General features: G+C 38.8%; 51 protein-coding genes and 1 tRNA gene (2 of these 52 running past the window's edge). 28 read left to right on the top strand and 24 right to left on the bottom strand.

Annotated elements, in window-relative coordinates; genetic code table 11:
* From ABDW32_RS00760 to ABDW32_RS00750, 3 genes are all read right to left on the bottom strand, one after another.
* Nucleotides 1-284, bottom strand: partial view of a FecR family protein gene (locus ABDW32_RS00760; protein WP_343558626.1) — the start only. The gene continues 859 nt to the left of window position 1, outside the view; only the first 284 of its 1,143 coding nucleotides appear in the window; its start codon is at nucleotides 282-284; its stop codon lies off the left edge, out of view.
* 99 nt (nucleotides 285-383) lie between these two features.
* Complete coding sequence (locus ABDW32_RS00755) at nucleotides 384-977, bottom strand: sigma-70 family RNA polymerase sigma factor (protein WP_343558625.1); 594 nt, start codon at nucleotides 975-977, stop codon at nucleotides 384-386.
* A gap of 104 nt (nucleotides 978-1,081) precedes the next feature.
* Nucleotides 1,082-1,423 carry a helix-turn-helix domain-containing protein gene (locus ABDW32_RS00750; RefSeq protein ID WP_343558624.1) on the bottom strand — a complete coding sequence of 114 codons (342 nt, stop codon included), beginning with the start codon at nucleotides 1,421-1,423 and terminating at the stop codon, nucleotides 1,082-1,084.
* 111 nt (nucleotides 1,424-1,534) lie between these two features.
* On the opposite strand from ABDW32_RS00750, the gene ABDW32_RS00745 reads away from it, so the two are divergent.
* The 12 genes from ABDW32_RS00745 (at nucleotide 1,535) to ABDW32_RS00690 (ending at nucleotide 15,797) form a co-directional block, all read left to right on the top strand.
* Nucleotides 1,535-2,599: an NADH:flavin oxidoreductase gene (locus ABDW32_RS00745; RefSeq protein ID WP_343558623.1), complete on the top strand. Its 1,065-nt coding sequence runs from the start codon at nucleotides 1,535-1,537 to the stop codon at nucleotides 2,597-2,599.
* 251 nt (nucleotides 2,600-2,850) lie between these two features.
* Nucleotides 2,851-3,492: an alpha/beta hydrolase gene (locus ABDW32_RS00740; RefSeq protein WP_343558622.1), complete on the top strand. Its 642-nt coding sequence runs from the start codon at nucleotides 2,851-2,853 to the stop codon at nucleotides 3,490-3,492.
* 111 nt (nucleotides 3,493-3,603) lie between these two features.
* Entirely contained in the window at nucleotides 3,604-4,191 is a 588-nt protein-coding gene (locus ABDW32_RS00735) for a sigma-70 family RNA polymerase sigma factor (protein ID WP_343558621.1), read from the top strand.
* Nucleotides 4,192-4,289: 98 nt separating this feature from the next.
* Complete coding sequence (locus ABDW32_RS00730; protein WP_343558620.1) at nucleotides 4,290-5,432, top strand: FecR family protein; 1,143 nt, start codon at nucleotides 4,290-4,292, stop codon at nucleotides 5,430-5,432.
* A 144-nt stretch (nucleotides 5,433-5,576) separates the two neighbouring features.
* Complete coding sequence (locus tag ABDW32_RS00725) at nucleotides 5,577-9,206, top strand: SusC/RagA family TonB-linked outer membrane protein (RefSeq protein WP_343558619.1); 3,630 nt, start codon at nucleotides 5,577-5,579, stop codon at nucleotides 9,204-9,206.
* A gap of 17 nt (nucleotides 9,207-9,223) precedes the next feature.
* Nucleotides 9,224-10,774, top strand: coding sequence for a RagB/SusD family nutrient uptake outer membrane protein (locus ABDW32_RS00720; protein WP_343558618.1), 1,551 nt, complete (start codon nucleotides 9,224-9,226; stop codon nucleotides 10,772-10,774).
* 48 nt (nucleotides 10,775-10,822) lie between these two features.
* A complete protein-coding gene (locus tag ABDW32_RS00715; RefSeq protein ID WP_343558617.1) occupies nucleotides 10,823-11,968 on the top strand; it encodes a TlpA disulfide reductase family protein in 1,146 nt (381 codons plus the stop codon).
* 338 nt (nucleotides 11,969-12,306) lie between these two features.
* On the top strand, nucleotides 12,307-13,416 hold the full coding sequence (locus ABDW32_RS00710; RefSeq protein ID WP_343558616.1) for an L-dopachrome tautomerase-related protein: 1,110 nt from the start codon (nucleotides 12,307-12,309) through the stop codon (nucleotides 13,414-13,416).
* 26 nt (nucleotides 13,417-13,442) lie between these two features.
* Nucleotides 13,443-14,450, top strand: coding sequence for an alpha/beta hydrolase (locus ABDW32_RS00705; protein ID WP_343558615.1), 1,008 nt, complete (start codon nucleotides 13,443-13,445; stop codon nucleotides 14,448-14,450).
* A 339-nt stretch (nucleotides 14,451-14,789) separates the two neighbouring features.
* Complete coding sequence (locus ABDW32_RS00700; RefSeq protein WP_343558614.1) at nucleotides 14,790-15,104, top strand: hypothetical protein; 315 nt, start codon at nucleotides 14,790-14,792, stop codon at nucleotides 15,102-15,104.
* Between the two features lie 28 nt (nucleotides 15,105-15,132).
* Nucleotides 15,133-15,453 carry a hypothetical protein gene (locus ABDW32_RS00695; RefSeq protein ID WP_343558613.1) on the top strand — a complete coding sequence of 107 codons (321 nt, stop codon included), beginning with the start codon at nucleotides 15,133-15,135 and terminating at the stop codon, nucleotides 15,451-15,453.
* Nucleotides 15,454-15,464: 11 nt separating this feature from the next.
* Nucleotides 15,465-15,797, top strand: coding sequence for a hypothetical protein (locus ABDW32_RS00690; RefSeq protein WP_343558612.1), 333 nt, complete (start codon nucleotides 15,465-15,467; stop codon nucleotides 15,795-15,797).
* 12 nt (nucleotides 15,798-15,809) lie between these two features.
* Here the strand turns inward: ABDW32_RS00690 and ABDW32_RS00685 are convergent, their stop codons facing one another.
* Nucleotides 15,810-16,562, bottom strand: coding sequence for a DUF72 domain-containing protein (locus ABDW32_RS00685; protein WP_343558611.1), 753 nt, complete (start codon nucleotides 16,560-16,562; stop codon nucleotides 15,810-15,812).
* Between the two features lie 206 nt (nucleotides 16,563-16,768).
* Here ABDW32_RS00685 and ABDW32_RS00680 point away from each other — a divergent pair, with 206 nt between their 5' ends.
* Nucleotides 16,769-17,869 carry a glutaminyl-peptide cyclotransferase gene (locus tag ABDW32_RS00680; RefSeq protein ID WP_343558610.1) on the top strand — a complete coding sequence of 367 codons (1,101 nt, stop codon included), beginning with the start codon at nucleotides 16,769-16,771 and terminating at the stop codon, nucleotides 17,867-17,869.
* A gap of 106 nt (nucleotides 17,870-17,975) precedes the next feature.
* Here ABDW32_RS00680 and ABDW32_RS00675 read toward each other — a convergent pair whose 3' ends face one another.
* The 3 genes from ABDW32_RS00675 to ABDW32_RS00665 form a co-directional block, all read right to left on the bottom strand.
* Nucleotides 17,976-18,728, bottom strand: a complete 753-nt coding sequence (locus tag ABDW32_RS00675) for a WG repeat-containing protein (protein ID WP_343558609.1) — start codon at nucleotides 18,726-18,728, stop codon at nucleotides 17,976-17,978.
* Between the two features lie 105 nt (nucleotides 18,729-18,833).
* Nucleotides 18,834-19,712, bottom strand: coding sequence for a hypothetical protein (locus tag ABDW32_RS00670; RefSeq protein WP_343558608.1), 879 nt, complete (start codon nucleotides 19,710-19,712; stop codon nucleotides 18,834-18,836).
* Between the two features lie 19 nt (nucleotides 19,713-19,731).
* Nucleotides 19,732-20,235, bottom strand: coding sequence for a hypothetical protein (locus ABDW32_RS00665; protein WP_343558607.1), 504 nt, complete (start codon nucleotides 20,233-20,235; stop codon nucleotides 19,732-19,734).
* A 284-nt stretch (nucleotides 20,236-20,519) separates the two neighbouring features.
* On the opposite strand from ABDW32_RS00665, the gene ABDW32_RS00660 reads away from it, so the two are divergent.
* The 3 genes from ABDW32_RS00660 (at nucleotide 20,520) to ABDW32_RS00650 (ending at nucleotide 21,932) form a co-directional block, all read left to right on the top strand.
* Nucleotides 20,520-20,759 (top strand): hypothetical protein, encoded by a 240-nt coding sequence (locus ABDW32_RS00660; protein WP_343558606.1) that lies wholly within the window; start codon nucleotides 20,520-20,522, stop codon nucleotides 20,757-20,759.
* 85 nt (nucleotides 20,760-20,844) lie between these two features.
* Complete coding sequence (locus ABDW32_RS00655; protein WP_343558605.1) at nucleotides 20,845-21,348, top strand: YfbM family protein; 504 nt, start codon at nucleotides 20,845-20,847, stop codon at nucleotides 21,346-21,348.
* Nucleotides 21,349-21,389: 41 nt separating this feature from the next.
* Complete coding sequence (locus tag ABDW32_RS00650) at nucleotides 21,390-21,932, top strand: GNAT family N-acetyltransferase (protein ID WP_343558604.1); 543 nt, start codon at nucleotides 21,390-21,392, stop codon at nucleotides 21,930-21,932.
* 79 nt (nucleotides 21,933-22,011) lie between these two features.
* On the opposite strand, the gene ABDW32_RS00645 is transcribed toward ABDW32_RS00650, so the two are convergent.
* From ABDW32_RS00645 to ABDW32_RS00635, 3 genes are all read right to left on the bottom strand, one after another.
* Nucleotides 22,012-24,255: a GH92 family glycosyl hydrolase gene (locus ABDW32_RS00645; protein ID WP_343558603.1), complete on the bottom strand. Its 2,244-nt coding sequence runs from the start codon at nucleotides 24,253-24,255 to the stop codon at nucleotides 22,012-22,014.
* A gap of 31 nt (nucleotides 24,256-24,286) precedes the next feature.
* Nucleotides 24,287-26,536, bottom strand: a complete 2,250-nt coding sequence (locus ABDW32_RS00640) for a GH92 family glycosyl hydrolase (RefSeq protein ID WP_343558602.1) — start codon at nucleotides 26,534-26,536, stop codon at nucleotides 24,287-24,289.
* Nucleotides 26,537-27,012: 476 nt separating this feature from the next.
* Nucleotides 27,013-30,150 carry a GH92 family glycosyl hydrolase gene (locus ABDW32_RS00635; RefSeq protein WP_343558601.1) on the bottom strand — a complete coding sequence of 1,046 codons (3,138 nt, stop codon included), beginning with the start codon at nucleotides 30,148-30,150 and terminating at the stop codon, nucleotides 27,013-27,015.
* A 763-nt stretch (nucleotides 30,151-30,913) separates the two neighbouring features.
* Between ABDW32_RS00635 and ABDW32_RS00630 the strand changes: the two genes are divergently transcribed.
* Nucleotides 30,914-31,675, top strand: a complete 762-nt coding sequence (locus ABDW32_RS00630) for a helix-turn-helix transcriptional regulator (RefSeq protein WP_343558600.1) — start codon at nucleotides 30,914-30,916, stop codon at nucleotides 31,673-31,675.
* Between the two features lie 15 nt (nucleotides 31,676-31,690).
* Here ABDW32_RS00630 and ABDW32_RS00625 read toward each other — a convergent pair whose 3' ends face one another.
* Together ABDW32_RS00625 and ABDW32_RS00620 are read right to left on the bottom strand one after the other, a co-directional pair.
* Nucleotides 31,691-32,380 carry a hypothetical protein gene (locus tag ABDW32_RS00625; RefSeq protein WP_343558599.1) on the bottom strand — a complete coding sequence of 230 codons (690 nt, stop codon included), beginning with the start codon at nucleotides 32,378-32,380 and terminating at the stop codon, nucleotides 31,691-31,693.
* 113 nt (nucleotides 32,381-32,493) lie between these two features.
* Entirely contained in the window at nucleotides 32,494-33,240 is a 747-nt protein-coding gene (locus ABDW32_RS00620; RefSeq protein WP_343558598.1) for a ThiF family adenylyltransferase, read from the bottom strand.
* A 210-nt stretch (nucleotides 33,241-33,450) separates the two neighbouring features.
* Between ABDW32_RS00620 and ABDW32_RS00615 the strand changes: the two genes are divergently transcribed.
* Genes ABDW32_RS00615 through ABDW32_RS00605 form a run of 3 tightly spaced genes read left to right on the top strand, consistent with a single transcriptional unit; the run spans nucleotide 33,451 to nucleotide 34,428 of the window.
* Complete coding sequence (locus ABDW32_RS00615; protein WP_343558597.1) at nucleotides 33,451-33,756, top strand: hypothetical protein; 306 nt, start codon at nucleotides 33,451-33,453, stop codon at nucleotides 33,754-33,756.
* Nucleotides 33,737-34,042, top strand: coding sequence for a hypothetical protein (locus ABDW32_RS00610; RefSeq protein WP_343558596.1), 306 nt, complete (start codon nucleotides 33,737-33,739; stop codon nucleotides 34,040-34,042). The genes ABDW32_RS00615 and ABDW32_RS00610 overlap by 20 nt, the downstream gene beginning before the upstream one ends.
* A gap of 35 nt (nucleotides 34,043-34,077) precedes the next feature.
* Complete coding sequence (locus ABDW32_RS00605) at nucleotides 34,078-34,428, top strand: DUF2200 domain-containing protein (protein WP_343558595.1); 351 nt, start codon at nucleotides 34,078-34,080, stop codon at nucleotides 34,426-34,428.
* A 210-nt stretch (nucleotides 34,429-34,638) separates the two neighbouring features.
* Here the strand turns inward: ABDW32_RS00605 and ABDW32_RS00600 are convergent, their stop codons facing one another.
* Entirely contained in the window at nucleotides 34,639-35,847 is a 1,209-nt protein-coding gene (locus ABDW32_RS00600) for a DUF1343 domain-containing protein (RefSeq protein ID WP_343558594.1), read from the bottom strand.
* A 425-nt stretch (nucleotides 35,848-36,272) separates the two neighbouring features.
* On the opposite strand from ABDW32_RS00600, the gene ABDW32_RS00595 reads away from it, so the two are divergent.
* Both ABDW32_RS00595 and ABDW32_RS00590 read left to right on the top strand, forming a co-directional pair.
* Nucleotides 36,273-37,139, top strand: coding sequence for a helix-turn-helix domain-containing protein (locus tag ABDW32_RS00595; RefSeq protein ID WP_343558593.1), 867 nt, complete (start codon nucleotides 36,273-36,275; stop codon nucleotides 37,137-37,139).
* A gap of 180 nt (nucleotides 37,140-37,319) precedes the next feature.
* On the top strand, nucleotides 37,320-38,843 hold the full coding sequence (locus ABDW32_RS00590) for an acyl-CoA dehydrogenase family protein (protein ID WP_343558592.1): 1,524 nt from the start codon (nucleotides 37,320-37,322) through the stop codon (nucleotides 38,841-38,843).
* A gap of 48 nt (nucleotides 38,844-38,891) precedes the next feature.
* Here the strand turns inward: ABDW32_RS00590 and ABDW32_RS00585 are convergent, their stop codons facing one another.
* Nucleotides 38,892-40,805 carry an AAA domain-containing protein gene (locus ABDW32_RS00585; protein WP_343558591.1) on the bottom strand — a complete coding sequence of 638 codons (1,914 nt, stop codon included), beginning with the start codon at nucleotides 40,803-40,805 and terminating at the stop codon, nucleotides 38,892-38,894.
* A 225-nt stretch (nucleotides 40,806-41,030) separates the two neighbouring features.
* Here ABDW32_RS00585 and ABDW32_RS00580 point away from each other — a divergent pair, with 225 nt between their 5' ends.
* From ABDW32_RS00580 to ABDW32_RS00570, 3 genes are all read left to right on the top strand, one after another.
* A complete protein-coding gene (locus ABDW32_RS00580) occupies nucleotides 41,031-41,369 on the top strand; it encodes a cupin domain-containing protein (protein ID WP_343558590.1) in 339 nt (112 codons plus the stop codon).
* A 62-nt stretch (nucleotides 41,370-41,431) separates the two neighbouring features.
* On the top strand, nucleotides 41,432-42,181 hold the full coding sequence (bla, locus tag ABDW32_RS00575; protein ID WP_343558589.1) for a BlaB/IND/MUS family subclass B1 metallo-beta-lactamase: 750 nt from the start codon (nucleotides 41,432-41,434) through the stop codon (nucleotides 42,179-42,181).
* Nucleotides 42,182-42,258: 77 nt separating this feature from the next.
* Nucleotides 42,259-42,332 (top strand) — tRNA-Ala (locus ABDW32_RS00570).
* A 93-nt stretch (nucleotides 42,333-42,425) separates the two neighbouring features.
* Here the strand turns inward: ABDW32_RS00570 and ABDW32_RS00565 are convergent.
* Complete coding sequence (locus ABDW32_RS00565) at nucleotides 42,426-42,854, bottom strand: nuclear transport factor 2 family protein (protein ID WP_343558588.1); 429 nt, start codon at nucleotides 42,852-42,854, stop codon at nucleotides 42,426-42,428.
* Between the two features lie 290 nt (nucleotides 42,855-43,144).
* On the opposite strand from ABDW32_RS00565, the gene ABDW32_RS00560 reads away from it, so the two are divergent.
* On the top strand, nucleotides 43,145-44,401 hold the full coding sequence (locus ABDW32_RS00560) for a hypothetical protein (protein WP_343558587.1): 1,257 nt from the start codon (nucleotides 43,145-43,147) through the stop codon (nucleotides 44,399-44,401).
* Nucleotides 44,402-44,404: 3 nt separating this feature from the next.
* Here the strand turns inward: ABDW32_RS00560 and ABDW32_RS00555 are convergent, their stop codons facing one another.
* The gene (locus ABDW32_RS00555; RefSeq protein WP_343558586.1) at nucleotides 44,405-45,529 is read right to left on the bottom strand and encodes a peptidoglycan bridge formation glycyltransferase FemA/FemB family protein; all 1,125 of its coding nucleotides are present in this window, start codon (nucleotides 45,527-45,529) and stop codon (nucleotides 44,405-44,407) included.
* A gap of 259 nt (nucleotides 45,530-45,788) precedes the next feature.
* Here ABDW32_RS00555 and ABDW32_RS00550 point away from each other — a divergent pair, with 259 nt between their 5' ends.
* On the top strand, nucleotides 45,789-47,450 hold the full coding sequence (locus ABDW32_RS00550; RefSeq protein ID WP_343558585.1) for a helix-hairpin-helix domain-containing protein: 1,662 nt from the start codon (nucleotides 45,789-45,791) through the stop codon (nucleotides 47,448-47,450).
* Between the two features lie 8 nt (nucleotides 47,451-47,458).
* Nucleotides 47,459-47,935, top strand: coding sequence for a Cys-tRNA(Pro) deacylase (ybaK, locus tag ABDW32_RS00545; protein WP_343558584.1), 477 nt, complete (start codon nucleotides 47,459-47,461; stop codon nucleotides 47,933-47,935).
* A 19-nt stretch (nucleotides 47,936-47,954) separates the two neighbouring features.
* Here ybaK and ABDW32_RS00540 read toward each other — a convergent pair whose 3' ends face one another.
* From ABDW32_RS00540 to ABDW32_RS00505, 8 genes are all read right to left on the bottom strand, one after another.
* Entirely contained in the window at nucleotides 47,955-48,722 is a 768-nt protein-coding gene (locus tag ABDW32_RS00540; RefSeq protein ID WP_343558583.1) for a methyltransferase domain-containing protein, read from the bottom strand.
* Nucleotides 48,723-48,761: 39 nt separating this feature from the next.
* Nucleotides 48,762-49,745, bottom strand: coding sequence for a lipoate--protein ligase (locus tag ABDW32_RS00535; RefSeq protein ID WP_343558582.1), 984 nt, complete (start codon nucleotides 49,743-49,745; stop codon nucleotides 48,762-48,764).
* Nucleotides 49,746-49,984: 239 nt separating this feature from the next.
* A complete protein-coding gene (locus tag ABDW32_RS00530) occupies nucleotides 49,985-50,986 on the bottom strand; it encodes a glutathione synthase (protein WP_343558581.1) in 1,002 nt (333 codons plus the stop codon).
* A 14-nt stretch (nucleotides 50,987-51,000) separates the two neighbouring features.
* Nucleotides 51,001-52,833 (bottom strand): tyrosine/phenylalanine carboxypeptidase domain-containing protein, encoded by a 1,833-nt coding sequence (locus ABDW32_RS00525; protein WP_343558580.1) that lies wholly within the window; start codon nucleotides 52,831-52,833, stop codon nucleotides 51,001-51,003.
* Nucleotides 52,823-53,602: an N-formylglutamate amidohydrolase gene (locus ABDW32_RS00520; protein ID WP_343558579.1), complete on the bottom strand. Its 780-nt coding sequence runs from the start codon at nucleotides 53,600-53,602 to the stop codon at nucleotides 52,823-52,825. Before ABDW32_RS00520 ends, ABDW32_RS00525 begins: the two co-directional genes overlap by 11 nt.
* A 775-nt stretch (nucleotides 53,603-54,377) precedes the next feature.
* Nucleotides 54,378-55,646: a Glu/Leu/Phe/Val dehydrogenase dimerization domain-containing protein gene (locus ABDW32_RS00515; RefSeq protein WP_343558578.1), complete on the bottom strand. Its 1,269-nt coding sequence runs from the start codon at nucleotides 55,644-55,646 to the stop codon at nucleotides 54,378-54,380.
* Complete coding sequence (gene hppD, locus ABDW32_RS00510) at nucleotides 55,618-56,745, bottom strand: 4-hydroxyphenylpyruvate dioxygenase (RefSeq protein WP_343558577.1); 1,128 nt, start codon at nucleotides 56,743-56,745, stop codon at nucleotides 55,618-55,620. Before hppD ends, ABDW32_RS00515 begins: the two co-directional genes overlap by 29 nt.
* A gap of 29 nt (nucleotides 56,746-56,774) precedes the next feature.
* Nucleotides 56,775-57,671, bottom strand: partial view of a homogentisate 1,2-dioxygenase gene (locus tag ABDW32_RS00505; protein WP_343558576.1) — the 3' portion only. 261 nt of this gene lie beyond the right edge of the window; only the last 897 of its 1,158 coding nucleotides appear in the window; the start codon falls outside the window, past its right edge; it ends in the stop codon at nucleotides 56,775-56,777.

The following is a 57,671-nucleotide window of genomic DNA, read 5'->3' as shown; positions in this document are numbered from 1 at the left end:
ATAGCAGCGATTCCATACAACCAAATCCTCCGGAAAGGTGAAATAGTTTTTGGAGTACCTAGATGCTCCTGTTCGAAAGTCTCAAAGGATGCTTCCCAATCATAGGCAGACAAGCCCTTCAAATCTTTAACCAACAACTCCTTGTTGTCCAACATATCATATACATCCTGGTTCGAAGCCGCATTGAGGCGCCAAGAATCTAACTGTAATTGCTCGTCGTCACTTAATACCTCAAGTTTTGACTTACTCAATAAATAGATAATATGTTCAGTTGTATGCTCCATATTGTTTTATATACTTAAAACAATATTTCGATTTCGTTTCTCTAAAGAGATGGAGAATATCCTTGTATCCAATTAAAAATCAAATCTATAATTTACAACTTAATAATAAAGAAGAAGTAACAGTAGACAAAAAAACTGATCAGGCCTAAGCCTTTGTCTTAGAAGTTCAATTCCTCTTTTCTTTTGATTGTATACGGTACTTGTGGTAATACCTAAGGAAACCGCAACTTCTTGAGGACTTAAATCTTCAACGACCAGCTTGTATATTACATTTCGACACTGTTCTGGCAAGGTCTCTATTGCCCCGTGAACCTCACGTAGCGTTTCCAGATAGATCATTTGATGGCTGATTGGCAAGTCTATCAAATCGATCTGTGTGCTGTAATTATCAGCAAGCTCTTGTGATCTCTTATGTTGTTGAATCCGATTAAGTGCGGCATTTCTACAACTGGTATATAAAAAACTCCGGATCGACTCAAAATGATTAAAATCGTCCCGTCTTTCCCATAACTTTAAAAAAACATCTTGGACAATTTCCTCGATAATAACTTTATCCAAGCTCATTTTTTCGAGAAAATAACACATTGGACCATAAAAGGTTTTGTACAAGAACTTTAAACCTTCCCTTTCACCTTCACGAAAAGATTCGATGAAATCCTGTTTATTGCGTCCTTGATTTACCTTGTTTTTCACATTTCAATATTACTTAAATTTTAAATAAATATGAACCTTATGAGTTTAAAAATTCATTTTCTGTTAGTTATATATCCAAAAGGCTGTATATTACCTAATATTTCTTATAATTCTAAGGGTGCGGGTTCCTCATAATATTCCTCATTCCATTTCGCCAACTGACACATAATCGGAATAAGTGCCTTTCCTTTTTCAGTCAGAGCATATTCTACCCGAGGAGGTAATTCTTTAAATTCTTCTCTCAAAATAATACCATCTTCCTCCAATTCTTTTAATGAGGAAGTCAGTACCTTTCTTGAAATATTTTCGATCAATGCATCGAGTTGTCCAAATCGGGCTTTCCGATCTCTTAGTGTATATATAATAATGGGCTTCCATCTTGTTCCCAAAATTCCCATAGAGCGTTGCATCGCGCATGAACAATTCTTAAAATCAGTTCTTTTCATTGCCAAAACATTTGATAGTTACGCAAAGGTAACTACTTTATACTATCAATAGTTACAAAAATACACTATTTAAAATATCTTTGTGATGAAATTCGCAAATGATATAAAAAAATGAGCATACAAACACTATTCAGTCCATTTCAATACAAAAATCTTGTATTAAAAAACCGTTTCGTCATGGCTCCTATGACACGAGCATTTTCTGTTGATGGAATCCCTGGAGATGCCGTTACAGGTTATTATGAACGGCGGGCAGCCGGAGATGTTGGTTTGATTCTAACCGAAGGAACCGTAATCGATAGGCCAGCGTCAAAAAACTTAAAAGACATTCCAAACTTCTACGGCGACCAGGCACTAAACGGTTGGAAAAATATCCTTGACGCTGTCCACGCAAGAGGAGGTAAAATAGCACCTCAACTATGGCATGTAGGGTATACGCCAATGCAATGGACTCCGCCCGCAGCTTTTGAAAGTCCCGACACAATGACTTTTACCGATATAGAAAATACGATTCAAGCGTATGCTGATGCAGCAAAATCGGCAAAAGAGCTAGGTTTCGATGCCTTTGAAATACATGCTGCTCACGGTTACTTGATTGATCAATTCTTTTGGGAGGAGATGAACCACAGATCAGATGAATTCGGTGGTAAAACAATAAAAGAGCGTTCCAGATTTGCTGTCGAAGTAGTGAAAGCAATGCGAAAAGCCGTTGGACCCGATTTTGTAATTATCATCAGACTATCACAATGGAAACAGCAAGATTACACTGCGAGATTAGCCCCTAGCCCAAAGCTGATGGAAGATTGGATCTTACCGTTAGTCGAGGCGGGCGTGGATATTTTTCATGGTAGTCAGCGACGTTATTGGGAGCCAGAATTTGAGGGTAGTGATTTAAATTTCGCCGGATGGCTGAAAAAAGTCTCCGGTCAACCTACAATAACGGTGGGTTCAGTGGGACTTGATAAAGATTTTGGTGAAGTATTTACAAATTCAGAATTTAAGTCATCTCCAGCTTCACTAGACGAATTGGTACGTCGATATGAAAGAGGAGACTTTGATTTGGTCGCAGTAGGCCGGGCGATCTTACAAGATCCAAATTGGGTAAAGAAAGTTCAAGCAGAACAATTTCAAGACTTATCTGTCTTTGATGCCAAAAGCTTAGCAACGTTGTCTTAGCTAGGTCAATGATCTAAGTACGCTAATGATTCATACTAACAGTTATATGATAAAAATGCGTACAAGAAGAGCATTCACTTTTATGGAAAAAACAAGGTATCCATTCCTATTTGGGTATCTTGTTTTTTAAAAAGCCATATGAATTTCTATAGCCTAATACTTTTTTGCCTTTGGATATAGACACATTATTAATAACTTGCAATTAAAATGTATTTAAGCCTATCATCATGTCCGATGCACATGTTTATATAATGAGTGGATTAGGTGTCGACCGAAGAGTATTCAATAAAATAAATTTTAAGGGCCTAAAAGTTACCTACTTGGAATGGATCGCTCCGATATCAAGCGAATCGATTTCATGCTATGCGCGACGATTATCGACTAAAATTACGACAGAAAGCCCAGTTCTTATTGGATTATCTTTCGGGGGGATGGTTGCCATGGAAATAGCTAAAATTATCGCTGTAAAACGGGTTATTTTACTCGCTTCTGCAAAAGATGATAACGAACTTCCTAAACTTTATAAACTTATCGGAACGCTTAGACTCCATAGATTTATCCCTACTTCAATTCTAAAATCACATCATATTTTATCAAATTATTTCTTTGGTGTTAGCTCAAAAGAAGATAAAAAGTTACTGAAACAAATACTTCGAGATACGGATACTAAATTTCTGTCCTGGGCGATTAATCAAATCGTAAATTGGAAAAACAAGACCTTCCCCAACAACTTGACCCATATTCATGGCAGCAAAGACCGCATTATCCCCATTAGAAATGTAATCCCCACTTTCGTTATTCAAGGAGCTGGTCATTTTATGACTATCACGCATGCAAAAGAAATCGAAACGCTCTTACAGAAGATATTACTAAAAGATCTAAAGCATGAATAGCTATATCTAATTAGTAACGATCTAGCTGCTGATATATCCCTTCTATCTTCCAAAATCTTTTCTTATCCTTTCATTTATGTCTAAAATTCATTTAATTTGTTTTACCAGCACATGGAAGACACATTAGACGAATCCAAATTATTCTCAGCTTTTCTAAGAAAAGATGAAAAAGCTTTTGAATTCCTATTTCATAGGTTTTATTCGCCCTTATGCCTGTATGCGATCAAGTTCGATATAGAAAAAGAAAGCGCAGAGGAGCTTGTCCAAGATGTTCTTTTAAAAATTTGGTCAACACACTTTCATTTTGATTCTTACGACAAACTAAAGTCATTTCTTTATCTGAGCACAAAAAATGCGGCTATCAATTACCTGGACAAGCGAAAAAGACGCTTGACTAATTATGATAATTATGCCAATCAAATAAGCAGCATCGTTGAAGACGATAGCAGGTGGATTATTTATGCAGAAACACTACAGCTTATCAAAAATGCATTGGAAAAACTGCCTACTCAATGTGCTACCATTATGAAATTGAATATTTTGGATGGGCTTGACACTAAAGAAATTGCGCAAAAATTAAATATAACAAGTAGCACTGTATACACGCAGAGAACAAAAGGTTTGTCTTTGCTAAAACAATTATTGGACAATGGCGATTATCTTTTGGTATTATTATTAATCGACACACTAAAAAAATAAATACACTAACAATCAATCAATTATAAATAAAACAAAAAAAGAAATAGCAATTCTTGCTTCGAATTCTGTTATAATCATAAGTACTAACCAAAGAATTTATGGAGCTGAGCCCTTTCGAAGTAAGTGAATTAATATCTGCAAAAAAGCTTGGAATCTTATCTGATGAAGGTGAGACAAAACTGGATCATTGGCGGTCCTCCTCAGCACATCATGAAGAATTATTTCAAAGCTTGGTATCAAATAATACCTACGAAAAAGATGTCGATTGGGCTTTTTCTTTACCGGTTCATGAGGTTATTGAAAAAGCAAAAGGTAAGATCACATTTGAAAGACCTAATCTTTTTCATTTCATTATTAAAAAATACGGGATCGCAATTGCCGCCTGTGCAATTGCCACGCTCTTTATCTTCCTTTGGTATCTTAAATTCAATCATACCTCGCAGCATATTGCTCCAGGCAGTTTTCGCGCTTCCATTAAACTTGAAGATGGTAAATCAATACCACTACCCGGCGAAAAAAAATATTTCAATATTTCCGAAGACTTAAAAAAAATCAGGTCAAATCATCCTTTAAAACAGGGAAAAACATTGATTATAAGTACGCCAAAAGGAGGTCAATATCATATATTGCTTCCTGATGGCAGTGCAGTTAGGTTAAACGCAGCTTCCACGTTGATATTTCCGGAGGAATTTGATCCTAAACAAAGAACGGTAAAACTTATTGGTGAGGCTTTTTTTGAAATCAGCAAAATTAAAAATAGAAATGGTACCGCTGTTCCATTTTTCGTACAATGTAATGCACAGGAAATCCAGGTGCTGGGCACAAAATTTAATGTAAGCAGCTATAGTGAAGACAAATCTACAATCACAACGTTAATGGAGGGATCTGTAAAAATCAATTATAATAGTACGGTCAAAAATGAAGCTATCATTTTAAAACCTAATGAACAGGCCATATCGACACTCGGTCAAAATCCTTATAAACGCGAAGTAGATAATCAATCCGATATTGCCTGGACCAAAGATCAATTTGAGTTTGTCGCGGAGCCCTTGGAAAGCGTCATGGTTAAACTTGCAAGGTGGTATGATTTCGATTTTGAATTTATAGATCAAAAACTAAAGAAAGTAAAAATTGAAGGAATTATTCCACGTTATGCCAGTGCTGAAGATTTATTTAAGTTATTATCGAAAGCCAGTAACGCCAATTTTATTGTAGAAAAATCAAAAGTTAAAATAAACTAACACTATTAATCTAACATTACTAAAAGAAAGGAGAACACACCCGTAAATTTATGTCAAATCGATTAAGGAGACGCGCCAACGTCCCCTTAATTAAAGTTAAAGGACCGTAAACTACCATTATTTAAAATCAATTAACCGTAACAAATGTATCATTTTTTTACCAAAAAAGATGTTGGAGACTTCTTTTGTGTAGTCCCAGCAGATGAACAAAGTACAGGTGAAAAATCTGTATCGCGTATATTTACCAATGCGCTTATGAAAATCTCTTTATCATCACTATTACTTTTAGGGATGATGGGGGTCCAGGCCAATACCATGGCACAGCGAGTCAACATCAATAAAAAAAATGTTAGTCTGCGAAAAATACTGCAAGAAATTAACATTCAGACGGGTTACCATTATTTATGGGCAGCACCAAATATTGATCCATTGACCTGTACCTCTGTCTCATTTAATAATCTCCCTTTACAAGAGGCCCTAAAAACCCTTGAAAAGAATACGCCCATCTTTTTTGAACTGGAAAAAGATATGATCATGGTGAAACCCCGTCAGCCGGAAGTTGGCAGTATTCAATTAAAAGAAACAATTCTGCTACTTAATCTTAAAAACCAGTCCAAAATACGGGGAAAAGTTGTTGACGAAGATGGCAATGTACTTGTTGGTGCCAATGTAATGGTGCAAGGAAGAAAAAAAGGCACCACCACCAACGCGAATGGAGAATTCACTTTAGATAATTCTTCCATAGGAACAAATATCATCATATCCTATATGGGATATGAAAGCATTACCATCCCAGTCACAAATAATCTCGGAGTTATTACATTGGCATTAAAAACAGGGACCTTAAATGAGGCGACAGTAGAAGTCAATACGGGATATCAAAAACTCCCAAAAGATCGCGTCACTGGATCATTCAGTTATGTTAGTGGTGAAAAATTGGAAAGAAAACTCGCTACGGATCTTAAAAGTGCTCTTGAAGGACAGACAACAGGATTAACTATTGATAAGGCCGGCAAAATAGAAATTAGAGGCGTCTCGACCTTCAATGCACAAAAAACACCTTTGATTGTCATTGACGGTTATCCCGTCGAAACAACAATAGATGATATCAATCCAATGAATATAGCCAGCATAACCGTATTAAAAGATGGTGTGGCCGCATCGATCTATGGCTCTAGAGCTGCCAATGGGGTCATTGTTGTTACTACAAAGTCTGGACAAAACAGTGAACCTAAAATAAGCTATTCGGGCTTTGTAAATATTATTCAGAAACCACAGTTAAAGTATCTGAATAAAGCGACAACATCAGACTATATTGATGCAGAGATAGACCTTTTCAACCTTAATCCAAATGGTCCCTCAACGATGGATCCATATAATATGAGCCGGGTGACTTATCTGTTGATGCAAGAGCGTGAAGGAAAGATTAGCCACCAAGATGCAATGGCTGAGATCGATGGACTTCGCAATATCAATGCTTTAAATCAAATTCAGGATCTGTTTTTCAGAAATAAAGTAACCCATCAGCATAATATCAATATCGCCGGCGGATCGCCTAAAAGCAGTTATAATTTTTCTGTCAACTATCAACAGACCAAGGATAATCTCATTAACAATGATTCAAAACGATTAATTACCGATTTTAAAAACGAATGGCAGCTTTTCCCGTTCTTAACTGCTGGAGCAGCCGCCAATTTCACGTATAATAAAGGCAATAGTACTTCATTCACATATGCTACCATTTACGGTCCAGAACTGGTAGGAGACAATTATCAGTCTTTAGCTGGTTTTTCAGGGGGATCAATGATTATGCCGTACACCAAACTATTGGACGACAATGGCAATCCGGCAGCAGTATGGGGTATAAGTCAGTATAAGGTAAATACCTACAAAAACACCCCCGGCATGAAGTCCTGGGATTATGTCCCATTAGAAGACATGGGCAAAATGCCCAGTTACAACAATAGCTATAATTTTAGGATGAGCGGATTTCTAAGAGCCAATATCATAGAAGGACTCACAGCAGAAGTCGGAGGCAACTGGGTCAAAGGAACAGCAAATGTTAAAAATATCCAACGGGCAGACTCCTATAATGCTCGTATTGCCTATAACGACGCTACCTCAAAATCAAATCCCGCTAATCACTATATTCCCGACGGAAGCATCTTGGACGAATTCAAAAATATCAATGAAACCTGGACGCTTCGAACACAGCTCAATTATAGCAAAAACTTCTCCGATAACAAACATCTATTGCACGCCTTGGTCGGAAACGAAATCAGAAAAATCACCTCTGACAACAATAGATTGGCTACCCGTGCTGGCTATAATGAAAATGCCGGTTCATTTATCCCCGTCAACATCAAAGATTTTAATGCTGGAATTTACAACGCAGATATGCTCTTCCCAAATGGAAGCGTATCGCTGACAGATGGTTTACTAACTTATGGAGATAATCGCTTTGTATCCTGGTACGCAAATGGATCATATGAATATGACAATAGGTTTATCCTAAGCGGGAGTGTACGGCTGGATCTCACCAATTTCTTTGGTACAGATAAAAAGTACCGCTACAAACCGATGTGGTCGCTTGGAGGAACTTATAAATTAAGTAATGAAAAATGGTGGGATAAAGCTGTTTTCAGTAAACTTAATATCAGAAGTTCCTATGGTATCAATGGTAATATTTCCTTGAGAAATGGTCCGTTTTTGATTTTGAGCGTGGGCAACTACAGTCCTACAACGGGTGGAGTTTCCTATGGAATCTCCTCGCCCCCCAATAAGCAATTGCGTTGGGAAAAAACCAAGATTGCCAATGTGGGAATAGACTTCGGTTTATTCAACAATGCGATAGAAGGTAGCGTTGATTATTACAACAAGAACAGTTCTGATCTCTTAGCTGCAGACGCCGCGGATCCGACACTAGGTTTTAGTTCTCTAACAAAAAATGTAGGGAAAATGACCAATCACGGATTTGAGCTTGGGCTCAATGTTCACGCCATCAAAAACAGCAAATTTAGTTGGGATATTTTGCCTAATATATCCTTTAACGCAAACAAAGTAAAACACTACAATGTAAACCGTCCGTACACAGGTAGTTACACTACTCCCGGAGGAATCATGGTTGCGGGCTATCCTTCAGACGGTTTGTGGGGTTATCGTTTTGCTGGCCTTAATGAACTCGGTCAAACACAAGTTTATACCAAAGACAATCAGGTTGTATTGGCAAGCAATGCTGAAGTTGCCGACTTGGTCTACCAGGGAACTTTTAGGCCAAAATGGGATCTTGCTTTAACAAATCGCTTCAGCTATCAAAATTGGGATCTATCTTTTATGTTTATAGCAAAGCTAGGACATAAATATAGGAAGGATACGTTTAGTGGATCCAATTATCAAAATAGACATGTAGCCGAAAGATGGCGGAAACCTGGAGACGAAAAGAATACTATATATCCCGTTCTGGAAGAATGGAATATGGATATGTTCTCTTTCCCTTTTGCGGATGTGAATGTGGGGAATGCCAGTTATGCCAAATTAAGGGACATCACACTTTCCTATAATCTCGAGAAACTGAGCAAAAGAATTGGTCTTACGAACGCAAGAATATTTGTACAGGGCAGAAACCTATTTCGTATTACCACTAAAGGTGTGGACATAGATCCCGAAACTACAGAATTCAATGTAAGTGGTGGTACGGGGGCAGGAACAGACCAAGGATTTACTTCACTGCCTCTACCACGCGAGATATTTATTGGTTTACGATTCGGACTCTAACCTAACAATTAATTGAGATGAAAAAAATAATATACCTAGCACTAGGCCTGGTCTCCATAACGACCTTCTCCTGCAACAAATACCTGGATGTAAAACCCATCGGACAGTTGATCCCTTCAAAAGTCGAAGATTTGGAGAATTTATTGAATAATACAAATACCATTAGCTCATTTTATGCTGACAATAATAGAGGTTGCTTCTATGCTTTTATGGGTGACAATTTAACAATCAGTGAAAATCAAGCTATATATCTATACAAAAGTACGCACCCAAATGTAGATCGTTGGGCTGCATTTAAATTTTATTACCCCTATACGAACCCGATAGATCCCCAATACACCTGGGAGTGGGCCATCTATCGTGCTGCGGCCATATTCAATATCGCCATTGATGAAGTTTCAAATCTTAAGGGCGAAAATTCAGATCTGGGTAAAATAATTGTTGCCCAGGCAAAAGCTGGAAGAGCTTGGTCCTATCTAGTCGGAGGACTGGGGTATGGCCCAATGTACGATCCTGAAGGTAAAAATAATCAAAAGATACTTCCCTACCGGACAACAGGTTCACCGAACACGCCCAATCCGGATCTCTCCAGCACAAAGGAAATTATGGATCTTGCAGAAAAAGATCTGCTCGATGCACTGACCGGCGCTCCAAGCACCGTTGGAAATCCAACACGTGCAAGCAAACCAGCAGTTAATGCCTTGTTAGCACAGCTATACATGTTCAAAAGAGATTGGACCAAAATGTCCAAATATGCAAATGATGCATGGGCGCAAGCCATTGCAGCCAAAGGTAACACTGATAATCTTATCTATAATCTAAATAAATTCAGTTATAGACAAGATCCAAATGCATCTCCACCAGCTGGTACCGATGCCGAAGTTGGTCTTGAGTTGCTGGGCGAAGATAATTTATTGAAACAGACTTACAACAGGGAACAACTATTTTATCGCCCTACCCCCTACAGCTATTCTCCTTATCCTTCGGAAGAATTTATCAATTTATTTGATAAAAACGCAGATCGAAGATACAAACTATTTATGCTCAAAACGCTGGGGTATTCGGTGGTTGAAGGCGGTGTAAAACATGATGATGGTGTACGTCTCAAATATTATCGAGACAATAAAATGATCGCTTCACAAGGAATGACTTATCCCGAGCTGCTATTGATAAAAGCAGAAGCAAATGCAAGGTTGAACCAACTGGGACAAGCATTAAGTGACCTCAATATGCTGCGCAAATACCGCTATTCAGGCGCAAATACAGATCTTCAAAATGGCGGGGCTTTCAGTCAAGATCAACTGCTAGAGGAAATTCTGAAAGAACGTAGACGGGAAATGCAGCTTGGAACCTATCAACGGACATTCGACATCAAGCGACTGGCGCTAGATAAAGGAAAACCTTGGTCGAAAACACAGGTTATCCATACCATAGGTAACAAATCCTACAAAGCGGATGTCATCAGTAAATTTTTCACATTACAGATTAATAATCCGACCATACTTGCCAATCCAAGCTGGAATTTACAGCCTAATAACGATCCGTACCTCCCTGCTGGATTAAATTAATAGAGCTATCAAACGTGCATTAAAATTTAAACTTTATTGAAATTTATCATGAAATCTAAAAATATTATATTAACAGTGCTTGTGGCATTATCTTTCTTCTCATTTAATCCCCTGTTTGCCCAGATCAATCTAAAAATAAAAGGTAAAGTGGCTGGCGACACAAAAGGATTTGATAAGATATACATTTTCAAAGGTCAGTTTCAAGATTCCACAGCAATCAGTCCAAATGGTGAATATCAGATAAACGTTACATCCGAAGCTCCGGATGTAATGTATTTCTATCTTCAATATGAGAGTAAGGTTAAAGGCTATGTCTCTCCATTCTCGTTATTTATTGAAAAATCAGGAATGTTACAACTTGATTTTGATATCGAGAAAGGTATCTCCTCAGGCCAAATAAATGGTCCCACCCGTTCAGTTGCATATTTCGATTATTCCAGAGCCAAAAAGTCCATTCATGAAAGAATCAATAAGGAAATCACAAATAAATTCGGTGCAGAAGCACTGAAGGAAGGGACAGCTAATTTTGATAAAGCAACGGATTATTTCGAGAAGCGTGAGACACAATTAAATGATTCGCTATTTGCAAAATATTTTAATCCCGATGGAGCGGATGCACCCTTTATGTTATTAGGAAGGGTCAGCAGTCTATCTCTCGCTCAATTAGAGCATAACTATTCGAAACTATCCGCCCCACTCAAAGAAACTAAAGCAGCGAAGCAGTTGTATGAAAAAATAACCAGCAAAAAAAGATCCAGTATAGGAGCTACCGTAGCTAACTTCGTTCTTCCCGATACCTCCGGAAATGATTTTTCGTTCAATAAGCTCAAAGGGAAATATGTATTAATTGATTTTTGGGCATCTTGGTGCGGTCCATGTCGCATCTCTTTTCCTAGGCTCAGATCGGTTTACCAACAGCTAAAGGAGCAGAACTTCGAAATTATCAATATCTCCATTGACGCAAAGCTCGACGACTGGAAGAAGGCGGTCAAAGAAGAAAATAACCCCTGGCCGCAACTACACGACAAAACAAATTTATCAAAATCTGCATTTTTTGTCAGCGGAATTCCTACTGCATATCTAATTGATCCAGATGGAAAAATTGTGTTTAGTAGTGTAGGATCTGACGAAAATGGCGGCGGACCAATGGAGGAAAAACTTGAATCTATATTTGGCATCAAATTAACCAAATAATGGGAAAAATGGCATGCCCCGTTTTCGAAAATAGCGGGCATGCCATTTTCACCAAAAGCTGTCCCCGCATAGCAGTTACGACTTTCCTTATCCCTCGCACCGAACCGATACGCTTCTTTTTCCAATTCCCAAAAGCTAACTCCTGAGCAGGATGAAAATCCGGTTTACGATCTCACAGTCCTTGCATCGCGAATCCATTCTATCTGAACTAACAGGGCAATCCTCCCCCATTATATAATCATCCTATAAAACAATAACAGTAAAAAAGAAGTTATAAAATAAAATATTGGTTTTTACAATTCATAATACGGTCACCAGATCTCAAATAAATATTAAGTATGTCCAAAAGACTTTTATTTTATTTCCTGTTCGCTCATCTATTATGCTCTACAATGCAGGCACAAGACAAACTCACGCTAGATCCGAAACTGGAAGTCGCGGCGTCTTTTGGATCGTACCGTCCCATAGGCGTTAGCGCGACTTCGACAAATAGATTATTCGTATCATTTCCGAAACAAAACAAAGATTATCGATACGCCCTTACTGAAATCATTGATGGTAAAAGCATCCCCTATCCTAATGAAGCATGGAATAGCCCAGGGGACGAAAGCTCACATTTTGTAAACGTTCAAGACATCTTTGTGGATGCACAGGACAACTTATGGGTATTAGACTCTAAACCATCAACCTCTGGGTCTATTTTCGGCCCAAATGGTGCTGCTTCCACCGGACAATTCAAACTCCTTAAAATCAACACAAAAAACAATCAAATAACACGTATCTACACATTTGATGATCTTGACAAAGCGAAGTCAGGTTTGAACGATGTACGCATTGACCTCAAAAGGAATCTAGCCTATCTTTCCGATCCTGGTCAGGCCGCAATAATTGTTCTTGACCTTCAATCAGGAAATAGTAGAAAAGTACTGGAAAAAAGCTTCTTCACATTAGCTGATCCGAATATTGTTATCTCCTATTCCGGCATAGACATGCGCGATAAGGACGGTAAACCTTTTCTTTCTCACGTTAACGGCATAGCGCTAAGTCATGACTTCAATTACTTTTATTTTAAGCCAATTAATAAAATGCACTTATACCGCATTGCTACAAACTATCTTGCGGATGATACACTATCTCAATCAGCCCTGCAAGACAAAGTAGAAGACATGGGAAATGTAGGTGTTACACATGGTTTGCTTGCCGATCAGAACGGTAACATTTATCTGACGACCTCAATGGATTACAGTATCAAATATCTCAGTCCTGATGGGCAAATTCATCTCTTGACACAGGATCCCAGATTGCTATGGCCGGATTCTTTGGGTATAGATGGTAACGGTTATCTTTACTTTTCATGCGCACAACTATCCAGAGATCCGCAATGGAATAACGGCATAGACCGGGTCGAATTACCTTATCGGGTTTATAAAATAAAGTTGCCAAAATGATGATGTTTATTAAAAAAAACGCATACATGAAGTCATTGATCAAACATTTCGCACTAATACTGCTCAGCCTCGTCTGTTCGTTATCAAACGCACAGACAGATCGTCCTGTACTGGATATTATGCTCAATAATTATCAATATCCATATGAAGTACATTACTTGAATTTAAACAGTCAAGGTGAAAAAATAAAAATGGCCTATATGGATGTCAGTTCGCGGCAACCCAATGGTCACATCGTGTTACTACTCCATGGCAAAAATTTCAATGGTGCATACTGGAAGACAACCGTTCAGGCGCTAAACTCAGCTGGGTATCGTGTTATTATTCCTGACCAAATTGGATTTGGCAAATCTTCGAAACCCACAGCTTATCAATTTACTTTTCAGCAGCTAGCCCAAAATACAAAATTGCTTTTAGACAGGTCGGGACTTAATAGGGTCGCATTACTTGGTCACTCTATGGGTGGGATGCTGGCAACGAGGTTTACATTAATGTATCCCGAAACTGTAGAAAAACTTGTATTAGAAAATCCCATTGGGCTGGAAGACTGGAAACTTGTCGCTCCTTATACTTCCATCGATCAAAATTTTCAAACGGAATTAAAAGCTGGATATGAATCTGCAAAAAGGTACCAAAGTAGTTTCTATTACGACAACAAATGGAAGCCAGAATATGACGAATGGGTATACCTGCTTACCGGGTGGACAAAAGCTAAGGATTATTCCATTGTTGCCATGGTAAATGCCAAGACATCAGACATGATCTTTACCCAACCTGTTGTTTATGAATTTCAACATATAAAAACACCCACCCTTCTCATCATTGGCACGCGAGATAGAACTGCTATCGGTAAAGCTAATGTAAAAGATCCCAAAGTAGCCGAAAAAATGGGTCTGTATCAGTATTTGGGAAAGGAAACTCAGCAAAAAATTAAAGGATCAAAACTCGTTGAACTTGATAACGTCGGGCACCTACCCCATATCGAAGCGTTCGACCGATTTATCCATCCTCTTATTTCTTTTCTGAAAAACTGATACTATCATTTCCTCCGTCTAAGGGCTCTTATATTGTTGTTGACTAATAACAATTATTCTTGCCTAACATTTTACCTCACCTTGCTTTCATCCACTTATGCCATGGTATGTCTACGTTCCTCGAAAATAAGCAGTTGTATGACTGCATTTAGCTCCAAAAAAAGAAATCAGCATCAAACCGCTAAGCCAAATCTCTTTTATCGTTCATTTTTCACCAATACAAGAGAAGCTAAAGCGCCATTATTTCTACTATCAACATATTTAGCAAAAAAAATAAATAAAATTTTATAAAACTAATATTTTTAGTATATTTGAGTATCAATTTTACACGAAGTCTTTATGGAACAAGCAAAAGGATATGACAATAAGGAATTACATGTTGGCGATATTGTTCGTTTTCATACGCCCTATCCGGATGAAGATCCACATACAATCTTTATTGTACTTTGGTCGTATTACGATCCCGAAGGTAGGTCATCCAGAGCTGAAGTGGTAAAATTTGATCCAGCTCTGAAGCATTATCCAGTGATTCAAAAATGGTATATCCGAGATTTGGAAAGAGTACCAGAAGTCAGCCCTGAATTGCTCCAACAGATTGCGTTATTTATGAAAAGTAAATTAGGGAATGCGATCATAAGCAAGCTAATTGTTTAACTACAGTCCAACAGAAAATTAAAAAATAATGGAAAATAAATTTAAAGCAAACAGAGAATTTACATCGCGTCCCCTATGGCCCGATTGGCGTGAGCAGCTTAAAGAAAGCGAGATAAATGGTTTATTTCAACAACTGGAGGAAATGGACCGGGAGAAACTTGTTGATTGGCTCCAATGGTATAATCCAAAAGGTAACTACACTGACCGTAAATGTATGCATAATGGCGTTAAGCCGCTTTGTAAGGCGAAGGCGGTAGAATACACCTACAAAGCGATCTTGCGAAATCATACGAAAAAGCAGGTTAATCATGTTTCGCATGGTGCAATACAACTTATGTTCAACAACTAATTGTTCAATGCATGGAATCTTTCATCAAACAGATTATCGGTTATCAATTACCAAAAATCATCGCAATGGATTCTCAGCCTAAGGATTGGCGTTATCAACTCCTGGATTTAAAAGATAAATCCCTTTTTGACAGGCTCACGCACATGAAACGTCAGGAGTTGCTGCAATGGCTTCAATGGAATGATTGCAATGGGACTTACACAGATTACGACTGCATTCGGAAAGGTATACCTCTATTTACCAAAATGCAAGCTTTGACCACCGTCTATCATCACATTATGCGAGACCATGAAAATTGGGACGGCTATATGGGGAAAGAATATATCCGTGAAAATATCTTTTAAACAATCCGTATATTATTCTATTTTAATATATTCTTCTAGGGTTCTAAGATTTTTAATAGCATCACCGATAGTATTGTTAAAATAGACATACACTTCCTTTCCTTCAGCTAACCATTCCTTGATATAACCTTTATACTCATGTAAAACGGCATTCTCATAGCTTCCCTTATAATCGCCTTCTGGACCATGAAAACGCATATAAATTATATCATTTTCAGCATGCATCATATTGTATATTCCACAACCATCTTTGTCGTGTAAAACCAAATTCATACCATAAGAATTTAATAGAAGTAATGTTTCCTGACAGTACCAAGACCGATGACGAAATTCAACACAGATATGCCAACCTAAACTTCGTTTATCTGTCGCAATGCATTTTAACAGCTCATCTAATTTGATCAGCAAGGAAAACGTGGCTGATGGAGGTAATTGTATTAACAAACATCCCTTCTTCTTACCCACTGCGTTGATGACATCCAAAAATCTAACAACATCACTAGGCTCAAAAATTAAACCCTTTTGATGGGTAATTCCCTTCCACAGCTTAAAAGTAAAACGAAAGTTATCAATCGTTTCCTGAGACCATCTAGCGACAGTTTCCTTACGTGGTATTTTGTAAAATGAGCTGTTTACCTCTAACGAATTAAACAATAGACTGTACACAGCAAGCCTACTTCTGTCCTTTACACTTTCGGGAAAATAACTTTTATTCTTATAGGGCAACAGGATTCCACTTGTGCCCGAAAAATATTGAATCTTCATAACACTAGAACAATTGAAACGAACAAATAGATCAAATTTCAAATAATACTTTATAAGTCTTCCATTGAAATGGGCTGCGAACAATCTCCGCAGGTTTTCTTACGAACATATTTCGTTCTTTCTGACAATGATTTAGGTTTCTTTTGAAATTATGTTTATCTTCCTCCAGTATAAAACATATCCCACCATTCCAAAGTTTTATGGAAATGAAAACAACTTCTTTACTATTTCTACTGACAATAGCATCTCTTTCTCTAAGTTGTGGAGATAATGAAAAAAAAACGACTTCAGCCTCTTCAGACAATTCACTAAAAGACACGCCGGCCTTTAGCTTTGAAGGTATTAAACAAGGTTATACAACAAACGAAGAATTATCGTTTCAGATTACAAATACGCCCGATTTAAAAATTGATTCCATCCTTTATTATATCAATGATCACCCAATTGCCAAAGTCACTGAAAATAATAAAATAACCTATACATTATCAGGCGAGAAATTTGGCAAGCAAATTATAAAAGCGATTGCATTCCACACAGGGAAATCCCTAGAAAACACAATAAATATAGATTATTTACCATCGAAACCACCTCAAATTTTAACCTATCGAATTGTTAATGCATACCCACATGATATCAAAGCATTCACACAGGGACTAGAGTTTTTTGGAAATAACTTGATGGAAAGTACAGGCAATGGTGTCGGGCCAAGCGGAAATAAAGGTAAGTCAAGCATACGTATTGTTGATCCTAAAACAGGGCAAGCAATCAAAAAAGTAGAATTAGACGATTCCATATTTGGCGAGGGCGCGACAATATTAAATGGAAAATTATATCAATTGACCTATAAAAGCAATCTTGCCTATGTCTATGATATGGCAACGTTAAAGGTTGTAAAAACACTTCCCTATTTCAAAAACATGGAAGGCTGGGGACTAACCTCAGATGGCAAAAATTTGTATATGTCTGATGGTTCAGAAAACATCTATCTAGTCGATCCCAATAATTTTTCCAAAATTGATTATATCCGTGTGGCTACAAATGAGAAAATCGTCAACCAAATAAATGAAATGGAATGGGTAAAAGGAAAGATTTATGCTAATTTCTTTATGGAAGATGTTATTGGTATCATAGACCCGAAAACAGGGGCTATTGAAGGACTAGTCGATCTCTCAAAATTACGGGAAAATGTGACACAACACGTTGATCTAGATGTGTTAAACGGAATTGCTTACAACAAAAAAACAGATACCTTTTTTGTTACTGGAAAAAATTGGGACAAAATATTTGAAATACAGCTATCGGAGTAAATAATTGTGCACAATGCCAAAAACGGTTTATCTATTAATGTGCTATTACAGCATTTGAAATAGCAACTGATCGTTCTAAACGAACGTCTCCAGTTGATTGTCCACATTAGTGATATTTCTTATCAATTCTCCCATCTTCATAAAGGATATACGCCTCACCATCGCCTTGTTGTAAGACAGTTTTTCCTTCGACGAAGATACCGCTGTGCGTAAAAACTGGGGCTGTGATTATTCTGCCATTATAATCCATCAATCCCCAATGTTGGGGTGATTCCATATACATAATTCTATTCTTACCCGCAATATCAAGAAGCTGATATTTTAGCGGTACTACTATCTTCCCGTTACGATCAATAAATCCCTGTTTACCATCTTTAGCGACTTTGATCATCGTGCTGTCAATCGCCAATAAACTGTCGTCCAAAAAGATAGTCTCATATTGGGGTGGCACAACTTCTACCCCACTTACATTGATCAAACCTACACGTTGCTGACTATCCTGTACTTCAAAAAAGCCAGTTCGCGGTTTTGTTGATGTACTAAAATAATTGGGTTGTACAATAACCTTTCCTATTTTATCAACAATACCAACGGTCCCTAACTCTCCGCCAGCATCCGTCCGATAAAAAATAGCAAGATTTTCGCCATCAAATCGTATAAATTGTTCATAGGCAGTATCCGGATTTTCCCAAATATCTTCGGCCGCATTATATTTTCCCTGCAATTGACTGATTGGCAAAATAGTCTCTTCCGTAGCTATTTTAGCAGCTTTGGTTGAATCTTGTCCCTGACAAGAACCGCTTATAAAAACGATTATTGCTACTATGCCTACAATTTTATATGGATTGTTTATGCTCATAATATTTCAAAATTATATTTATTTATCAAATGTTATTTAAATCGTGTACCTTAATAAACAGATTTAAAAAGTGCAAGTCCGGACCCCAAAATGAAGCTTTATCTATTAAGGCATTTTCTCAAACCTGTTAAAACCCATTGTTATCATCTGATATAATTGTGGTGTAAACAATTTAGGTGAAGGCAGCATTTTCTTTGCCGCTCTGTTTAAGCTCCATTGCGCACGCTTCTCAAGCAGAAATTGCAATCGCTGTAGTGTTGTCAATCCCGGCAATGTATAATATATACTATTTTCACCTTCTTTTCCTTGCATTTGAATATATCGCCCAGTAGTTACCTTGAATTTATTCTTTTCTTCAAAACCACGAACAAAGGAACTATCCTGATCAGCAATATCCCACATTGGGTCACGGGGGCAACACACAGAGCCATAGCTTTCCTTCCTGTATACAACTAGCATGTCCTCAGGCACCACAGCTCTGCCAAAATCAAGCCATGGGTTTTCAGGCCCTCCAAGGCGCGCACTATCAACTTTTACACTATCCTCTTCCCGTCTTATATAGTAGTATAAATTAGTCGTTTCCGGTTCCACGCACATACCTTTCTTTGCAGACATTTTACTGACTTCAGCATAAAATTTCCAATCAGGAACAATAAGAATAAACTGCTTCAATTCGGGGTAAAACCCCAATGATTCCTTAAAAAGTCCGACTGGAATTTTTGCATTTAAATAAAATACATAGCTTGAATCTGTATTAAACTGCAATGGTATGTCCACGAGGTAATTCCCATTTAATACAGCCACATGATCATTATCAATCATTGTCACTTGCGAATACTTCTGGGCTAACCAGTCTGGTCTTACCGTTTGCTGCTGATCGGCAACGCTAACAGCCTGCTTTACAGCTTTGCTTTTACAGGATACAATAAGCAAGAATAAAACACCTATTAAATAAAATATATGGTTTGTTAAACATGTTCTCATTTGTCCGAAATCAATAGTGTTACCGCACAGCAGTAACTTTTATTCCCACCCGATTCAAAAATTCTACCTGTTTCTCCAAACAAGTATCAGCTAAGACTGTTATTTTAGCTTTCTCGTCAGTAATATCTCTCAATAAGGCTTGTCTCGCACCTTTTTTTTGTTCATCTACATATCTGATCAACAACGGCCCGTAACCATCCGCAATTCTTGTCATATAAGCCATTATGGTCGAATGAAAGCTCTTAGCGCTTTCGCTGGGCTTCAATGCATTAACTTCACTCTTTATTCCCTTGATATAACTGTTCAAAGCCTCTACTTCTTTTAGCGTCATTTCGTAGGATAATTCGTCAGCTTTATCTGCATCATATGCTCCTTCCAACAATTTGTTGTAGCTCTCATCCAACTTCTCCTTACATTGATAAAAAAGACCGGCAATCTTTTCGTTATAACCAAAATCCAGATTACCACCACAAGATGTCAATGCAAATGCACTGATGATTAATGTCATAATAATAATTCTCATAGCTCATTTTTTAACAAATAACGTCTTTTCAAAACAGACAATTTAAGTCAATTAATATTCGCTGCCTATTTTTTAAGATTCGCATTATTTTGCTGTTTGCCAAGGTCAATTTTAAAGAAAGATCCCACATTTATGGCCTTAATGATAAAACCAATCAGAGACACGTTAGTTTGTTTCTTAAAGAAGAATTACGGAACTTAGAAAAAGAATACAAACATTAGATGAAATTCAATAGAATGAAGAAAATCAATGACGAATCAAAAACGAAAAGAACTAAATAAAACATGATGAAAAAATTAGTTTTATTAATTATGTTCATTGGGATATCGAGTATAGTTTTCGGACAGGAAATTAGCCGTTCTACGACTGAGACGATTACGCAATCCGGAATCGGACTGGGGTCTGTAATTGCAGTTGTCACTTCATGGGATCGCAACAAATCTATTCTATGGGCACTGATTCATGGGATCTTAGGATGGCTCTATGTTATTTATTTTGCATTTACACGAAGTAATAATTCATAGGTACAGGAAGCGTATTCACAGTGCAATCTATTGTTTCATTACAACGCTGCAAAACAAAAAAACAATCTGATAAAATTGAGAGATCATGAGCATGATACAAAATTTTCTACGGGTCAATTCGGAAACATTGAATAGTTTTCTCACGGATAGTCATCTGTTAAGAAATATGGTTTACAGCAAAGAGGCCATACATTTGAACAATCTGATCGATATAGATAAAGCCTGGGAAGGTATTTTCTTTTTATTAACAGGAGAATCCATCGGAACCTACGATCAGGCCTTACCTCCTTTATCTTGGCTATTGGTTGGCCCCAATGACATCGACCGGAATCAGGATATGGGCTATGGTCCTGCCACCTATACAGATATCGAACAAACCAGGCGGATTGATTTAGCACTACAGGAAACTTCAGCAGAAGAATTAACACAGCGCTTTGACTCCATCACGATGCTAGAGAAAGATATATACCCTACAATTTGGGATGAGGAAAATGCGTTAGATTATCTGCTTCAATACTTCGAGGACTTGAAAGCATTTTATCATATGGCCGCATTACAGCATGAAGCCGTAATTCTATTTCTCAATTAAAACGTAATTATCCCACACGAATAAAATATGATAAAATAACCATGCATATTTCAGACAAGAGAGATATACACATTCAAGAATTAAAGGAAATAAATAACATCACCATTTCGGACCTAGCTGAATTAACATTAGATATTGTCCAAGGAGGGGCCTCGGTAGGCTTTATGAAGGATATAAGTAAAGAAAAGGCGAGTGAATTCTGGTATAATGTACTTGCAAAGGTACAACAAGAAAAAACAGTTTTACTTGTCGCAAAAGACAGCTTATCGGAACAGATTGTTGGTACTGTACAATTGCAAATAGACCTTCCGCAAAATCAACCTCATCGGGCAGATGTGGCAAAAATGTTGGTACATTCGTCTTTTCGACGTCTCGGTATAGCCGAGCATTTACTGCAACATATTGAATTCATCGCGAAAAAAATGAAAAAATCACTACTGGTTTTAGACACGGTAACAGATAGTCCCGCCCATGCATTGTATCTAAAATGCGGCTGGAAAGTTGTGGGAAATATTCCGAATTATGCCCTTTTTCCGGATGGTACTCCGTGTAGTACAACCTACTTTTATAAAAACATTCAATAATAGCTCCATTCACAAAAGAACCTCCAATAGCGGTTAGCTATTGGAGGTTCTCTCAAAAAAACGATGCATTAATTTTCGGCTATTTTTTGTACCACCTCGGCCCAGGCTTGCTTCCCATTTGGAAAACAAGGGTAGCCCCCGACATGATCTGCTCATGCGTAATATAGCTCGTTTCGAGCGGTTTTCCATCCAAAGTAACCGATTGGATATAAATATTAGTTTTATTGACTTGATGTGCTATTACAGTAAACTTTTTCCCATTCGCGAGCTTAAATTCACTGTGTTCAAACAATGGGGTACCGATCTCATATCTTCCGCCCACTGGATCTACCGGGTAAAACCCGAGCGCACTGAAGACATACCAAGCAGACATCTGTCCACAATCATCATTCCCGCTTAAACCTGACGGATTGTTTAGATACAGTTTTTCCATCACTTCAGCTGCATATTGCTGTGTTTTCCATGGTTGCCCGACTGCATTAAACAAATAGATAGCGTGATGACTGGGTTCATTTCCATGCGCATATTGTCCGATCATCCCTGTACTAAAAATAGGTAATTTACTCGTATCGGACGAATGAAAGGTAAACATGCTATCCAACTTCTGCCCGAAGCGCTCGTCTCCACCCACGAGATTGATCAATCCGGGGATATCATGCTGAACCGACCAGAAATATTGCCAAGCGTTACTTTCGCAGATATGCGCGCTGTATTCCTCCGGATCAAAGGGACTTACAAATTCGCCCTGACTATTCCGGGGCTGCATAAACGACGTGGCAGGATTATAAACATTTTTATAATTTTTTGCTCTTGCGAAAAAAGTTGATGCCACTGCTTTGTTTCCCATCTTTTCTGCCATCTTAGCAATGCAATGATCATCAAACGCATATTCGAGCGTACGTGACAAAGACCAGTTATCAGCATTGTATTTATCCACAACATCATAAGGAACATACCCCAGCTTTTTATACAGTCCAATCCCCCTATAGTTATCAATATTTGCAGTAGCCACGCATGCCTCCAATGCTTTATGCGCATCAAAATCACCTATTCCTTTCAAGTACGCGTCTACAATAACCGGAATTGCATGATTACCGATCATCATATCTGTTTCACTACCGTAGATATTCCATACCGGCAAGCGACCGTGCTGTTCGTAAAATGCAAGAAATGATTTAACCATATCATTTACCCGGCTTGGATCAAGGTAAGTAAATAAGGGGTGTGAAGCACGGTAGGTATCCCAAAGCGAAAAAGTACTATAATTTGTCCAGCCCTCAGCTTGATGTACTTTTCTATCCGCGCCCAAATAAGCACCATCTACATCTCCAAATATGGTCGGAGCCAACATTGAATGATACAGTGCTGTATAGAACTTCATTTTAGCTTCTTTGTCCGCGGTTTGGATAGTAATCTTACCAAGTTCCTTGTTCCAGTTTTTTTCAGCTTCTTTTAAATAATAATCGAAATCATCTTTTGGCACCTCTGCCTTCAGATTCTTGGAAGCACCATCCATACTTACTCCCGAAAGTGCCGTACTAAGTGTTACCTGCTCACCGGCAGTTGTTTTAAAATCAAAACGTGCTCTGAAAGCCGACCCTATCCGTTTGGTTGTTTTTGTAAGGCTATCAACATTTGCTTGTATTGCTGAACTGTCTATATGAATTGCTTCGAACGGCTTTGAAAACCGGGTTGCAAAATAGACACGCTGCCCTCTGGCCCACCCTTCAGAAAATCGGTAGCCTCGTACGGTGACCGAATCGACCACCTCGATATAGGAATCTGTGGTAGCGTCCCAATTCATCGCTTTTTTTAGATCCAAAAAAATAGCCGATTGAGCTTCGGGAAATGTATAACGTTGGATACCACAACGTGGGGTTGCCGTTAGCTCTACATCGATATTATAGTCTGTCAGCTTCACCTTATAGTATCCTGCATGTGCCTGTTCATCCTGATGTGAAAACTTGGAATGGATGCCGAGAGGTGCCTCAGCCTCATGATAAGGCAATGTAACGGGCATAAACGATATATCATATAGATCCCCAGCCCCTGTCCCGCTTAAATGGGTATGACTAAAGCCCGAAATAGTGCTATCGGGATAAAAATATCCCGAAATACGATCCCAACCGGGCAATCCATTGTCTGGGCTCAATTGTACCATGCCGAAAGGCGATTGTGCTCCAGGATAGGTGTTACCCGTAAAATCTGTTCCTATAAAAGGATTGACTGATTTTGCATAGAAACTTCCAGCCGAATCCTGCTGTGAGGCACAGCTTAGTATCCCCAATAAACCTGCACATGCCAGGTATTTCATATATTTCATAGTGTAGATTGCTTCTTTAACTGCGTGTTATTTACCTGTCTCCCGTAACAATCAAGATATCTTTGCTGTTAACCAAAACTTGGTGGCTTATCTTAAAACCTCCTAGTGGCTTTCCGTCGACGATAATTTTTTTGATGAATTCCCCATTACCCTCTTTTTGGCGTCTAATGGTCACCTGGTCAGACTTCGGATAATACTTTTTATCCAGTTGAATAGTTACTTTATCAAATACCGGAGTAACGATCGTATAATCTGGTCTTCCAGGACAAAAAGGGTAAATCCCCATCATATTCATTAATGCCCAAGTCGACATTGTTCCTGTATCATCATTGCCTGGGATCCCGCCGGGGCTATTTGTAAAATGTTTATCCAGAATTTGCTTAACCAATTTTTGTGTACGCCATTCCTCACCTTTTATTTCCGAAAAAACATGTGGATAAAGCATGTCAGGTTCGTTGGTCACATCGAAATAACCCTTATCAAAGGTTGCTTGCAATCTATCCACAAATTTCTTCTTCCCCCCCATCAGTTGAACTAAACCAGGGATATCAAATGGGATCGCAAAGCTATAATTCCAGGCATTTCCTTCATGAAAACCATGGTTAGGCTCAAAATTAGCTCCCATCAATGGATTAAAAGGTGTCAAAAATGATCCATTCGGAAGAATAGGCCTAAAAGTTCCGTATTCTGGAGAATAGTAATGTTTGTAACCTTGCGCTCTTTTGCCAAAAATCTTTGCATCTTTGATTTTTCCTAACGAGCTGGCCAGTTGTGCTAAATTCCAATCAGCGACGTAATATTCGATTGCGTGGGAAACCGAATTATCAAAAGAATCGCGTAGTGGAACATAACCATATTTTACATAATCGGCATTATCCGGACGGATTCTATTCGTGGAATCAGTGGTCGTTGCTGATTTCAAAAATGCCTCATAAGCGGTATTAATATCGTAATCCCGAATGCCTTTCATCCAAGCATCTACAATAACAGGCACAGCTGGATCCCCATCCATTGTATAACTCTCACGACTATAAAGCTCCCATTTAGGCATCCATCCATTTTCTTTATAGATATCAATCATAGAGCGAATCATACCAACCTGTTTATCTGGATAGACTAGTGACATTAGTGGCTGTACATTTCTGTAGGTATCCCATAAAGAGAACACCGTATACCGGTTATGATCTGCGACAAGGGTCTTTCTATTTTCCATCGCCGGATATTCGCCATTCACATCCTGTAATATATTAGGATGGATCATAGCATGATACATAGCTGTATAAAACACCGTTTTTTGATCTTCAGTACCTCCTTCGACCTGAATTTTTGATAATTCCCTGTTCCACAAAGATGAAGCTTGCGCCCGGATCTGTTCAAATCCGAAACCTGGCTGCTCAGCCTCCAGATTTTTTCGGGCATTTTCAACACTTACGAAAGACACGGCCAACTGAACCTCCACACTTTCATTTTCCTGGACATCAAAGCTCAAGAATGCGCCAAGGTCATCTCCGGATAATTGGTTTGTATAGTCGGTAAAAATTTTGTATTTACCGGCATCCTTGTTCCAGTCATTTTCCCATTTTTCGCCCGCACGCTGAAATTTCCAGTACCCTTTCTTTGTAGGCTTTTTATTCACGCGCATCACGAAGAAAATAGGATATACAGCCTGATTGTTGGTATAACAGAATGAGCCTAATAATTTCGAACCTTCAAGTTCCGTATCACTGACATAACGCACTGTAGCCCCGGTCTCATTCGTCAGTCCCTCGCCTAAATTGAGGAGAATATTCGCCTGTCCCTTCGGGAAGGTAAATTTTGACAGTCCTACACGAGCTGTTGAGGACGCCTCTGTTTTGATACCGTATTTTTTTAATACATTACTATAATAGCCAGGATGAGCTTCTTCTTGCATATAAGTACTTCCATATTGATGGTAGTCAACTTCCAGTTTTCCAGCCGTGGGCATCAATAACAAGCTTCCCATATCCGGGCAACCTACGCCGCTCAGATTAACATGAGAAAAACCGGTAAAATAGCTATTACTATGTTCATAAGGTGTAGACCACCAACGCGCGTCCTTATCGAAAGCATTAAGTGATGATCCCATCACATTGAAGGGAGACACATTCATTAAACCATGAGGTACCTGAGCTCCAGGATTGGTCGTACCGTAGTTACTGGTACCAATAAAAGGATTGACATAGTCTGTTGGCAGTTTTTGCGCAGACGCGTGCTCCCAAACAAATAATCCCAAAAGGAAATAGCGGATAAATTTGATCATATCATCTTGATAAAGGCAATCTACTTTTTGTGCTACAACGAACAGCAGACCGCACATTTTAAGTGTGGTCACAATACTACAGATAATACCAAAGATTTACAAATATCTACTAAACTTATATCTATCATTTTACAAATGTTAATAGGATTTAGCAAGAGTAAAAACAGGTATAATTAATCAGGACTCTACCGATTTTAAAGTATAGCCCAGTATCCATGGATAACAATTGGGGTATCTTCCTCTCGGAAGGAAGGGCTTTCAACAAAAAATCCTGAAGCGGGGAACTTCAGGATTTTCACTAACTAACCAATTATTAACCTAAATTATGAAAACTACATTGATAACGCCATTCCTCAAACTTTGTTACCCCCTTCCTCTGTGTTTAACCAAACTTTAACAAACAGTCCTGTCTATTGAAGAAAGTACTAATCTGAATCTGTAGTTTCCCGTCCAAAGTTTATTTCAGTGCTATCTGATTAATGCAACAATCCCCATTGCGTATTCGGCTTGTCCCCCATTTCCAAAACCAGTTCACCTCCTTTTAGCAATTCCGAGGCGTCAAAATAAAATGTCTGCAGCGGTTTACCATTTAAAATCGCCCGTTGCACATACATATTCTTTTTGCTCGCATTTTTAGCTTTAATAGTGAATTGATCTCCGCGTCCATATTGCCGTCCCAACTTAATTTTAATTTCTTCAAAAGATGGACTACCAATTTCATAAATTGGTTTTGTTCGCGTTCCGCCATCTAACTGAAATAATCCTATTGCATTCATAACATACCAGGCACTCATCTGTCCTTGATCTTCATCTCCCAGATATGCGTTAGAAATACCCTGTCCATAATAGCGCTCACCGATAGACCGGCTCCATTTCTGTGTAAGCCAGGGTTTGTTCAACCAGTTAAAAATATAAGCGAAATGCATAGACTGTTGGTTCCCCTGAACAACAGGATAATCCCAATATTGATCATTTGGCCCATTATATCGCCATTTTTCACTTTCTCCGAACCCCCATTCCAACCGCTTTAGGAATACATCCTCGCCGATCATTTTCGCCAATGCCGGGATATCTTGAGGGACAAAGAAAGTTAACTGCCAGGCATTGCCTTCAACATAATGATGATTGGCGCCAGACTTAAACGGATCAAAGTCCCGATACCATTCGCCCTTGGCATCTTTCATCCTCGCATAACCACTTTTAACATCTATTGCGTTCTTCCACCAGCTACCTCTATCATTAAAATAGCCATATTCCTTTTCCTTTCCCAATGATTTTGCAAATTGTCCAACAGTCCAGTCGTCAAAACTATACTCCAGGGAATTTGAGAAACGACCAAGGTCATAAGGAACATACTTATACTTTAGATAGACATCCAGATCTCGATTACCTGCAAAACCACCTTCAAATTTTAGCGGACTTGTTGTCTGCATTTTCTTGACGGCTTCAAATGCTTTTGTAACATCGTAATCGCGTATTCCCATTTGATAGGCTCCTACGATCAACGGAATTTCATGTTCAGCCACCATCACGGGAATATATTCCATACCGGCAGGCCCTTTTGCCAGCCATCCATCGGCATCATACATCGCCAATTGCGAGCGCACCCATTTGTTTGACCACTCCGGTGTTACCAGGTTCCAGAACTGGTTTAAATTCCAAAATGTGTTCCAGAACGCATCACATCCCAGAGCCAGATCCCCTGCCTGTGTCATCGTTCTGATCTTCTCGTCAGAAGATCGCCATTGCCCATTGACATCGCTAAACGTATTACGGCTAGCCAAAGTTCGGTACATATTGGTGTAAAACTTCTCTTTTTCCAAATAGTCATTGCTCTTTATTTCCAGGCGCCCTAATAATTCATTCCATACCCGGTGTTGATTGTCGACCACAGCTTCAAAAGACCAACCAAATGGATCTGAAAGTTCTGTTTTCAGATTTTCTGCTGCATTAGCTATACTGACATAGGAAATCCCAGTTCGCAATTGCACTTCCTTGTCTTTACGAACGTCGAACTCCACATACATGCCGGCAAGTTGGGCGCTGTCCGCAACCAGATCTGCCTTAGCTGCAACACGACCATCATGCCAGGTACCGAAATTGATAATTGGCTTATCAAACTCCATGACGAAATAAACAACATAATCCTGCTTTGCATCGGTAGACCAGACATTTTCGGACAACTGGCTACTGTAACCGACAACTTTATAATCCGAAACCTTTTTAAGTGAAAGACCTTTGATCTTATAATCATATTCGCCATTCACTTTAAGATCAATCATAACACGTCCGGTATCTGACTTATGGTAGGTATATTTCTGAAAACTGGACCGCGTTCCTGCAGTAAGTTTTGCTTCAATATCCTGATCGAGGAGGTGAACGGAATAGTATCCCAATGGAGCCTGTTCACTTGTTTTATCTATTGCAGAACGGTAACCTGAATGCACACTATATTGGTCTCCCACACTGGTCTTTAATTTGCCCGCTGTCGGAAAAGTGCCAAGCCCTGCCATTGTCCACTCATGTATATGACTAAATGTACCAATGGATTCTATCGAAGGCTCGTAACCAGCCTGCCAGCCGATATTCTGGTTATCGGGACTAATCTTAACCATTCCAAATGGCATCCATGGTCCCGGCGCCAACATCCATCTGGAATGCGCAGCCCCTATCATGGTATTAACATAGTCCGAAACCCCACCTAATCGCTTTGGGGATCGCTTTATGAAAGCTGTACGAATTAATTTATCGTTGACATAAATAGCATACTTGCTCCGTACTTCCTTCGCTGTATAAGGCATGGGAATCTCAAGGCGAGATAATCCCTTCTCATGCGTCTTATCATAGATTTTCTTCCCATCTAACAGTACTTTTATGCGCTCGTCATCCTTCAATTTCAAAAGGTCAACAAGCATACACTGTATACGTTCATTTCCATTTTTCAGTTCAAAATCCGATTGCCTTACCCCTTTTATTATTGAGGTGTAATCTGTTAACAATTTGATCTGCTCAGGGCCCAATAACTTAAAGGAATCAAACTCAACCCATCCTCCTTTTATTACGGTAAGCGTAACCTGATTAAATCCCGCCGAAATAAGGTGGTCAGGTAATGCTATCCGTATCGTGGAGCCTCCAGAGTTCGAACCTGCGGCTATCGGATCAACTGGGCCGTCACCGTTCTTCAGTTCGTAATTATAGGATTTACCATTGATGGCAATCTGTAATGTCGGTTTATTTTGAGGATCACTATTTACCAACTTTACTTCCAATGCCCATTTCCCCTTCTCAACTGGACCACTCAACACACTATATAAATTCAGAAAATGGGTTCGTAGTCCAGAAGTTCCACCAGTTCCCCCCCATCCATTGGCAGGACCTGGTAAGACATAGGGTAAATCTCGTGATAACGAAGATTGGCCGATCAAAAAGTAATTGTCTTCGTAACCAAAATCGTGTTCAAGGAATTTTTTATAATCTTTTGGAGCCAGTGCGAATTCTCTACTGGAGCCGTCAGAATTGCCCAGTTGCCAAATTGTGTTTTCCTGTCCCGAAACAAGCTGCCCTGTCATTAACAGTAAAACGGTGTAAACGGAAATGGGGAGATGCATTTTCATAATTGATGGATTTTATAATAAAAAATATGCAGTAAATGCTTATTCAAATATTCAGCTGTTTTTACATTTAAATTTTTCTTTCGCCTCCAATTAAGTTAAATAAGAAGAGTCGCCCTTCAGGTATTCACTTAACCAGTAAATGCAATATTGTACATACATATAAAAGCAAAGCAAAACACACTTAAATACACATAAATTGAGCTTCAACACACAATAATACTATAAAAAACAAGAAATATCAAGTAAAAATAATAAATGTACATACATATTATAATAAAAAATATTCTTATTTAGCTACTTGTAATCCCCTTATCAGCAAAAAGTTAGGAATCACTTGGCATTATTAAAAATAAAATCGAAAATTGAAATAATCAGGGAGAGATATTTTTAAGAAACTCTTAATAGATTGAGATCTTTATAAAGATTTTATATAAAGCAGAACACGCCATTGGGTATTTTGAATCCAATAAACTATCTTTATATAATTTTAAATTACCTTGAAAAGATAAAGATAGAAGTAAAATGCGACATTTTATCATACCGAACAATATTCTACCCATTTGTGTAGAGCATTATTCCATTATATAACAGGAGTTTAAGAGAAAAAAGAAAACCCATTTAGACTGCGGGTCAACTAATGCGTAGAAAGATCCATTTTAGGCCCTAGATTTAGGACTGTTATTTTTCTAAACTACGACAAAAAGTGACATTCGTCTAAATGGAAATTTCAAAGCAACAATAGATCATCTTTGCAATTTACACTATGAAAATAAAAATTGAAGATTTTTTTAAGCCGATACATGTTAAAGACAACTTTAGCCAAGATGATTATGAGATCGTAAACGCATTTATTAATTTCGCAAGATCTCTCAGTCGACTAACTTATCAAAGCATCTATCTGATTGACTATTCAAAAAAAAGTTTTTTATTTGTTTCCGACAACCCTATCTTTCTTTGTGGAAGTTCCTCTGCAGAAGTGATGAAAGAAGGATATCATCATTACGTAAATAATGTTCCTGAAGATGATCTTCACTTATTAAAAAAAATAAACGATGTTGGATTTGATTTCTATGGCAAGTTATCTGCTGATGACCGTTTAAAATATTCTATATCCTATGATTTTCATCTAAAACAGCCTGGCAGTAAACCGCTACTTGTAAACCACAAATTGAAACCACTTTTACTGGATAACCACTCCAACCCCTGGATTGCGCTCTGTTTAGTTTCTATGTCTTCGCATCCAAATGCTGGTAATATCAGATTCAAATCGGATGAAGATGGAAGGCAATTTGAATATGATCTCGTGAAAGATATCTGGGTTGAAACTCCGCGCGTTAAATTAAAACCGCGGGAAAAGGACATATTACTCTTTTCAGCACAGGGCTTGACAATGGATCAGATTGCAGATCGGCTTTATGTATCTATTGATACCGTTAAGTTTCACAAAAAACAGATATTTTCAAAATTAAAAGTAAAGAGTATAACAGAAGCCACAGCATTAGCAATTGAGTTATCTCTTTTTTAAACGGTGCTTAAATGCCTAATTGTTTTTGGAATCCAACAAGATGGTTTTGGACATCGTCACAAATTTCTGAATATCGCTATCATTTCCAGTGCTGTACTGCGAAAGTTTATTTTTTTGGATAAAAGTCTCCAGCCATCCCGACTTAATATAGATGGGTAATGTCTCAGAATAAAAATAGATAATCGGATCTCCCAATTGGTAAGATTCAATTTCTAGTTTACGTAGCGTGTTCACAACTTTTCTGTCACATTCGGCAATGATTAGCCCATCCCCCAAACTATAAGGACCGTAAAAAGCGTCAAACAGCATTTTTTTTAGAATATTAATCCGATTTCCAATAATTTTCCCAGCAATTACAAAACGTCCAATATGCCAAAAATTATGGACTCCGGGTATCAGCAGATCCTCAGTTTTAATACCAAATAGCTTTTGAATAGGTAGGCAGGTTTCCTTATCCCAATACGTAATTCGAATTGAGGCATGAATCTCATGATTTATTTTGCTCCGCAAAACATAATAAATAGATTGATCAAAAAAGACTGAATCCTCCCCTATCAAAGCATTATAGTCGACATCGTAATCCTCTTTTGAATACTTATCAAGTTTATAGTGTTTTTGGAGGGTGATCAAATAAAAATGAATAAGTTCAGGAAGCTCTGCACTATTAAGTTTGGTAAAATAATAATTTTCTGGTGTCCAGTTCATGCAGTTGAAATTCAATATTCCTTATAAAATAGCTTTTGTTGATTAGATCATCACAGAGAAGCAGATGTAATGCAAAAATATAATAATTATTGCAATTAATACAGGTCATTTCATTAGCGCATAGACAAATAATAGGATTCAGGAAAAACTTTTATCGGTTTATCGGTGGCAATATTAAATACAACCTGACAAACCATCCCAGCTAACACATACAGACCCAATGAAAGCTGTGGTGGTGGAGAATCCATAGCAATTTCACCGTATGCCGAAAGAAAATCTTCTAGCCATTTTGTATCAATGTGCTGTTTCTGTAATCGATCAATAATAAATTTCCCCACATTCATCTCAAAGGTATGATGTTCTTTATCCAAAGAGCGCAGATTGCGACTCTCTGCGGTAATGACAGTTAAAAACCCAGCCCAACCCAAATTGTAGGGGTGGACAACAGGGATGTTATGCTCCGCCATATATTCATCAAATAAAAAAGGAATATCGGAGGAAAAATCCAGGGCATTTATAGCGACTTTACAATTTAAATCGAGGCTATATAAATTGTTCCGGTCAAGAAATTCAGGATAAGCCGTAATCTTCGCTTCTGGATTAATGGCCATCAAGCGATCCTTTAGCGCAATCGCCTTATTGACCCCAATATCTGCAACTACATAGTTCTGACGATTAAGATTCGTCATTTCTACGATATCGCCATCGACGATGATCAAATTTTCAAATCCCATCCGCAATAGACACTCAGCGATGTAACTCCCAATACCGCAGCCCCCGATAAGCACCGGAAAATCCTGAATACGTAGCTGCTCTTCTTCCTTTATATGAATGATATTACGTTTATATCTCAAACTCATTTTTTAAGACAATTTTGTATCAGATAAAGATAGGATTTAAAAATTATTAGATTACCTTTATCAATTAATCCCAAAAGATTGTTTCCTACAAACCATTTGCAGCGTATGCTTTCTTGTTACCGTTCGTTATATTTACTAACACAAAAGCTTGGATTGTTTCGAATCTGATAGGGTCTATGCAAAAAACCATATTTTAAACGACAAATCACTATGATGAAAAGTAAAATACAAATACTATATATTGTCATTACGCTATTACTGGGTATGGATATGCTCGTTTACTACCTGGAAAAGATAAGTTTAATCGGCTATTATAGTGATGTTTTACTTTTCTGGATATGGCTAGGACTGACGATGACCGTAATCGTCATCTTCTGGAAAAAGATCCTGGCTAAGATTATGTTGTCTGGATTAATATTGGGGCTAATTTGTAGCATCTTGCCAATGATGCTTCCTTTTTATACATTGATGTTGTCCATGTCCTTACGGTCTACGGATGAAAAAAGATTTAAATGAAAATTATCGTGCACAAATCGTTGGCTATAGTGTTTTATCCTCACCTTGGTTAGAAATCATTGAGAAAAAAGGAATAATTGAAAAAAGGATTTTTAGTTGCACAGATAATAGCGTAAATAGCGAAGAACTACGAATAGGGAGTGCAAAAGACATCATTTTCAATGCTGAAACGGATAAAACGCTTCACATTACACTCTTCTATGGAGGAGCTAACAAAACCATTATTTTGATAAAACAACAGGAAAAATCATATTGTAAAGAAATTCCACATTCAAAAAAATTGTAAATTAGCAAAAACCACAAACGATTATCAGTACAAAAATGGACAATACTAGAATATATCGCATGTCTTTTGCGGGTGTATACCCACATTATATACAAAAAGCAGAAAAAAAAGGCCGCACAAAAGAAGAAGTCGATCACATCATATTTTGGTTAACAGGCTATGATGAAACTTCCTTAAACCAAGTCATAGCTGATAAAATTGATTTTGAACACTTTTTCAGCCAGGCACCGCATTTAAACGCCAATGCGACAAAGATAACAGGTGTCATTTGCGGCTATCGTATAGAAGACATTGAAGATCCACTCGTTCAAAAAGTCCGTTATTTAGATAAATTGATTGATGAGCTGGCAAAAGGCAAGTCAATGGAAAAAATTTTAAGAAAATAAATTCTACAATAAACAGACGAAACATTCCTTAGCGCTTTACAGAAAGCGTATAATGATCTATTTGAGCAAACAAAACACATGATATTCAGGTCAATGGCTACCGTCGAGCGAATCTCTCCCCGGCTTCAAATTTTCGTTTTAACTTTCTTAAGACCTTTCCATTTCAGGCAAAATCTATTCGCTTCCGAAATAATAAAAGGCTCATTATTATCATGGATATATAAGATATTTCGTTCTCATTTCCTTATAGCGCGCTAATCCAGGCTCCCAGCTCTTTCGAATTTCCTCTTCTGAAACACCTTCTGCTATCTGCCGACGAAAGGAATCAACGCCAACCAATTTTTCTATACTGCCAATCTGCTTGGAAAATGACTGATCGAAGAATTTATCTTTTTCCGGGGAATTCCGATAGAGTTCCTGCAGCCAGGAAAGATTTATTTTCTTACTATCCACCAGCTTCTGTAAATCATATTCACGTAGATCTAAACCATAACATGCTTCATTCATAAAGAGAGGAGTCTCACTCATTCCTTTTTTACTCATAGGTATAAACGAAAAACGATATATGCCTTTATAGGCTGGACTTCCAAAAACTGTAAAAGGATAATCCGTCCCCCTTCCATGATTGATCTTTACACCTTCAAAAAGACAGGTACTTGGATAAAGGAGGATACTCTGTTCGGTATTTAAATTTGGAGAAGGACTAACCGGAAGTCTGTATAACATTTGATGATTATATCCCGCTACGGGTATGATCCTTAGCTTACATTTTTTTGTCGTTGCCATCCAACCCTCACCGTTGATCATCTGAGCAAACTCAGCGATTGTCATTCCGTGAGCTATCGGAACCGGAAACTGACCAATCCCCGATTTATATTTCATATCCAATATAGGACCATCGACCAAATACGCATTCGGATTAGGGCGATCTAAAATCAAGAGTTCTTTCCCATTTTCGGCACAAGCCTCCATGATGTCCCGAAGGGTGTTAATATTCGTATAAAATCTTACCCCCATGTCCTGTACGTCAAAAATGAATACATCAATATCTTTTAGATCTTTCGCCGAGGGCTTTTTTTTATTTCCGTAGAGCGAAATCACGGGGATTTTGGTTACGGGATCCACTTCATCACCCACTTCTGTTCCGTTACTGGCATTTCCTCTAAATCCATGTTCAGGGCCGAATATTTTCACAATTTTCACTTTCCTAGCGAGCAAACTATCTACGAGGTGCTTATTATTAATAACTGTAGATGGGTTACCCAAAATTGCGACCCGCTTACCATGGAGATAAGGTACATATTGATCAGTCTGCTCCGCCCCGGTTCGAATATGATCGTTACAATAATCCAGTTGATTTTGCGCTCGGACTGCTATAAAAGAGAAAAATAATAGGATAAAAATAAATGCGAGTTTCATGATTGTTTGGTTTATAATAAAATAGCCGTAGACAAAAAGGCCTTTTCAGCTGTCATCAAAAATAAAGCTAAAAAATAAAGCCGCATTTTTTCAAATTCTATTTAGCCCAGTACTCTCCAATACAGCGAATTAGTATAACCGCACTGCACCATCTTATTTTCTATTTCTCACCAGTAACTATGGTATGATGAGATTACTGCTTCGAAAAGAATGCCTTTACTATAATTTTGACAAGAATCTCTATATTATAGCGGGTATCAAATCAAACATTTTATATAGCGGGTATCAAATCAAACATTTTATATTGACAAAACCCAATTATCCCATTAACTTTGGAATATTATCCTGATATTAGGTTAAGCCTGTTCATAACAGGTATGAATAAGCGGAAATTTAGTGTTTTTGTCAAAACATAGTGAACGGCAATGGAAAAGCAGGTAAATGCAGGTGAATTTGTAGATAGATTTATGACAGGTAGTCTGGAGCATTTGAGGTACCAGCAATCTCCGGTCAAGATCTTTCAGCTGAGTGAAATCGCGCCTTATATTAAATTCCCTACCCCCCCCATATTCTTAGGATACAATCTCCTTGTACATATAACAGTGGGGCATTTTAAACACAAGATCGGTGCGAAAGAATATGTGGTAAAAGCACCCGCAATTCTGATCAGCAATTATGGTAATATTTCAACGATCAAATCTGTTGATAAATCCGCAAAAGGACATTGTGTATTAATCAACGACAATGCAATGACTTCGATATTCAGGGAGCAGGAGATCCTGAATATCTTTAACATTTCGCCCCTACTTAACTTAACTTCTCAGGATAGTACCGACCTTCACCAGCTATTCAAATTGCTCTACAACGAATTGCTGTCCGAATCACCCTACAAGGAGCTGTTCGAAAGTTTACTAAAATCCCTCTTACTAAAAATTATCAAGCTATCATCTTCCAACCAGGCACTCAACCGAAGACAGGAAATTGCGATGATGTTCAAACAGCTTGTGCACAAAAACTTCAAAAAACAAAAACATATCGGCTTTTATGCAGACCAGCTCGCGGTGTCAACCAATTACCTAAACCGCTGCGTATTTTCGGTGTTCAAAAAGTCTTCCAAAGAACTGATCTTAGAGGTACTTATCATGCATAGTCAATTTCTTCTGTTTGAATCAAATAAAAGTATTGCTGACATCTGTTATGAGCTGGATTTTTCTGATCCCTCCTATTTCTCCCGTTTATTCAAAAAAATCGTAGGTACGTCCCCTACTTCTTATCGGAACAAGGCAAATTAATATGGCTTGGATATGCACGATTTGTCCTATCTTTTATACCGAAGTGGACAGACTGATCACAGCGATATGAATTATTTTTGTATAGCGATTTGGATGTAAGCAAAATTCACAGCTCTTTTTTGAAGCTTTTATCGTATACATCTTCTATTGCAAATGTTTTATCATTTAATTAATATAGCGATGTCTAACGTTTTAGATCACACGAACAAAGCCCAAAATTTCGATTTATTTATCGGAGACTTCAAAGAAAGATTATCAACTTTATTCCATACAGAATACGACTATAATAACCTAAGCTTAACACGTGGTTTACCACCTCAGTTTTTAAGTGAAATTATGGCGATGAAACCATTATCTGTTGCTATTCCGGAGCATCACGGTGGTCGGGGACTACATGTCAAAGAATGTTTAGGCGTCCTTGCCGCCGCCTCCTATGAATCGCTTTCCCTATCTTTGATCTTTGGGATCAACATCGCGCTATTTTTGGAGCCTTTCGCTAAATACGGTAGTACCTTACTTCAGGAAAAAGTTTTCCACCAATTTCTAGAAAATAAAGCCATGGGAGGGCTGATGATTACCGAGCAAGCCTATGGTAGTGATGCCCTCAATATGCGCACCTCCTACCAACAGGATGGAAATAAATACCGTATTAAAGGAGAAAAACACTGGCAAGGTTTAACAGGTGCTGCTGACTTTTGGCTCGTTACTGCCCGAAAGAAAAATGAGCATGGTGAACTGGTACGTGACATCGATTTTTTTGTTACCGACAACTCCATCGAAGAACAAAAGATTGAAGTAACAAAAAAATACAATAGCTTAGGATTATATGCTATCCCTTACGGTATCAATAAAATAAACATCGAGGTACCTGTCAATAATAAATTGACTCCGGAGAGCACAGGCATAAAATTGATGTTGGATACCTTACACCGGAGCCGACTTCAATTTCCCGGCATGGGAATGGGCTTCATAAAGCGTATGCTGGATGAAGCCATGAAGCATTGTACGGAAAGACGTGTCAGCGGTGTTCCGCTGAACGAACTGGATTCGGTTAAGTTTCAGCTATCTCGTTTGCAAGCTGCTTTTACAATATGTTCAGCGATGTGCGCTTACAGTAGTTCGATCAGTTCAATTCAAAATGATCTTTCTGGGCATAGTGTAGATGCCAATAGTGTCAAGGCACTTGTGACTGACCTGATGCATGAATCTGCACAAATCTGTGTCCAATTATCTGGAGCAAATGGTTATAGATTGGATCATGTTGCTGGTCGTGGTTTAGTAGATAGTAGACCTTTCCAGATTTTTGAAGGCTCAAACGAGATGCTCTATTCGCAAGTAGCAGAGGCAATTGCTAAATTGATGCGCAGAAGTAAAGAAAGCAATTTACTTTCATTCCTGAAAATAAATCCGGCAACCGAACTTGCGGCTCCATTTTTCTCTTCTATTTTAAATTTCGACTTCCCGCTTCAACCTAAACAGCGCGAGATGGTCACATTAGGAAAAATAATTGCACGTGTTGTTTGCTTCCAATATGTCCTGCAAATCAATAACGCTGGCTTTAATGATAAAATGGCAGAAATTGCCCGTCAGCACGTTAGTATGGATCTGTACATGTTGGTCGGTCAACTCTCCAATAACAATAATGCCGAACCGCTCATAAACTATGACGAAAAGGCTGATTGGATGAATTTCACCTCTTTATAAAAATTGAGCGGGACTGCGAAAAGATTTCATCACAGTCCCCTTTTTCTACTACATCTCAGCAATATCCCATTCCCAAACACTATGGTAGTGGTCAAGATTTTCTGTGTAATCAATAAATTTCTGGTAGAACGAATGCCCTCCTATCGTTGCACTATCGCCAATGACGATCAACTTCTTTTTGGCCCTTGTCATGGCCACATTCATCCGTCGCACATCGGATAAAAAACCAATCTGTTGTTCGTTATTACTTCGCGTCAAACTGATATATATAATATCTTTTTCTTGCCCCTGAAAACTATCAATAGTTTGTACTTTAATAATAGCGGCATACGGCCGTAATTCTTCATCCTGCTCCAACATTTCCTTTAACATGGCCACTTGTTTCCGGTAAGGTGCTATAATCCCGATACTAGGCCATTGTTCGATCGGAGAAGCCTGTACCCAAGTTGCGATAGCTATCTTTAAATGAGATTTCAGAAAACTGGCCTCCCCAAGATTACAGATCGCACCATCACTTTCAGTTTCCTCAAAACCTGCTCCGGCCGTATCAATATATACAATCGCTTCCGGATCGTTTGCTATTGTCCAATGCGCAACGGAACAATCGGCTTTCAAGAGACCGCCATATAAAGCTAAAGACGGATAATTCATGATCTGTTCGTTCATTCGATATTGGATATCGAGCAATGAAACCGCTTTGGGGTAAAGATTGATGAGTTTTTCAAACAACGTATGAATCAACTTATTACCCATACCTTTAGCTGATTTCACTGTTGGTGAGAGTTGACAATGATCCCCAGCCAATACCAATTTTTCTGCCTTTAATATCGGAATCCAACAGGCAGGCTCCAGTGCCTGAGCAGCCTCGTCAATAACAACGGTCTCATATTTTCGGTTTCGTATAATATCTTGGTTTGCCCCTACGAGCGTCGCGGTTATTACCTGAGAGCGATCGAGAATATCCGCTACGATAAAATCCTGAATCTTATCGACATCTTTCCGGATTCTATAAGCTTCGTCGAACAATGCTTTTCTTTGTTCGCGCTCGGCCTTGCCAAAATTACGTTTATATTTTTGGGCCATATCCGTGTAGGTTCTAACTTGCTTTTGCAAGGACTTTATATCTTTATTTGCGCTATGGCGATCTATTTTGCTGTCAAGGGTTAACTCCTGCAGATGTTCAGATACTTTAACCGGATTACCTATCCGAGTGACTAATATTCCAGCAGCATCTAAACGCTCTGTCAGTAAGTCAACCGCTGTATTGCTAGGTGCTACAACCAGTACCTGTTTTTGATTATTCTTGAGTAATGCAGCTATTGCCTTGATCAATGTTGTCGTTTTCCCAGTCCCAGGAGGACCATGTAAAAGTGCAATATCGGTTGTATCCAAAATCTGTTGAACAGCCTTATTCTGACTGACATTAAGATCAGGATGCTCAAAAAACGCATCTTTTTCTCTAGTATGTAATTGTTCTCCACCAATAAGCTTTCTGATCAATTTACCTTTTCGTGGATCAGTTACAAGCTCCTTTGCCTGTCGCAATGCATGCTCCATTTCACGGTATGAATGTTCGTCAAATAGCAAGTCTACACCAAGTTTTCCCCTTCTACTCCAATCCGGCAGCTCATCTACACGAAATGAAATCCGCATACTTTCCTTATTAACCGAAGATATAATACCGTCTATTCTGTCCGCATTTGGATCGTGGTTTGAAAACAGAGAAACAGGCATCCCAAAACGAAACCGATGATCTACATCGAAGTGATTTGTTTTTTTTAAACTAACTGACAGATAATCACCCCGCCCCAGTTCGGTATCCGTGATCTGAATCGGAAACCAGGTCACCCCCTGCATTCTTCTTTCATTTAAACTGCTTTTCAATAATAATGCTTCATGCTGCATCTTATCATACTGCTGTTCTTCACGTAATAGTGCAACAAGTTCGTCGAAATAATTCATATCAGTACATTCGCTTTGAGATCCGACACAAAGTAACAGTTTTTTCAAGTACTTTACCGATCAGTTGTCCATGTTCTTTTATTTTCTGAGAAAATCGGGGTATTTCCTGCTCAACGCTGTATGCTTGTCAAGAACATCCCAAGCTGAGCTATAAAAGTCATATTTATTTCCTATCATTGACGATAGAGATTTGTTTATTAATTTTTCATAATAAAAGTGATTAAAATGAGTGAGATATTCCTACACGATAATGCGCAGACCTGGACAGATCTAGGTGGTGGTGTACAACGCAAAATATTGGTCTTTAACGATGAACTGATGTTAATGAAAGTGCGTTTTCAGAAAGGTGCGACCGGAGCCTTACATCAACACCCACATACGCAAATATCTTATGTTAGTGCTGGAAGGTTCAGGTACCATATTGATGGCGTAGATGAAATTCTAAATGTAGGCGATTCCTGCATCATTTACCCTAATTTGATCCACGGCTGTGAATGCCTTGAAGAAGGCGAATTGATAGATTCTTTCACACCGCATCGAGAAGATTTCGTTAACTCGTTGTAGCTCAAAAAAAATATAACAGACCCACTCAACAATAATCGTTTCGAACAATCGTTTATTTACTTATGTTCAAAAATACTATTTCGTCCTTCCCTGCAAAAGTAGCTATGCTACTTCTGGGGCTTTCTTGCTATATATTGCCATCTTTACAAGCTCAGGAAAAACCTTTATCCATTGAAAAGATCAATTCGCAGCTATATCTTTATACAACTTACAATACTTTTGAGGGCACCAAATATGCTGCTAATGCAGTTTATCTAATCACCAAGAAAGGTGTTATTCTATTTGACACACCATGGGATTCGACACAATATCAACCACTTTTGGACAGCATAAAACAAAAGCACCAGCTACCTGTCATTGCGGTATACGCTACACATTGGCACGAGGATCGCGCAGGAGGCTTTGCATACTATAACCGGATCGGAATTCCAACTTATGCGACAAAAATGACCAACGACCTACTTAAGGCAAATCATAAAGCCCAAGCTACGCATCTGGTTAAAGTCAACAAAACCTATAAAGTCGGCGGTCAATCCTTCGCTTTGAACTTTTTTGGCGCAGGACATTCTTTAGATAATGTCGTTGTCTGGTTTCCTGACTATCAAATTCTGGATGGAGGTTGCTTCATTAAAAGTTCGGAGGCCAAAGACTTAGGATTTGTCGCTGACGGTGATGTCAAAGCCTGGAAGCCTTCATTAGCAAGGTTGCTAGCGAAGTATCCACAGATAAAAATGGTTATTCCCGGGCATGATGCCTGGAAAGACGACGGTCAGATAAAACGTACCGAGCAACTACTTACCGAGAAGCAATAAATAATAATACTTAAAAAAATAAAAAAGCAATTTTGTTTTTACGAAAAAGGTATTATCTTAGCAACAGAAAAAAATAAGGGGCATTAGCTCATCTGGCTAGAGCGCTTCGCTGGCAGTGAAGAGGTGATCAGTTCGATCCTGATATGCTCCACAAACAAAGCGGCTACTTTTAACAAGTAGCCGCTTTATTTTTTGTACATTGCTCGGATTCCCGAAATATTATTTCAATTTGCGGTAGTAATCCCTATTTGTAAGAATTCACTGATTTGGAAACCTTCCATGCTCCGTTTTCCTTCACAAGTGTAATCAAATCTGTCTTAGCGAAACCATCAAATTGCATGGTTACTTTGGCAATAGCATAATCGGGTAATTCTTCAACAATCTGCGTTGTTGTTTTGCAGTTCATTTTTATTCCTTTTTGCTTTTTCAAGAACTCGATCATCTCCGAACGACTGTGATTTAAATCCTGTTTTCCACAGATTTTCTGGTTAAAATCAGAAGTGAATAGCTTATCTAAATTCGCTACCTGACCTTCGGTCATTGCACCAACATATTCATCAATTGCCAAATCTGCTGTGACTAAATTACGCTCTTCTGGTTTAATCGAAGCCATTGAGCAAGTAGAGATTGCAATCATTGCCGCCGCTACAAATGTTTTTACTAAAGTTTTCATATTTTTTTTCTTTTATAATGTATTAGTATATTTTTCTTATTCTATTGTCGAAGACAAGTTAAATTTGTTGCAACTTTTTCTTATTTATTTTCTGATTCAAATTTAAGACAACTAATATGTTGATTCCATTACATTTAGATTAACATTACATTAAAATCGGTAAACGCTATTTTTTTCTAGGTGAATGAAATTCGGGCCTATTCGAGCTATAGACAAAACGCGACATAACAGATAATATATTCTTTACAATATTGTAATTCTGTACAATTCCTCTTAGATTGCGTGCGTTCATGACACACTACGACAGACGACATTCTTTTTTACATCGGCTTGCTACTTTGACCTTCTTATTGGTGATATTTCAAGCGGGGGTTTATGCACAACGCCCGGTCAATGAAATAGAAATCACCGCGCATATTTCCGACACAAGTAGGCAAAGGGACCTAATCGACATTGGCAAGGAGATACTCCATGTTAAACCGCCACAATCCGTCGATAGTACCGGAAAAAAGGTTTACTTTTCTTTCCTTCCTTTTTCGACAAATGTGCCTGGCGGGGGGCACGCGTTAATTACGAGTACGACAGCAGGATTCTACCTGGGCGAGCGCAGAAGTACCTATATGTCTAAAGTAACTTTCACTCCTTATACCAATTTCGGAAAGCGATTCGGCCTACCTATCCGCTCCTACGTGTGGTTAAAAGATAATACCTGGGTTATCGATGGTGATATCAGGCTATTAAAATACCCACATGAAACCTGGGGAATAGGCAAAGAATACCATGGCGACCAGCAGATCAATTTGGATTATACTTATTTTAGATTATATCAACATGCATTAAAAAGAATCCACGGCGGACTGTTTATGGGTATTGGTTATGATCTGGATTACCGTATGAATATCAAATCCACGAGTGCGGTTCCTCTTGAAGAATATACCTCCTATCCCTATGGGACAGCGTTGAAAGATCATACTATTTCCTCGGGACTCAGTCTTAACCTTATCTATGACACACGGGCCAACTCGATCAATACCTGGTCTGGCAACTATGCCAATCTACAATTCCGTCTTAACCCCGTTTTCATGGGAAGTGATCAAAATTGGAAATCCCTATTCCTTGAAATCAGAAGATACCATCGTTTGACCCAAGATCCGAATAGGCAGAATATGATTGCTTTGCGAAGCTTTTTCTGGACAGTATTTAATAGCAAAGCTCCTTACCTCGATTTACCCAATCTGGGCTGGGATCCTTACAACAGTTCCGGAAGAGGCTTCCCGGTAAGTCGGTTCCGTGGTAAATCGCTATTTTACCTAGAGTCAGAATACCGCCGTGATATTACTGAAAATGGACTATTGGGCTTTGTGACTTTTATAAATCTAACCACAGTGAATGGGCCTAAAAATCGCATGTTTGCAGACTGGAACATTGGGACCGGTGCAGGTGCACGAATTAAATTCAATAAAAACTCCGGTACCAACATCGGCATAGATTATGGTGTTAGCACCAATCACCGTGGAGTAAGATTGACACTAGGTGAAGTATTTTAATATTTAGCTCAAATGATAGCTTTGATTTTTAAACTCCATAGAAGCGTAATAGCGATATTTCTCATTGTCTAACGGATAATCCCAACAACCCATTCGATGATAAATCTCGCCACCGAAACCTGTTTTGAATCTGTAAAGTCCATACAATGGATGTGATTGATCAGCCTGAGGCGATACACCAAAGAAATCATACTCCGTACAACCTTTTTCCTTTGCGACCTGCATCGCACGCCATTGCAGGGCATAAGTCGCCATATAATTACGGTTTTCGGAAGCAGAAGCACCATAGAGATAGGTCCCGCGGTTTGAAGCAATGACCAGAAACATTGCAGCCAAAGGTTTATTGTCCACCTCAGCAACCAATAAAAAAACATCTGCCGGCGACAAGGTATCCGTTGCCTTTGCAGATAATACGATCCTGAAATAGTTGATGTCATGCAAGAAAAAATTATTCCGGAGCGCGGTCTGCCGATACAGCTCATACCAGATCTCCAGACTCTCTAAACCCAGAGAACGGACCTTTACACCTTTCCTTTCGGCCAAATGGATATTATAACGTGTCTTGGATTTCATATTGGCCAGCAGAAGATCCTCCTCTTTCCTAAGATTCATAAAAATTGTATTCGAAGGAAGAATATCCGTATTCGCTTTATGAAAATTCCAGTTTTCTGTATTAAAATTAAAACGCATTTCCTGGATTCGTTTTTCAGGTACACCTAACCAATTGCCATAAAGATCGTAACAGTCCTCCTCTTTCGCCCAATGCGACTCCCAGGACAGATCATAACGTATCATAATACAATTGAGAGGTAAACATGCGCGTAAGCTTTCCGAAAGCTGCTCTAAAAACAAGCCCTGGTTTTCTTGCGAAGGTTCTATTTCAGGCCCGTATGGTACGTAAGCTATACAATGTTCACGATCTATCGCCTGAATGATGATTAATAGATCACCCAAAAAGTAGGTATCGTCTTGGACGCCGATATAAAGATCGGACTGCTTCGATTTAAAATTAAAAGCTTTCGATTCTATTCCTTGCATCTTTTTTACGGCAGACCAATAGGCTGTTTGTTGAATAATTCCTGTCTTATAAAGGCCACTAACCTCTTTGTCACTTATATCTGCTATCATAATACCTTCATTCTTATTGGATATGCTCAAAAAACTCCATATCCTTGATCGATTTTAATACCCAAAAACGGCAAACTTAACCAAAATGAACGGCCCAGCAGGCAATCATTTGTCACTTTGTTGTTAATTTTAAGAAAGAACCAATTATTCTAGATAAAAACAGCATTTTCACATTATTTAACGGGATTATATTATCAACTCGGTTGGTATTTTGGCCTAAAATTTAGGATATTTGTAGCCTAACAACTCACGGACGACAATGGACAATAAAGCGATTTCTAAAATTTTTAAATTGTGTAGCCAATTAATGGAACTTCACAACGAAAATCCATTTCGGACAAAGGCCATGGCTAGCGCATCTTTTAAATTGGACAAATTACCTTTTCGTATCGATGATGCCTCACTTGAAGAATTGAGCGCACAACCCGGCATAGGAAAAAGTACAGCCGAAAAAGCAAAAGAGGTCGCACAGAACGGTACGTTCAGGGAACTCGATGAACTATTGGCAAATACACCGTCAGGAGTTGTTGAAATGTTAACCATCAAAGGTCTGGGCCCTAAAAAAGTCCAGATAATCTGGCAAGACTTAGCCATCGAGAATGTAGGTGAACTACTCTATGCCTGCAATGAAAACCGTCTTGTTGAAGCCAAGGGGTTTGGATTAAAAACGCAGGAAGAAATAAAGAAATCCATCGAATTTTCGATCTCCAATCAAGGTTGGTTTTTATACGCGAAGGTATTGTCCCAAGCTGATGCATTCTATGCTGTTTTAAAAACTCATTTCCCTGCGTCCCTCCTTTCTTTTACAGGAGATTTTAGAAGAAAATGTGAGGTGTTAAGCACAGTAGACCTGCTCATTTCCGAAAGTATAGAAGCGGTGGAGAAATTCCTAGGCGATTATACATTGGTGGAAAAAACAGAGAATTCACTGGAAATTATCGATGATTTGGGCTTTACATTCAAGGTTTTCAGTACGAATATTAATGATTTTTATCGGGACCTTATTCTCAGCACAGGATCCACCGCACACTTGGATCTTTTATTCAATATCCTTCCTGACTTACCTTCGCTTTCCAGTGAAGAAGCTATTTATCGTAACTTACGGCTTGATTATATCGAACCGGAATTGCGCGAGGGGCTGGACGAAATCGAACGCGCGCAGCATCATACTTTACCGCAATTAATCCAATTTAAAGATCTTAAGGGGACGCTGCATAACCACTCAACTTATAGTGATGGCGTGCATACCTTAGAACAAATGGCTCTCCATTGTAAAAATACATTAGGTCTCGAATATCTCGGAATATGTGATCACTCCAGAACTGCTGTTTATGCTAATGGTCTTTCCATCGAAAGATTGGAAGAGCAATGGAAAGAAATTGCCAGCTTAAATGAAAAACTAGCACCTTTTAAAATCTTTAAAGGGATAGAATCAGATATTCTCAGCGACGGGTCCTTGGATTACCCCGAGGAAGTACTCGCTAAATTTGATTTCGTTGTAGCTTCAGTCCACTCCAATCTAAAGATGGATGAAGAAAAAGCAACTGCTCGATTGATCAAAGCTATTGAAAACCCATATACAACAATTTTAGGACACCCTACGGGTCGTCTGTTATTGAGCAGATCAGGCTATCCATTAGACTACAAAAAGATAATTGATGCCTGCGCCGCGAATAAGGTTGTCATTGAAATCAATGCAAATCCTTTACGCCTGGATCTAGATTGGAGATGGCATCGTTATGCTGTGGAAAAGGGAGTTCTGTTGTCCATTAACCCTGATGCACACCGCACCGAAGGTCTCCTAGATATGCAGTATGGTATTTTTGTTGCACAGAAAGGTGGTCTCGAAGCAAAAAACTGCCTGAATACGTATTCACTGACGGCAATTTCCGATTATTTTACCAACCGTAAGTTTTTATAACATCTATTATGTCGCATAAAACCAATGCAGTTCGCTTGTTGGATACTGCAAAAGTAAACTATGCATTAAGGGAATACGACGTGGATGAGCATGATGTCAGTGCTGAACATGTCGCATTATCCCTGGGGTTATCACCTGAAACCCTTTATAAGACTTTAGTATTGAAAGGTAATAAAGATCCTTATATCGTTGCTGTGATTCCGGGAAATGCCCAGCTTGACTTAAAAAAGATCGCTAAAGCATCAGCTAATAAAAGTTGTGAAATGCTTCCTATGAAGGACCTGCTAGCTGTAACAGGCTATATCCGCGGAGGCTGCTCGCCTATTGGCATGAAAAAACTATTTCCAACATTTATTGAGGAAGCAGCTCAGTTGGAAACAGAAATTTCTGTCAGCGCAGGAAAACGTGGTCTTCAAATGCTCTTAGATCCTAATGATTTAGCTATGGTCACCAAAGCCATCTGGTCAGATCTGATCAGTATTTAACACGAACATCAGCACCTATTTAGCTCTTTCGTCCATATAACAAAATACGTTTAAATGGATATATCGTGGGGAATCTGGAAAAATGCTGTTTGATACCTGTCTTAAAAGCCTCAATAAAAACAGGTCGTTTATCTTGGTCCAGTCGCTCAATATATGGGATCAATGCCGATCCGGAAATAAAGTCATAAAGCACTTCCGCTTCGGCGGCAATAATTGGATATATCCGAAGCAAGAGATCCAATTCCTCTAGGCCGGCATAATACAAAATATATGCGTAATCATCTATACTTAGCACCGATGAAGGCCGGTTCCAACCATCCAAATAGCTTCGGTAGGGTTCTTCATCCGCCAGTTCAAATAGCAGTTTATTCAAGACATTTTCTGGCTGATAAGGCATCTGAACGGCAAATTGCCCGCCGCTACTCAATTTTGAAATGAGATGCGGAAAAAGTGTTTGGTGATTATCCAACCATTGCAAAGCTGCATTACTGAAGATCAAATCCCAGGAGTCCGTTGTTTCCAGAAATTTTTCAATAGTACTATTTTCAAATTTTAATCGTTCATGTTCAAGCTTATTGCTCTTCGATAACATCTCAGGGGATGCATCAATTCCAAGGAAAGTAGCCTGAGGAAATTTATTGCTTAAAATAGCTGTTTGCTCGCCGGTTCCACACCCAAGGTCCACCGCTTTCATCGTTGCTTCCGACACGATTAATTCGGATAGATCAAAAAAGGGTTTGAAACGGATGTCTTTAAACTGATTATAGATATCTGGGTTCCAAGCCATAATATTTGTTATTTAAATCCCCAGGGGATCATAGTGCATTTATTTAAATAGCTCCAAAATTTCAATATCATCCACTTTTCCAAAATACGAAGTTAGATCTATGGCTTCCAACAGCAGCCTGACTTCTTCCAATTGATGTTTTTTTCCGATCAATAGTTGTTCCAGTTCATGAATAGATTCAGAAGCAAAAAAATCCCCGTAAATCTTAGCCTGCTCAATATAGCCTTTATGTACATCTAAATGCAGTTCTATAAAACCCGCCGGAATCTTGATTGCCTTTTTAAAATTATAATTCGGAGAGAAACCGAAATTCCAGTCCCAGGTTTCATATTTTTCCTTCACCAGATTCTCGATGTTCTGGATATCGATTGCTGAAAAATGAACAATCTCAGCATCAGGATTTTCACGCTGCATTTCTGCGATCAATAGTTCCTTAAATTTTGCTGTTGTAAAACCCTGAGGTAGATACCCGATCAGATTTGTTACCCTGGCACGGTTGGACTTGACAGCTTTATCGACAAATTTAAGCGGGTTTACCTTCAATGCCTCACTCAAAATCTGCATCTGTGAGTCAATTAAAATAGTACCGTGCTGAACCATCTTACCATTTTTTGCGAGCTTAGCATTTCCACTAAACTTTTTGCCATCCACCAACAGATCATTCCTTCCCTCAAATTTGGCCGGAATATTCAATTTATTCAAAATAGAAACAATGGGTTGCGTGAAAGTCGAAAAATCCATAAAATCGAGATTTCCCAATAGGGTGTGAAAGGAAAAATTGAGATTTCCTAGATCATGATATACGGCGCCACCACCCGACATTCTCCTAACAACCTTAATCTTATTATCATTTACATAATCAAGGTTAATTTCAGCCAAAGTATTCTGAAACTTACCAATAATAATTGACGGATCATTCATGTACAATAGGAAAATGGGTTCTTTCGGATATTTCGTGAGCAGGTATTCCTCAGAAGCAATATTGAAATAGGCATCATGGGAAGGCGAATCAATAATATACATCGTATTTTTATATTTCTTAAAATTAACAAGAATTTAAATGGCTTGATTCATCTCAAACTCATAATTTTCGTTAATCACGTTTTCCCAGTTTCCCGTTCCAGTAATTCTATTACCACTATAGATGATGCCAAAAATAATGCAGTTCTCAGGATTAATTATATTTTTATACAGCATCCTCAATTAATGATCTTCCCCCTTATTATAAAAGCAATTATATCTAACTGTGTTACTAGTCACGATTAACCTTTGGAAGATCGTATTTTTTCTTCAAGATTCTTGATAATGAATGTAGAAAAGTCTTCTTTTACGATCTCTTCTGTTTGGCATAAAGCTCCTGGACTAAACACATTAATTTCCATAATGCGGTCACCCACAATATCCAAACCAACAAAATACATCCCATCCTGTATCAATTTGTCTTTGATTTTATCGACCATAAGCAGTAAATCCGACGATATCGCCGCTGCCTGCGTTTTTGCTCCCTGATGTACGTTGCTCCGTATTTCGTTCTCCTGTTGCACGCGGTGAACAGCAGCATGTTTGCCATTAATGGAGATAGGTTCACCATTCAACAGAAAAAAACGGATGTCACCGCCGCTCGCCTCTGGTAAATATTCTTGTGCAATTACATAGCCATCCCGGGCAATTGCCTCTACTGTTTGTTTTAAATTTTGCTGGTTATCTTTATTGATTAAAAACACATTTTTTCCACCCGAACCTTTTAGGGGTTTTAAAATAATCAATTTATGCTGTTGTTCAAAAAACTCGACCACATCGGCATAATTTCTGGTGACAATTGTTTTTGGTCGAATAGATTCGTCAAAGCCTTCAAGATACAATTTGTTACTTGCGCGCACCAAACTATCGGGATCATTTATGACCAGTACCCCTTTTTCTTTTAATAAGGAGGCAAATTGCAGCGCGGAAGAAGCTGCCCATGGCCTATTCACCATATCTAAAACAGGGTCGAATCGAAGCCAAAGGACATCCATCTTCTCCAATTCCATTTTTATCTTTGTGGTAGCTCGCAATACCTCCATCAACTGCTTCGCAGAACTGATTTGCTGTGAAGGGAGTACCTCACGCACATGGGCGGCAATATGAGCAGATTCATAATAAAAATCGGCCAGTCCGATGTAATATACCGCATGCCCTAACTGATGTGCCCTTAAGGCAAGAAGGGTTGTTGTGAAACGTTCTGTTTCCTTATGGGTTTGATTAATCACAAATGCTATCTTCATATAGTATCGCTAAATTATTGGATCATCTGAAATATTCCTTTACTTTTCTTTAAGTTTGTCAACACATCTTTAAAGGGGTCTGTTAGATATTTAGGCGTCAAAGCTGGAGCTTTTAATACCCCTTTAAGCATTAATTCTTCCACTATGGGGATATAGTCCTCCCTGATCTTGCCCATAGTCAATAAGCTAAGATCCCGGCCACTTTTTATATAGTTGATCAGTTCGATTAAACCACTAAGGTATAAGGCATCTTTTGTCAGTCCCCCACTTCTAAACACACGCATGGTCATCTGGAATGCTGTTTCGGGCAAAAACTGATATTTGTCTACCAGCAATGCAAAGGTATCCAGGAAAGTATTTCCCTGTTGCATGTGGTATACCGCCACGACCCGGCCAGCCAATATTCGTAACCGATTATTCGTCAGGCCGCCAACTAGGTATTCGGCGAGTACGGCAAGCCCCTCCTGAAGCTTCTCATACCCTGGAACTCCCAGTCGAAAAAGACTGAAAGGCTGTTGTTTGCCATTATAATAAGTGACAATATGGGTTCCAACTTCATGCTGGACCAATGCTTGTACCCGATGCCTTGGCAAACTGTATTGTTTACTGATATTTAATACGCCTTGGTTGACCATTACTCCGTAAATATCATCACGGAGCCGTACCGTAGTCCCAAAATTTGAATCCTGGCTTTTTAAATAGTCGAGTTCCGCTTGCGCTAGTTTAGCAAACTCTTCCGCATAAACAATATCCTCCTCCTTGCTCCTATGCTCCCTATCCGATGCTGTAATTGTCAAGATGGCTTGTGCTTTATCGAGCAATTTTTCGTTTACGGTACCAAATACCTGCATACTGCCCAGTAAAAAACCTTCTTTTCCCCGTTCGCTGAGCATGCTCATCATCTGATCAAGTTCCTTACGTTTATCCCGAAATAAATAAGCGATCGAAGGATCGTAAAGATCTTCAATATGCAGATTATAGAGGTTACGTTTTATGATGTCAGGATCAATGGGCATGGGTCTATAATGAAAAACCGGAACCTTACGGTAATTACCCTTTTTGAATTGTAGCCAGGCATCATATGAATTGGTTGGTGTAACCAACAATAGAAAATCAAACCGTTGGCTTTCACGTGCCAATTTCTGATCAATCTCCCAGGCCAATGGTAACATCTTTTTGGGATGACTAATTTTAAACGATGTTGGTTTGGACAAAGTGTGGATACGAATAAATTCAAAAAATGTTTTTGATAAGCTTCGGGATATAGCCTCACGAAAATGGCGCAGATCTATGGGAAGTATTTGTTGATTTGCGCCCAGCAGATACTTTGGTTTAATCTCCAACCCCATATACAAGATATTGCTATTTAGTTTATCCAACTGTATGCTCGCAGGGGAGAGGCTCTGTGTCGCATTGGTTTTGGTATCGGTCACAATTTCGACTTTGGTAATAGATTCCTCCGTCTCCAGTTGCTTGCCGAGATACTGTGCAATGGATTGTACATTTTTTCGGGCAATATGAATCTGAATATCGTCCTCCTGTGCCGGAGCAGCGGTCCAGGCTTCTATAATCAGACAGGCACCAAATTCTTCCACGAGTTGATTAACTATCGGGGCAATCCAGTCGGATATATTCATTTCTGGATCCTTCACCCTAAAATATGCGGGTTCGGATTTCACCAACTCCGCCAACATAGGATCCGGGCTAAAGAACTGCCGATATAAAAATAAATAAGGCACCACCTGATTGAATACCATTTTATTTTTTGGGGGTATCTGCACATGAAAAACTTCTTTATTCTTTATCTTTTTTAAAATATCCGCTAGCTGCTTCGCATTATCTTTCATAGGCAAAATAGGATTCGAGACTGTCAATGGTTTGCATTAAAAGTTGCTTATACTCCTGTAACTTTTGAGGAAAAACCTCCCCAGTCCATTCATTCATAAAATCCTTGCGAAACTCTATTGAAAAAATACAACCGTGATCGCCAAATTGTTCATTTAAATAAGAAGAGAGGTAGCCACCCTTAAATTTAACGTTCTCGCGCACATCATAGGTCTGCCCATCTTTACCGGTACGGAGCATAGCTATGAATGAGCTGGTCAATTCCCGCCATTTGCTGTGATTATGCGCTGTCCCAATATTAATCTGCGGATTATTTACTTTATCGATTATTGTCGTCGGCCCGTCACGACGGGCATTATAACTATGAATATCAAAAACTACAAAATAACCATAGCGATCAATGGTATGCTGTATCTGTTGGGCTATTTTGTGATACAACATGTCATACGTTTCATACAGTTGTTCTTTGATTTGTTGGGGTAAATCTGTTCGCCAGACCTGAATTCCCCAGGACTGCTCCGGAGTCAAGTATATCGCGCCATCCTTATTCCTGTTTAAATCCAACTGGAACCTTGAGGTACCACAGACAAAACGACTAAAGGGCAGTTCTGCCAAGATTGCCGTATAAGGATCCTCCTCACGTAAGCGATCTTCGGGAGAAATATGCAAATAGTGTTCTAAATCCGCATCGATATGATGGCCATCGTGGATAGCAAAAGCCCAGAAAGGGCTTCTATGGTTTTCGATTTGATAGAGATAGGATAAAGACATGTACTTTATTTTAAACAGTTCACGGATTATTTAGCTCACTCCGCTTAAGTAAACGCTTACGAGTGACAAAAGGTTTGAAAAATAAAATACGCTACACCGAACAAAATGATGTTTTACCGTTTTTGGATTAGAAAGCGTTAAAAATCGTTAAACAAACCATTTCGTTTATGTCTTGGCATCCTTATTGAAAGTTACTTACTAGTTTCATAAATTTAGGTTAATAATTAGTTAGTTTATAAAAAACCTGTTAGTCCCCGCTAACAGGTTTTTTATTTTTCTAATACGAAAAGAATATAAATATTAGAATATTTTACCGAAAATCGATATAGAAATACAAAAAAATGTTAAAAAATCCAAAAAAGTAAAAATAGTTGAAACATTTTCTGTTCCAATCACGTTATACTTGTACTTTTCATAAATTTAGGTTAATAATTGGTTAGGAAAACTCCTGTAGTTCCCCGCTACAGGAGTTTCTGTTTCAGTTACTTATCAAAAATAAAAGCGATAAATAGGCTGAACATAACTTTAGATTTTAATGTAGGTGCTACCTCCAGGATCGAATGGTGAAACAAAGCTTAATATTAAAGATTCACCTTATTAAAGAAAAACAACAAGTTAACAAAAAAATGACAATTTATTCATCTTAGGTAAATAAGTTTTGGCACAGGTATTGTACTGTTTTAAGCATTCATAAATTTAGGTTAATAATTGGTTAGTTAAAACACTTGAAGTTCCCCGCTTCAAGTGTTTTTCGTTTAACGACTTACCTAAAGAATCAAATCAATTGTTTAAGTGCAATTTCGTACGCTCTCGAAGAGATCTGTGTACGATCAGCGGAAGACTTCCGGATTTTTTCCAAAGCTTCAAAAATGACTTTTGAAACATCAGAGAAGATAGCGTCATCACTCATTTCAATATTTCGCTGCATCAAATAGGCAAATACTCTTGCCATACCGCAATTGGCAATAAAATCCGGTATCACCGCAACATGTTGGTCCGCGAACTCCATAACTGGACCATAAAATATTTCCTGATCAGCAAAAGGTACATTTGCTCCCGAAGCAATGACTTCAAGTCCATTTTCCATAAGCTGTTGTATCTGATCTTTCGAAACCAGACGTGATGCCGCCGCGGGGACGAAAATATCAGTCTTCACTCCCCAGATTTCCTTCTGAATCTGCTCAAATGGCATTAAATCCGGCGAATTGAGCTCATTACCTTTACGGCTTAGGAATAACTGCGTAATAGCTGTTTCGTTGAAGCCCTCCTGGTTGATCAAACCACCCGCCCGATCAATTATGCCAACAATTTTCACGCCCAGCTTAACGAGATAAAAAGCTGCCGCCGCAGCAACATTTCCCCAGCCCTGAATAACGGCACGTTTTCCTCTACAGTCGCTTCCAAAAAGTTGATAATAATGACGGATAGACTCAGACACGCCATAGCCTGTTATCATGTCAGCAACCTTGTATTTACGTTTTAGGTCGGGACTGTAGGTATTATCTTCCAATACTTTGGACACGCCATAGCGCAACTGTCCTATTTGATGGATACGGTTGCTCTCATTGACCTTAAAATGTCCATTCAAGATTCCCTCTTGGGGATGCCATAGCCCGTATTCTTCTGTTAATGGAATGACATCATGAATTTCATCAATATTAAGATCCCCGCCTGTCCCATAGTAATTTTTTAATAGCGGTGTCACCACCTTAAACCAGCGGTCCAAAACCTCATTTTTACGAGGATCGTGCGGATCAAAATCAATACCGGATTTGGCCCCGCCAATTGCAGGGCCTGAAACGGTGAACTTAACCTCCATGGTTTTGGCCAGGGACTCTACTTCATGCCGATCCAGACCTGCCCGCATTCGTGTGCCGCCACCGGCCGCACCACCGCGTAACGAATTGATAACGACCCATCCTTTGGCTTCCGTTTCACTGTCCTTCCACTCGAAGACGATTTCTGGACTCCGATGCTCAAATGCACGCAATAATTCTTTCATACCCAACATATCCTTATAGATTACCTCTGCGTTCCTGTTCACGTTCTATTGCTTCAAAAAGTGCTTTAAAATTACCGGCGCCAAAACTTTGCGCGCCTTTTCGCTGAATAATCTCATAGAATAAGGTAGGTCGATCTTCAACGGGTTTGGTGAAAATCTGAAGGAGGTATCCCTCATCATCGCGGTCTACCAATATACCCAGTTCTTGGATAATTCGGATTTCTTCATCTATTTCCCCCACCCTTTCCGGCAGCATGTCGTAATAGGCCTCTGGAGGAGCTCCCAAAAATTCTACTCCTCTGGATTTAAGCTCCCTCACAGTACGTACTATATCCTTCGTTGCCAATGCGGCATGCTGTACCCCCTCACCTTCATAAAATTCAAGATACTCTTCGATCTGAGATTTCTTTTTCCCTTCTGCAGGTTCATTGATCGGAAACTTGACATAGCCATTCCCGTTGCTCATCACCTTGCTCATCAATGCTGAATATTCGGTATTGATCTGCTTATCATCAAAAGACAGGATATTGACAAAACCCATCACATCTTGGTACCATTGGACCGTTTCATTCATTTTATTCCAACCGACATTGCCTACACAATGATCTACATAAAGCAAACCGGTCTCCGTTGGATTATAATCACTTTCCCATTTTTCATAGCCGGGCATAAATACTCCACTGTAATTCTTTCGCTCTACAAAGAGATGTACCGTTTCGCCATAGGTGTATATTCCTGCCGTCCATACTTCCCCTTGCTCATCCTTGAGCAACTGCGGCTCCTGATAGACCCTCGCCCCCCGTTTGGTGGTCTCCTCAAATGATTTTCGGGCATCATCAACCCATAAAGCCAATATCTTAACCCCGTCACCGTGCTTTTTGACATGCTCGGCGATAGGATGTTCCGATTTAAGCGCTGTGGTCAGCACCAGCCGTATTTTATCTTGTTTCAAAACATAGGACGCTCGGTCTCTAACACCGGTCTCCGGGCCCGCATATGCCTCCGACTGAAAACCAAAGGCTGTTTTGTAATAATGTGCGGCCTGCTTCGCATTCCCCACATAAAACTCTATGTAATCAGTTCCATTAATAGGTAGAAAATCTTGCGCTTGGGCAATCTTTTCTGCAAATGTATTTGCCATAATTTATATAAAGGTTATTCGTATTTAACTTAGCTCATCCAAGATTTATAATAATCAGGGTCTTCAATTTTTAGTGCTTCTTCGGTCAGCATCAGGGGGCGGAAGGGATCAATCATGACCGCAAGTTCCTCCGTTTTCACTTGTCCAATACTCTTTTCCACCGTACCAGGGTGCGGCCCGTGCGGAATACCCCCAGGGTGTAAGGTGATCTGTCCTTGCTCTACGGATTTCCGGCTCATAAAATCACCATCTACATAATATAGCACTTCATCTGAATCAACATTGCTATGGTTATAAGGTGCAGGTATAGATTGTGGATGATAGTCATACAGACGTGGGCAGAAACTGCACAATACAAACGTATCTGTCTCAAAGGTCTGATGAACAGGTGGTGGCTGATGCAATTTTCCGGTAATTGGCATAAAGTCATGAATGGAAAATGCCCAAGGAAAATGGTAACCATCCCAGCCAATAAAATCAAAGGGGTGACTTCCATAGATATACGGATAGATCAATCCCTGTTTCTTTATCTTCACTTCAAAATCACCAAACTGGTCAAAAGTTTCGAGATCCTGTGGTATACGGATATCCCGTTCGAAAAAAGGTGCGTGTTCCATCAATTGACCAAATTCATTGCGGTAACGCTTTGGAGTACGTACTGGGGAAAATGATTCAACAATAAATAATCGGTTGTCTGTCTGATCAAATTCCATCTGGTAAATTGTGCCTCTGGGAACAACCAGATAATCACCATATTGAAAGGGGATACTTCCGTAACCTGTCTTGAGTTTCCCGGTTCCACGATGCACGAAAATTATCTCATCGGCCTGGCTATTTTTATAAAAATAATCTGTCATGGAATGACGGGGTGCAGCTAGGGAAATATGTAGATCCTGATTGACCAGGACAGCTGTACGGCTTTCCAG

The organism is Sphingobacterium sp. (genome assembly GCF_039596235.1).
Lineage (GTDB): Bacteria > Bacteroidota > Bacteroidia > Sphingobacteriales > Sphingobacteriaceae > Sphingobacterium.
This window is presented reverse-complemented; position numbering and strand designations above follow the sequence as displayed.

What these genes read in the sequence shown, in the direction of transcription:
- ABDW32_RS00750 (WP_343558624.1), bottom strand. Translation starts at nt 1,423, where the DNA reads ATGAAAAGAACTGATTTTAAGAATTGTTCATGCGCGATGCAACGCTCT.
- ABDW32_RS00745 (WP_343558623.1), top strand. Translation starts at nt 1,535, where the DNA reads ATGAGCATACAAACACTATTCAGTCCATTTCAATACAAAAATCTTGTA.
- ABDW32_RS00740 (WP_343558622.1), top strand. Translation starts at nt 2,851, where the DNA reads ATGAGTGGATTAGGTGTCGACCGAAGAGTATTCAATAAAATAAATTTT.
- ABDW32_RS00735 (WP_343558621.1), top strand. Translation starts at nt 3,604, where the DNA reads ATGGAAGACACATTAGACGAATCCAAATTATTCTCAGCTTTTCTAAGA.
- ABDW32_RS00730 (WP_343558620.1), top strand. Translation starts at nt 4,290, where the DNA reads ATGGAGCTGAGCCCTTTCGAAGTAAGTGAATTAATATCTGCAAAAAAG.
- ABDW32_RS00725 (WP_343558619.1), top strand. Translation starts at nt 5,577, where the DNA reads ATGTATCATTTTTTTACCAAAAAAGATGTTGGAGACTTCTTTTGTGTA.
- ABDW32_RS00720 (WP_343558618.1), top strand. Translation starts at nt 9,224, where the DNA reads ATGAAAAAAATAATATACCTAGCACTAGGCCTGGTCTCCATAACGACC.
- ABDW32_RS00715 (WP_343558617.1), top strand. Translation starts at nt 10,823, where the DNA reads ATGAAATCTAAAAATATTATATTAACAGTGCTTGTGGCATTATCTTTC.
- ABDW32_RS00710 (WP_343558616.1), top strand. Translation starts at nt 12,307, where the DNA reads ATGTCCAAAAGACTTTTATTTTATTTCCTGTTCGCTCATCTATTATGC.
- ABDW32_RS00705 (WP_343558615.1), top strand. Translation starts at nt 13,443, where the DNA reads ATGAAGTCATTGATCAAACATTTCGCACTAATACTGCTCAGCCTCGTC.
- ABDW32_RS00700 (WP_343558614.1), top strand. Translation starts at nt 14,790, where the DNA reads ATGGAACAAGCAAAAGGATATGACAATAAGGAATTACATGTTGGCGAT.
- ABDW32_RS00695 (WP_343558613.1), top strand. Translation starts at nt 15,133, where the DNA reads ATGGAAAATAAATTTAAAGCAAACAGAGAATTTACATCGCGTCCCCTA.
- ABDW32_RS00690 (WP_343558612.1), top strand. Translation starts at nt 15,465, where the DNA reads ATGGAATCTTTCATCAAACAGATTATCGGTTATCAATTACCAAAAATC.
- ABDW32_RS00685 (WP_343558611.1), bottom strand. Translation starts at nt 16,562, where the DNA reads ATGAAGATTCAATATTTTTCGGGCACAAGTGGAATCCTGTTGCCCTAT.
- ABDW32_RS00680 (WP_343558610.1), top strand. Translation starts at nt 16,769, where the DNA reads ATGAAAACAACTTCTTTACTATTTCTACTGACAATAGCATCTCTTTCT.
- ABDW32_RS00675 (WP_343558609.1), bottom strand. Translation starts at nt 18,728, where the DNA reads ATGAGCATAAACAATCCATATAAAATTGTAGGCATAGTAGCAATAATC.
- ABDW32_RS00670 (WP_343558608.1), bottom strand. Translation starts at nt 19,712, where the DNA reads ATGAGAACATGTTTAACAAACCATATATTTTATTTAATAGGTGTTTTA.
- ABDW32_RS00665 (WP_343558607.1), bottom strand. Translation starts at nt 20,235, where the DNA reads ATGAGAATTATTATTATGACATTAATCATCAGTGCATTTGCATTGACA.
- ABDW32_RS00660 (WP_343558606.1), top strand. Translation starts at nt 20,520, where the DNA reads ATGATGAAAAAATTAGTTTTATTAATTATGTTCATTGGGATATCGAGT.
- ABDW32_RS00655 (WP_343558605.1), top strand. Translation starts at nt 20,845, where the DNA reads ATGAGCATGATACAAAATTTTCTACGGGTCAATTCGGAAACATTGAAT.
- ABDW32_RS00650 (WP_343558604.1), top strand. Translation starts at nt 21,390, where the DNA reads ATGCATATTTCAGACAAGAGAGATATACACATTCAAGAATTAAAGGAA.
- ABDW32_RS00645 (WP_343558603.1), bottom strand. Translation starts at nt 24,255, where the DNA reads ATGAAATATATGAAATACCTGGCATGTGCAGGTTTATTGGGGATACTA.
- ABDW32_RS00640 (WP_343558602.1), bottom strand. Translation starts at nt 26,536, where the DNA reads ATGATCAAATTTATCCGCTATTTCCTTTTGGGATTATTTGTTTGGGAG.
- ABDW32_RS00635 (WP_343558601.1), bottom strand. Translation starts at nt 30,150, where the DNA reads ATGAAAATGCATCTCCCCATTTCCGTTTACACCGTTTTACTGTTAATG.
- ABDW32_RS00630 (WP_343558600.1), top strand. Translation starts at nt 30,914, where the DNA reads ATGAAAATAAAAATTGAAGATTTTTTTAAGCCGATACATGTTAAAGAC.
- ABDW32_RS00625 (WP_343558599.1), bottom strand. Translation starts at nt 32,380, where the DNA reads ATGAACTGGACACCAGAAAATTATTATTTTACCAAACTTAATAGTGCA.
- ABDW32_RS00620 (WP_343558598.1), bottom strand. Translation starts at nt 33,240, where the DNA reads ATGAGTTTGAGATATAAACGTAATATCATTCATATAAAGGAAGAAGAG.
- ABDW32_RS00615 (WP_343558597.1), top strand. Translation starts at nt 33,451, where the DNA reads ATGATGAAAAGTAAAATACAAATACTATATATTGTCATTACGCTATTA.
- ABDW32_RS00610 (WP_343558596.1), top strand. Translation starts at nt 33,737, where the DNA reads ATGAAAAAAGATTTAAATGAAAATTATCGTGCACAAATCGTTGGCTAT.
- ABDW32_RS00605 (WP_343558595.1), top strand. Translation starts at nt 34,078, where the DNA reads ATGGACAATACTAGAATATATCGCATGTCTTTTGCGGGTGTATACCCA.
- ABDW32_RS00600 (WP_343558594.1), bottom strand. Translation starts at nt 35,847, where the DNA reads ATGAAACTCGCATTTATTTTTATCCTATTATTTTTCTCTTTTATAGCA.
- ABDW32_RS00595 (WP_343558593.1), top strand. Translation starts at nt 36,273, where the DNA reads ATGGAAAAGCAGGTAAATGCAGGTGAATTTGTAGATAGATTTATGACA.
- ABDW32_RS00590 (WP_343558592.1), top strand. Translation starts at nt 37,320, where the DNA reads ATGTCTAACGTTTTAGATCACACGAACAAAGCCCAAAATTTCGATTTA.
- ABDW32_RS00585 (WP_343558591.1), bottom strand. Translation starts at nt 40,805, where the DNA reads ATGAATTATTTCGACGAACTTGTTGCACTATTACGTGAAGAACAGCAG.
- ABDW32_RS00580 (WP_343558590.1), top strand. Translation starts at nt 41,031, where the DNA reads ATGAGTGAGATATTCCTACACGATAATGCGCAGACCTGGACAGATCTA.
- bla (WP_343558589.1), top strand. Translation starts at nt 41,432, where the DNA reads ATGTTCAAAAATACTATTTCGTCCTTCCCTGCAAAAGTAGCTATGCTA.
- ABDW32_RS00565 (WP_343558588.1), bottom strand. Translation starts at nt 42,854, where the DNA reads ATGAAAACTTTAGTAAAAACATTTGTAGCGGCGGCAATGATTGCAATC.
- ABDW32_RS00560 (WP_343558587.1), top strand. Translation starts at nt 43,145, where the DNA reads ATGACACACTACGACAGACGACATTCTTTTTTACATCGGCTTGCTACT.
- ABDW32_RS00555 (WP_343558586.1), bottom strand. Translation starts at nt 45,529, where the DNA reads ATGATAGCAGATATAAGTGACAAAGAGGTTAGTGGCCTTTATAAGACA.
- ABDW32_RS00550 (WP_343558585.1), top strand. Translation starts at nt 45,789, where the DNA reads ATGGACAATAAAGCGATTTCTAAAATTTTTAAATTGTGTAGCCAATTA.
- ybaK (WP_343558584.1), top strand. Translation starts at nt 47,459, where the DNA reads ATGTCGCATAAAACCAATGCAGTTCGCTTGTTGGATACTGCAAAAGTA.
- ABDW32_RS00540 (WP_343558583.1), bottom strand. Translation starts at nt 48,722, where the DNA reads ATGGCTTGGAACCCAGATATCTATAATCAGTTTAAAGACATCCGTTTC.
- ABDW32_RS00535 (WP_343558582.1), bottom strand. Translation starts at nt 49,745, where the DNA reads ATGTATATTATTGATTCGCCTTCCCATGATGCCTATTTCAATATTGCT.
- ABDW32_RS00530 (WP_343558581.1), bottom strand. Translation starts at nt 50,986, where the DNA reads ATGAAGATAGCATTTGTGATTAATCAAACCCATAAGGAAACAGAACGT.
- ABDW32_RS00525 (WP_343558580.1), bottom strand. Translation starts at nt 52,833, where the DNA reads ATGAAAGATAATGCGAAGCAGCTAGCGGATATTTTAAAAAAGATAAAG.
- ABDW32_RS00520 (WP_343558579.1), bottom strand. Translation starts at nt 53,602, where the DNA reads ATGTCTTTATCCTATCTCTATCAAATCGAAAACCATAGAAGCCCTTTC.
- hppD (WP_343558577.1), bottom strand. Translation starts at nt 56,745, where the DNA reads ATGGCAAATACATTTGCAGAAAAGATTGCCCAAGCGCAAGATTTTCTA.